The following is a 57,038-nucleotide window of genomic DNA, read 5'->3' as shown; positions in this document are numbered from 1 at the left end:
CACGCTGTTCAACGAGCTCGCCGCGGCCGATGGCGCCGCGCTGTTCCATTGCACCGCCGGCAAGGACCGCACCGGCTGGACCGCTGCCGTGCTGCTGAGCATCGCCGGCGTGGACAGCGCCACCATCATGGAAAACTACCTGGCTACCAACGACTACACCGCCGCCCGCGTCAAGGCGACGCTGGCGATGATGCCGGCCAGCATGGCGGCCATCTACGAGCCGCTGCTGGGCGTACAGGCCAGCTATCTGCAAGCCGGTCTCGACCAGGTCACCGCCGAATACGGCAGCATGGACAACTACCTGAAGGAAGGCCTTGGCCTGTCCCAGGAAACCATCTACGTGCTGCGCGGCAAGATGGTCTACTACAGCTCCCTGCCGGGCGTCGCAGGCCTTTCCGGCAACTCTGCCGCCGGCGCGCAACTGTTGACCCAGTTGCAGAACAGCAGCCTCTCTGGCGCCTACACCGCGTACAACTACTACCTGCAGTCGGCCATCGATGCCGGCACCCTCGGTGGCGTCGAGGCCACCGTCGGCGGCCAGGTGCATGCCGACGCGGCCAGCTACCTGTTGCGCCAGGATGCGCTGATCGACCACGCCGCCGCGCCCTATGCCAGCGGCGTCGACCTGAAAACCGGGCAGACCCGCCTGTGGAGCACCGCGCTGGCGGGCTACCAGGGCAACTCCGCCACCTCCAGTGCCGAGAGCAGCAACGAGCACACCCAGGGTCTGATGATCGGCGTGACCCAGCGCTTCTCCGAGCAACTCAGCGGCAATGCCGGCTTCGGCTACAGCAAGGGTAGCGTCGGCGGCGCCGGTGGCGACGTGGACACCGACCTGACCTTCGTCCGTGGCGGCGCGCGCCTTGCCCTCGATGGTTTGGAACAGGGCCTGTTCGTCGACGCCGACCTCAGCTACGGCTGGCTCGACTACGACAGCAAGCGCGACATCGGCGGCGGTCTGGGCAAAGCCAAGGGCGACACCAGCGGCAGCCTGAGCGGCGGCAGCATCGCGCTGGGTTATCGCACGGCGGTTTCCACCGTCACCCTGGAGCCGAGCATCGGCCTGCGTTATAGCCACCTGGACCTCGATGGCTTCCAGGAGAAGGGCAGCGAACTGGCGCTGGACGTCGACGACATCCGCGAGAACCGCCGCAGCGCCTACGCCAACCTCAAGGCCTCGTTCGCCCCGGTGGCGCTGGGCAGCGGCTGGCAGATGGTGCCGGGCCTGGAAGTCGGTTACGACCACGCACTGGGCGACTACAAGGTCGACAGCGAAGGCCACCTGCTGGGGCTGGACGTGTCCCAGCGTGCCGCCTTCGACAACCGCGACCAGTTCAGCGGCGCGTTCAGCCTGACCGCCAGCCAGGGCGACTTCAGCGTCGGCGCAGAAGTCGGTGCGCTGGGCGGCAGTGGCAGCCACGGCGCCAGCGGCAGCCTGAAGGCCAGCTACCAGTTCTGATTGGATCGGCCATGAGAAAACGGCCCGTCGCGGATTACGCGGCGGGCCGTTTTGCTTGCTGCGCGGGCAACCGAGCGATCAGGCGTCGACCGGCAGGCCCCGGCGCAGGTCCGCCGGGCTCATGCCGAACGCATTCTGGAAGTACTGGCAGAAGCGCCCGACATTGCTGAATCCCAGGGCCAGGGAAATCTCGCTGACCGACTGCGGGCCGTCCTGCTTCAGGGTCTCGTAGGCGCGCTGCAGGCGCACCTCGCGCTGGTAGGTGACGATGGAGCTGCCGACGAAGCGGCGGAAGCCCTCTTGCAGGGCCCGCAGGCTGACGTTGGTCAATTCGGCCAGGTCGCTGCCGCTGATCACGGCGTCGGGCTGTACCTGGATGGCGTGCTGGATGTAGTCCATGGCCAACTTCACGTGACGTGGCGCGATCTGCGGGGCGGGGCGCCTGAGGGCGTCGCTGTAGTTGTGCGGCCAGATGTCCAGCACGGCATCCACCAGCATCTCCTGCAGGCGCGCCGGCATCAGCGCGCTGGAGTTGATCAGCAGGTCGAACTCGTTGCCGGTGGCCATCGCGACAATCGCCTTGATGCCCTGGAAGGCCTCGTTGCCCAGGTCTACGCGCGGCTGGAAGCGCACCTTGTGGCTGATCGGCCGGCCCAGCAGTGTCGCCAGTCGCCGGGCAAACAGCGAGCGGCGCACGGACAGGCCGTGGTGCGCGTGGCCGTCGATGAAGCCGACCGAGCGCACCTGGGCCTTCTCCATCGCCAGGCCGATGCTGGGCATGCCCACGCTGTCGCTGGACTGGTTGAAGACGATGCGTCCGGCGCTGGGAAAGATGAAGGTGATCTCGTCGTCCAGGTCCGGCATCTCGGCCAGCAGGTCGCCGCGAAAGTTCAGGCGGCGGAAGCTCACGCCCTCGTATCGGCCATAGACCCCACCGATGGCGACCGGCCGCTCCGGCCGCGGCAGACCCGCGTAGAGGTTGCCGAACATTCGCGTGTAGAGCTCGCCGAAGTCGTCGGCGGTCATGTTCTCGGAGCGGATCAGGAACTGCTTGCGGGTGGGGCTGGTGTCTGCCGTCATGGTCCGTCTTCTGGCTGAGCCGTGGGCGAAAGGTCGGCAAGCACAGTAGTCGGCACGGATTACAACTGCATGTCGCTCGGCGTATTGCATGCCGTGTGCAGGTAAAGCCCTGCCCCCGCAGCTCCTGCCCGCAGCGTGCCGTGTCAGGGGGGGCGCTGCTCACTGCTCCACGCCCAGTCGCTGGTGCCACTGGGCAATGGATTCTTGCGGATAGTCGTCGAACTGCAGGTCGTGGGGCTCGGCCTGTACCTCGACCCAGCCGGCCTTGGAGCGCAGCAGCAGGTGCGTGTGCTCGGGCGGTACCGGCAAGGGCGTATCGATGGCCGAGGCGAAGGGATGGATCAGCTCCGGCCAGCGTGAATCGTAGAGCCACAGCCCGCTGCCGCACTGGCTGCAGAAATGCCGTTCGGCACCGCTGGTGCGGGTGCGCTGGCCTTCCTCGCGGAGCTTCGCGTGGTAGATGCTGATGTGCTTGCGCCCACGGACCCTGAGGCTGGCGGCCTCTCCGCCGAGGTTGATCGCGTAGCCACCGCCACCCTGGGTCTTGCGGCAGATCGAGCAGTAGCAGCGCTGGTAGGGGTAGGGATGGGCACTGTGCAGGCTGAAATGGACGGCGCCGCAGTGGCAGGAACCTTCGAGCAGCATGGCGTCTCTCCTTGCTGGTTGGCCGTGAGGGGTACCTGGGCAGGGACTCGCGGGCGCGCTGGGGATTCCATCGGATCGTCCCCGCGGGACTGGCTCCGCCCCGTGCAGTAGACTAGCCGCCTTGCCCGGCGCCGGACTTTGCCCATGCTCAGGAACTTCACCGACCTCGATCTGCGTCTGCTGCGCATCTTCGCCTCCGTGGTGAAGTGCGGCGGCTTCACCGCGGCGCAGGCCGAGCTGAACATGAGCCAGTCGAACATCAGCATGCACATCGGCAGCCTGGAAAAGCGCCTGGGCTATCGCCTGTGCGAGCGCGGCAAGGGTGGCTTCCGCCTCACGGCGAAGGGGCAGCGGATTCTCGACGCGTCCCAGGCGATGTTCGACGCCATCGGCCTGTTCCGCGACCAGGCCCAGGCGCTGTCTGGCCGGTTGGTCGGCGAGCTGTACCTGGGGCTGGCGGACAACGTCACGACACTGCCGCAGGCGCGCTTCGACGAGACGCTGGCTGCCTTCCACGGCCGCGAGCAGGACGTGCAACTGAACCTCTACGTGAACTCACCCACCGAGCTGGAGCTGGCGGTGATCGACGGCCAGCTGGACCTGGCGATTTCCTATTTCAGCCGCACGCGGCCGACGCTGGATTACCTGCCGCTGTACACCGAGGAGATCGGCGTGTTCTGCGGCGAGCGCCACCCGCTGTTCACGGCACGCAAGCCGACGCTGAAGCAGATCGCCGAGTACAACTGGGTGCGCCATGGCTTCCTGCCGGCGGACCAGGAACTGCCGTTCCGTCCCGAACGCAGCAGCGCCACCGCGCATCACATGGAGGCGGTGGCGCATTCGGTGCTGGCCGGCACGCACCTGGGCTACCTGCCGACCCACTACGCGAACATCTGGGTCGAGCGCGGGCGGATGAAGCCTTTGCTACCGGAGACGCTCTGCTACGAGGTGACGCACAGCATGATCACCTACGCCGGGCGACCTCGCAGCGAGGCCGCCCGTGCGTTCATCGAAGACCTGCTGAGCGTGCACGGCCTCGGCGCCTGAGGGTCAGGCGAGCGTACCGTTGACCGCGTTGAGGTAGATGCGCGAGTAGTCTTCGGCTTGCAGTGGAAGGGCATTGGTCTCGGAAGAGGAAGTATCCGCCACGGCCTGCTCGCCGACCCATTGCGCGTCTTCGCCGTTCAGGCCCAGTTCCCTGAGCGTATGGGGAATGCCCACGGACGAGCGCAGCTCCAGCACCCAGCCGAGCAGGCCGTCGAAGCTCGCTTCCGGCAGCTCCAGGTAACGCGCCAGGCGCGTGGCATCCGCTTCGATGGCGGAACGGTTGGCCACCAGCAGATACGGCAGCAGCACCGCGTTGAGCAGACCATGGTGCTTGTGGTGCTTCGCGCCCAGCGGGTGGGCCAGCGCGTGGACGCCGCCGAGACCTTTCTGGAAGGCCACGGCAGCGCTGGCCGAGGCCACCAGCATGCCTTCGCGAGCGGCCAGGTCGGTGCCGTTGTGCACGGCGCGCTGCAGGTGCTCCTTCACCAGGCGCACGCCTTCGAGGGCGACGCCGGCCGACATCGGGTGATAGAGCGGCGAGAACAGCGATTCCAGGTGGTGGGTCAGGGCGTCCATGCCGGTGGCGGCGGTGAGGGACTTCGGCAGGCCGACGGTCAGTACCGGGTCGAGGATCACCGAGCGAGCCAGCAGCTCGCGGTGGCCTACGACGATCTTGATGCCGCGCGCGCTGTCGGTCAGTACGGCCTCGCGGCCCAGTTCGGAACCGGTGCCGGCGGTGGTGGGAATGGCAATCAGCGGCGGCAGGTCGAGGGCCGGGTGATCACCGAGGGTCGGGTAGTGCTCGATCAGTTGCGACCATTCGAAATGGTGCAGGCCATCGGCGTCGCGGCTGAGCAGGGCAATGCCCTTGGCCGCATCCAGCGCGCTGCCCCCGCCCAGGGCGATCAGCGAATCGTGGCAGCCTTCGGCCAGGGCCAGGGCGCCGGCAGTGACTTCCTCCAGCGCGGGGTTGCTGGAGAAACCATGGAACAGCGCGTAGTCGATGCCGGCGGCTTCCAGGCGGCGCCGCACTTCGTGCAGCGGCGGCAGTTCGAGCATACCGGGGTCGGTGACCAGCAGCGGCTTGCGCATTCCGGCGAGACGGCAGCGCTCGGCCAGTTGGTCGAGGGCGCCGACGCCGCAGAGGATTTCCGTGGGGTAGTTCCAGTAGTTCAGGGTGGACATGGGAAGCTCCGGATTTCAGGCATGGCCTGCCCGTGCCGGGGCGCAAGGCGGCCCGGCAGGGCAGAAGGGAAGGACAGGCGCCGGTGCGTGCCGGCGCGGATGGCTCAGTCGATGGCTCAGCCGACCGTGCGGCCGGCGAAGCTCAGGCTGGTGGCGATGCGGCGGTGCGGCTTGGCGATGAACAGGTAGGCCAGGCCGAACAGGGCGAGGACGGAGAACACCACGACCACCGCCCAGACCTGGAACCAGGGCGCGCCGGGCGGGGCGAGCATTTCCCGCGGCCAGGCCACGTTGATCGCCTCGAACACCAACCAGACCACGGCGATGACATTGACCAGCAGGCCCTTGCGGCCCAGCTTCAATGCGCCCTTGTCCGGGTCCCAGCGGCCGGTCAGGCGTGCGTACAGCGCGCTGGCAGCGACGATCAGGAAGACGAAGAAGAAGCCGCCGCTGCCAAAGGCGATCAGCGTGCCGACCGCGGTGGCGTTCAGGCCGAGCGCCAGGCCGAGGCTGGCCAGCAGGGTGCTGCAGACCATCGCCGCCATCGGCACCTTGCGCTTGTCCACGCGGCGCAGCAGGGCGGAGCCGGGAAGAATTTCATCGCGGGCCATGCCGAAGATGGCGCGGCCGATGTAGGTCTGCACCGAGACCACGCAGGCGACGAAGGCGACCAGCACGATGGCCACGAACGGCCGCTCGGCCCAGGCGCCGAAGGCGTCCACCACGGCGGGTGTCACCGGGTCGATGATCTGCCCGCTGACCACGGCGGCCGGGTCCTTGTACGACAGGGTGACGGCGAACGCGGTGAGCATCACGGTCAGGCCGACCACCAGCATCGAGCGCAGGATGGCGCGGGGCGTGGAGACGCGGGCGTCGGTGGTTTCCTCGGAAATCTGCGAACAGGCGTCGAAGCCGAGGAAGGCCCAGCCGCCCACCGCCAGTGCGGTAAGGAAGCCGCTCCAGTAGGTGCCGCCGGAAACTTCCAGGGCATTGAGGCTGCTGAACAGCATCTCGAAGGAATGGTTGCGGAAGAACAGCAGCAACAGCACGCCGATTCCGATGGAGGCGATGGCTTCGGCGAAGATGCCGGCGTTGACGAAGTACTTCAGCGGGTTGATGCCCAGCAGGTTGACCGCCAGGCCCAGGGCCAGCAGCGCCGCGCCACAGAGTACCTGTGCGTTGGCGGACGGCGGTTCGCCGGTGACCAGCAGGCCGAGCCAGAAGCCGCCCAGGTAGGACACGGTGGTCAGCGAGGCGAGGGCGGAGGCGAGGTAGAGGAAGCCGGTGAACCAGGCCGCGCGGTCGCCGATCAGCCGGCGTACCCACTGGTAGCAGCCGCCGGCCAGGGGGAACTGCGAGGACAGTTCGGCGTAGACCAGCGCTACGGTCAATTGCAGGAGCAGGCACAGGGGCACGATCCACACCCAGGACGGTCCGACGCTCATGGCGCCCAGGGACATCACCGAGTAGATGCCCACGACCGGGGAAATGGTGGCGAAGCCGACGGAGAACGAGGACCACAGGTTCAGGCCGCGGTCGAGTTCCTGGCGATAGCCGTGGCTGGCCAGCAGGCTTTCATCGCCATTGGCGGCTGCGGTGGGGCTGCGAAGGTCAGACATGCCGGCCTCCGGTGTTCAGGGAAAGGGGGGATTCACGGCCAGGCATGAGCGGGCGAAGGCGCATGGGAGATCCTCGGGGCAGTTGGAGTTGTTATCGAGAACCCGCGTCTCTAGAGGACGGCTGAGTAGCTGGCGCTGTCCGTGCAGCGCGTGGCCAGAGTAGGGCGCTGCCGCATCAGGAAAAATTCATATTTGATTGGGCTGACATCAGCCAAGGCTGATGTTTGCGGGCAGCTTTCCGGCATGATGCCAAGGTGGTCAGCGGATTGCCCTCTGAAGGTCGCCCGCCGGAGAGGCCGGGCGAGCGCGTCGGCGCGTTAATCCACGGTCTGGTCGACCATGACCAGCCACTGCGAACGCTGGACGATGCCGAAGTCTTCGTCGTCGCCCACGCCGTTGGCGGCGTGCTGCGCGCGCTGCTGGATGACCCCGGAGCCTTGGCGCCGGGGCGGCGCGAAGGCCTCGAGGAGGCGCTGGTGCAACGGGTGCTGGGGTATTACCAGGGGGCCGCTCGTAATAAATAGTGGCAGAGTGCTCTGCGGATATTTCCTACGGCTTGGCGCTCACATAGACTTCGCGCTTCGTGTCGCGGAGGGCGAAGGATGCGCAGGCAGGTCGTGTTGGGAATCTCGGGAATGCTGGCCCTGGCGGTTGGCGCACAGGCGGCCGAGCCGGTGCCTGATCCTTTGTTGCCGGTCACTGTGGGGGACGCAGGCGGCAGCCGGGACGTGCGCGGCGTATTGCACGCCCGTGAGCAGGCGATGCTGTCGAGCGAACTGGCCGGGCGGATTCTCGAGATGCCCTTTGCCGAGGGGCAGTCCTTCAAGAAGGGCGATGTCCTGGTGCGCTTCGACTGTTCCGCCTACCAGGCCCAGCTCAACGCGGCCCAGGCCGGCGTACGTGCAGCGTCTGAGGAGCTTTCCCATAACCGCCAGCTGGCCGCGCTCAATTCCGTGGGGCGGTATGAAGTCGCCCTGGCGGAGGCCAAGCAGGCCGAAGCGCAGGCACAGGCTCAGGTCTACCAGGTGCAGGTGCGCCGTTGTGGTGTGCAGGCGCCCTACGATGGCCAGGTGGTGCAGCGCAAGGCGCAGCCCTTCGAGAGTGTCGCCAGCGGTAACCCCCTGCTGGAGATCGTCGACAACCGCAGCCTGGAAATCCGCCTCCTCGTACCGTCGCGCTGGTTGTCGAAGCTCAAGCCGGGCGAGCACTTCAGTTTCACCCCGGACGAAACCGGCCAGCCGCTGCAGGTGGAAGTCAAACGCCTCGGCGCACGCATCGATGAGGCCAGCCAGACCCTGCTGCTGATCGCCAGCGTACCGCCCACGACGGGGCTGGTCGCCGGGATGAGCGGCACTGCACGTTTCGCGGATACACCATGAACGCGGCCGCCGGTGGGGCCGTCGAGCGCGCCTTCGCCCAGTTCCTTGGCCTGCAGCGCCAGGCCCGTGCGGCCGATAGCCTGGAGCGCCTGAGCTTTGCCATGGTCAACGACGGCCAGGCGCTGTTCGGCTATCGCCATGCAGCGCTGGTGATTGCCGGCAAGGTCCATGCACTGACCGGTGTCAGTGTGGTCGAGCCGCACGCGCCTTTCGTGGCCTTCATCGAGAGGGCTTGTGTCGAGTTGGACGGCAAGGACGCGCTGGAGCAGCCCGGTGTGGCCGACTGCAGCCTGCTGGGTGAGCAGACCCGCCTGGATCAACAGGAGATGAGTCTGCCGCAGGTGTTCTGGCTGCCCCTGCGGGACCGCGCCGGCGTGCGTTTCGGCGGCCTCTGGCTGGCCCGCGAGCAACCCTGGGCGGTGGCCGAGAAGGCCCTGCTCACCGAACTGGGCGATACCTATTCCCATGCCTGGCAGGCCCTGCAGCCGCGTCTGCCATGGCGCCTGCGCTGGCCGAAGAAGCGCCTGGCCGTGGTGCTGGGGGCATTGGGCCTGTTGTTGCTGGTGCCGATTCGTCAGTCGGCGCTGGCACCTGCCGAGGTGGTCCCCAAGGGAGGGCGGGTGATCGCTGCCCCGTTGGACGGGGTGATCGCCCAGGTGGTGGTGCGGCCGAACCAGCCGGTGCAACGCGGCGATCTGCTGGTGCGCTTCGACGCCACGACCCTCAAGGCCCAGGCCGATGTCGCCGAGCGCGCCCTGGCGGTGGCCGAGGCGGAGCTCAAGGCCAACAGCCAGCGTGCCTTCCAGGACGCCGAATCCGCCGCGCGCCTGGACCTGCTGGCTGCCCGCGTCGAACAGAAACGCGCCGAGCGTGATTACGCCCTGGAGCTGCTGCAACGCAGCGAAGTACGCGCCGAACAGAGCGGCGTGGCGGTATTCGCCGACGCCGAGCGCTGGACGGGCAAGCCGGTGCGTACCGGCGAGCGGCTGATGGAGATCGCCGACCCGAACAGCGCCGAGCTGCGTATCGAGCTGCCCACCGGCAGCGTGATGCAACTGGACAGCGACGCCGACGTGGCGCTGTTCCTCGATAACCAGCCGCTGACCTCGGTGCCCGCGCGCTTGCAGCGCATTGGCTACGAAGCCGAACCGGTGCCGGGCGGAGGCCTGGCGTATCGCCTGGTCGCCGGTTTTGACGAAGCGCCTCCGCGCATCGGCCTGCGCGGTACCGCCAAGCTCTACGGTGACCGTGCGCCGCTAGGCTACTACCTGCTGCGCCGGCCACTGACGGCCCTGCGCCAGACCCTGGGGTTGTGAGCTTGAACCTGCCTGCGCTGCGTGACGACCTGCAGTTGTCCGAGGCTGCGCCCACCTTCGATGGTGCGGCCCAATGGGTGCTCAACGATCCGTTGCGCGGCCGCTATTTCAAGCTGGGCGAGGCCGCTGTGCGCTTGTTGCGGCAATGGGCACTGGGTGCGCCTCTGGCGGTGCTGAGGGCCGCCAACCAGGGAGCCGGCCGCGCCCTGGGTGAGGACGATCTGGCGCAGCTCCTGCGTTTTCTCCGTGAGCATGACCTGATCGCCGCCAGCGACCCGGAGCAGCGCGACTGCTACCTGCACAAGACCCATGCGCATCGCGAGAGCCTGTGGCAGAAGGTGCTGCACCAGTACCTGTTCTTCCGCATTCCGCTGTGGCGACCGGATCCTTTCCTCAATCGCACCTGGCCCTGGCTGGCTCGCCATGGTGGTGCGTTGCTGCGCTACGGACTGCCGGCCGTGCTGGTGCTGGGACTGTTCCTGATGGCCCGTGACTGGGACCGCTTCATCGGCAGCTTCTCCTATCTCTTCAGTTGGTCCGGCGCCGCCGCGTTCGGCATCGCCCTGTGGTTCGCCAAGTTCTGCCACGAGCTGGGGCATGCCTACATGGCCAAGCGCGCCGGTTGCCGGGTGCACAGCATGGGCATTGCCGTCGTGGTGCTGCTGCCGATGTTCTACACCGACGTGTCCGATGCCTGGCGCGTCAAGGATCGCCGCAGCCGCCTGCTGATCGGCGCCGGCGGGGTGATGGCGGAAATGCTCCTGGCCTGCGTGGCGCTGCTGGTCTGGTCACTGCTCGACGACGGGCCCCTGCGCACGGCGGCCTTCCTGCTCGCCAGCGCGACCTGGCTGACCACGGTGGCGATCAACCTCAATCCCTTCATGCGCTTCGATGGCTATTTCCTGCTGAGTGACCTGCTGGGCGTGGACAATCTCCAGGGCCGTGCCTTCGCCCTGTGCCGCTGGCGACTGCGCGAGGCCCTGTTTGGCTACGGCGCGCCGATGCCCGAGCCCTTGCCGCCGGCCTTGCGCCTGCGTCTGCTGGCCTGGGGATATGCCTCGTGGGTCTGGCGTGCGCTGCTGTTCTTCGGCATCGCATTGGCGGTCTACCACCTGTTCTTCAAGGTGCTGGGCATCTTCCTGATGCTGGTGGAACTGGGCTGGTTCATCGCCTTGCCGATCTGGCGTGAAGTGAAGTTCTGGTGGCAGCACCGCGAGTATGCGCAGCCGCGCAGGAGCCTGCTGACCTTGGTGGGGCTGGCGCTGGTCGGCCTGGTCATGCTGGTGCCATGGCGCGCGTCTGTGGAGGTGCCCGCCGTTCTGGAGGCTTCCCAGGTCAGTGAGGTACACACCCCGGTGGCTGCGCAGGTGACTCGCGTGCTGGTCGCGGAGGGGCAGGCGGTCAGGGTAGGCGAGCCGCTGCTGGATCTGGCTTCTCCGGATATCGAGGCGCGGTTGCGGATCGCCGGGTTGCAACTGCGCGCACTGCAACTACAGATTGCCCGCACCCGGGCCACCCCGCTGCTGGTGGCTGACGCAGGTGTGCTGGAAAGCCAACTGGCCCAACAACTGGCGGACTACCGAGGGCTGGCGGCCGAGCGCGAGCGTCTGCAACTGCGTGCGCCGCAGGACGGTGTGGTGCGCGATCTCGACCGTAGCTTGCAGGCAGGTGCCTGGCTTGCGCCGGATCAGGTGTTGTTGCGCCTGGTTGGCCAGCAGCGGCCGAAGTTGCGCGGCTATGTCGAGCAGCAGTCGCTGGAACGCCTGGTGCCGGGCAGCGAGGGTCGCTTCGTCGCCGAAGACCCCGGTCTGCCAGCCGTGCCGGTACGCCTGAGCGAGCTGGATGCCACCAGCAGTGCGGTCCTGGCACTGCCCCTGCTTGCCTCCGATATGGGGGGGCCGCTGGCGGTGCGTCGCGATGCCGAACAGCGCGCGGTTCCCGAACATGCCCAGTACGGCGTGCGCCTCGAGTTGCTGGCCGACAGTCCGGCGCCCGCCCAGGCAATTCGCGGTGTGGTCAGCCTGCGCGGGCAAAGGGAGTCGCTGCTGGGTGGCATGCTGCGGCGTATCGCGGCGCTGGGCATTCGCGAGAGCGGTTTCTAGGGGCTGGGACACGCGGAGTCGTCTATCTCGGGCCATGCCGCAGTCCAGGTTTCACGCGGGCTGCGGCGCATTCCAATTGTCATCTGAAAAATCTGTACGAAATTTCCGGGAAGGAATAGCATTCGCCAATTGCAAAGTGCCATGAGTCGTTGAGCAGGGATGCAGAACTTTCACTTCATATCGGGTTTGCCGAGGTCGGGCAGTACGCTGCTGGCAGCCATCCTCTTGCAAAACCCACGCTTCCATGCGGGCATGTCCAGCCCCGTCGGCGGCCTGTTCACCGGCGTTCGTGAACAGTGCAGTGCCGGCAGCGAGTTTGCTCCCCTGATCAGCGCCGAGCAGCGCCGCCGCCTGCTGCGCGGGTTGTTCGACTCCTATTACGCCGACCAGCACGAGAAGTCCGTGGTGTTCGACACCAACCGCCTCTGGTGCGCCAACCTGCCGGCCCTGCGCGAGCTGTTCCCGCAGAGCAAGGTCATCGCCTGCGTACGCAACGTCGCCTGGGTGATGGACAGCCTGGAAAAACTCTTCCGCGCCAATCCCTTTGAGAACACCAAGTTGTTCGCCGACGCCAACGAGCGGAACACCGTCTATAGCCGTGTCGAGACGCTGGCCCAGGGCAACCGCCTGGTCGGTTTCGCCTGGAATGCGCTCAAGGAGGCGTATTACGGCGAACAGGCCGATTCGCTGCTGGTGATCGATTACGACCTGCTGGTGCAGAGCCCGGAGAAGGTCATGCGCCTGGTCTACCAGTTCATCGACGAGCCCTGGTTCGATCACGATTTCGACAACCTCGCCTATGACGCGCCGGACTTCGATGCCGCCCTGGGTGTCAGCGGTCTGCACCGGGTGCGCCCGCAGGTGGCGTTGCGCGAGCGACGCACGCTGCTGCCGCCGGACCTGTTCGAGCAGTACAGCAAGCTCTCTTTCTGGGAAGACGGCAGCGCCAGCGCGGCCAATGTGATTCGCATCAAGAACAACTGACAAGAATAACCGTGGCGGCAGGCAGCCCCGCGGAGCCAAGAGGTGCATTGCATGCAGTGGATCAAGCGCGTGTTCGGCGATGTCGTGCGCCGCCCGCAGGAAACCCGGATCGCACAACCGACGCTGATCATGGCGCTGGAACCGCGCATGATGTTCGACGGCGCGGTGGCTGCCACCGTTGCCGATAATTCCCACGCCAGCGCCGACAGCGCGGCGAAGGAAGTGGCGGTCAGCAAGGACAACGCCGCGCAGGGCTCCCAGACGAGCAAGGACGCGGCCAGCGCGACGCCCGCCACCGCAGACGCGCGACAGAACAGCGACGGTGGTCAGGCGGACAACCACGGCGGCGCCGTGCTGTTCGTCGATTCGCGAGTAAAGGATGCCGATGCTTTGCTGGCCAACGTGGCGCCGGGCACCCAGGTCGTGCGCCTGGATGCCACTCGTGATGGTTTGCAGCAGATCGCCGATTACCTCGACCAGCATCAGGGCATGAGCTCGGTACAGATCATCGCCCACGGCAACGCTGGCGACCTGTGGTTAGGCAACAGCTACCTGTCGGCCGACAACATCGCCGCGCGCAGCGACGTGCTGGCGACCATCGGCAAGGACATGCGCGCCGGCGGCGACATCCTCATCTATGCCTGCTACACCGCCGAAGGCGAGCGTGGAGCAAGCTTTGTCGACTCTCTGGCGCAGTACACCGGTCGCGATATCGCCGCGTCGAACAATCGTACCGGGCTGGGGGGTGACTGGACCCTGGAAATCGCCACCGGCAGCATCGAGAGCTACAACGTCCTGTCTGCAAGTTCCATGGGGGCCTACCAGTATGGGCTGGCGACCATCACCGTGACCAACGGTAACGACACCGGGGCGGGCAGCCTGCGCCAGGCGCTGAGCGATTCGGTGGCCGGGGACATCGTCACCTTCGGCTCCGCCATGACGGTGAACCTGAATTCGCAACTGGTCATTACCAAGAGCCTCACCGTCGATGGCGACCTGAACAACGACGGGGTCGCCGATGTGACCCTGAGTGGGCAGTACAAGACCCAGGTGCTGAAGGTCAATGCCGGGGTCACAGCGACCCTCGACGGGCTGGTTATCACCAAGGGGCTGGCCGTTGGTCAGGGCGCCAATGCCGGTTCGGATGCCGCCGCATCCTTGGGCGGCGGCATCGTCAACTTGGGCAACCTGACCCTGAACAACGTTACGGTTACCGGCAACGCCGCGTCTGGCGGCGGCGGAGGCGGTGGTGTGCGCGGGGGAACCGTGGGCGGTGCGGGGGGCGGTGGCGGTGCCCTTGGCGGTCAGGCCGGTGGCCGCGGCGGTGACGCCGGTAACGGCCAGGGCTACTACGCTGGCAAGTCGGGTACGGCCAACACCGGCGGCAACGGCGGTGGCTACAACCCTTCCGTCATGGGCGGCCGCGGCGGCAGCAACCTCGGCGGTGCAGGCGGTCAGGGCGCTTTCGGCTATAGCAATGGCGGCAATGGTGGTACGGCGAACAACGGCACTCTTTCCATCGGCGGTGGCGGTGGCGGTTCCGGCTGGGACAGCACCGGACGTGCCGGTGCCGCAGCCAGCGGCGGTATTTATAACGGCACTACAGGCACCCTGACGATCGTCGGTACCTCGGTCATCTCTAACAACGTCGCGGCCGGTGGTGGTGGCGGTGGCGGCGGGGGCAGTGGTCCGGGGGCGTCTTCCGATCCGGGTGGCGCGGGCGGCAAGGGCGTCGGGGCGATCTGGAACCGGGGCAACCTGCTGATCACCGCAGCCAACTTTACGGCACTGAGCAACGGCAACAACAAGGCGGCCAGCGGTGTCGGGGGTAACGGACCTGGGGGTGTTGCGGCGAGCAGCCCGTCGTCGGTGGATGGCATCTACAACGACGGTGGTTTCCTGAACACCGCCTACAATCCGGCACCGACCGCGACCATCGTGGTCAGCAACACGACCCAGCACATCGGCAGCTCCTCGCTGGTGACCATCACCTTCAACCAGGCGGTGACAGGCTTCACCAACGCCGATCTGACGGTCTCCAACGGCACCCTGAGCGCCGTGAGTTCCAGCGATGGCGGCACTACCTGGACCGCGACCTTCACGCCAAACTCAAGCGTCACCAGTGCCAGTAACGTCATCACCCTGGACAACACCGGCGTCAACAGCGCCTCGACCGGCACGGCGGGCAGCGGTACCACCACGTCCAACAACTACTCGGTCGATACCGTGCGGCCAACCGCGACCATCACGGTTGCCAGCGCCACGCTGACCACCAACAACACCTCGACGGTGAACATCACCTTCAGCGAGGCGGTCACCGGTTTCAGCCTGGCCGACATGTCGGCGTCCAACGGCACCCTGAGCAACCTGAGCACCAGTGACAACATCCACTGGACCGCGACCCTGACGCCGAACGCCGGCAATACCAGTAATGGCAACATCATCATCCTGGACAACAGCCTCTACACCGATGCCTCGGGCAACACCGGCGCCGGCGTGGCCCTGTCCAACCTCTACGCCGTCGATACCCAGCGGCCGACTGCAACGATCGCGGTCAGCAACACCTCGTTGAACATCGGCGGCAGCAGCCTGGTGACCATCACCTTCAGCGAGGCGGTGACCGGTTTCTCCCTGGCCGATCTGACGGCGTCCAACGGTACCCTGAGCAACCTGACCACCAGCGACAACATCACCTGGACCGCGATCCTGACCCCGACCAACGGCGTCACCCACAGCGGCGATGTCATCACCCTGACCAACTCCGGGGTCAACGACCTGGTGGGCAACGCCGGTACCGGCACCACCAGCTCCAACACCTACGCGGTCGACACCCAGCGGCCGACCGCGACCATCGTGTTCGCCAACCCGAACATCGGCATCGGCCAGACGTCGCTGGTGACCATCACCTTCAGCGAAGCGGTGAGCGGCTTCACCAACGATGACCTGACGGTGAGCAACGGCACCCTGAGTACCGTGAGCAGCAGCGACGGTGGCGTCACCTGGACTGCCACCTTCACCCCGACCGCGGGTATCGACAGCGCCAGCAACCACGTCATTCTGGACAACACGGGCGTTGCCGACGGGGCCGGCAACGCCGGTAGCGGCACCACCACGTCCAACAACTATGCCATCGATGGCGTTCGGCCCACCGCGACCGTGGTCATGGACAGGAGCTCGCTGATCATCGGCCAGACCGCGCAGGTGACCATCACCTTCAGCGAGGCGGTGACCGGCTTCGCCAACGGCGACCTGACGGTATCGGGCGGTACGCTGAGTGCGGTGAGCAGTAGCGATGGTGGCGTCACCTGGACCGCCACCTTCACTCCGACCGGGAATATCACCAGCGCCAGCAACGTCATCACCCTGAACAACACCGGCTACACCGACACCGCCGGCAACGCCGGGACCGGCACCAGCGTATCGAACAACTACGCCATCGACACCCAGCGTCCGACCGCCACTATCGTCATGTCGGACCCAACCCTGAGTGCCGGTGAAACCTCGCAGGTGACCATCACCTTCAGCGAAGCGGTGGCCGGCTTCACCGTGGGTGACCTCAACGCCGGCAACGGCACCCTGAGCAACCTGAGCAGCAGCGACGGCGGTATCACCTGGACCGCGACCTTCACCCCGAATGCCAACACCAGCAGCGGGACCAACGTCATCACCCTGGCCAATACCGGAGTGACCGATATCGCCGGCAACAACGGTACCGGTACCACCAGTTCGGTGAACTACACCATCGACACCGTGCGTCCCACCGCGACCATCGTGGTGGCCAACCCGGCACTGAAGATCGGCGACACCTCCCAGGTGACCATCACCTTCAGCCAGGCGGTGTCCGGCTTTACCAACGCCGACCTGACGGTGGTGGGCGGTACCCTCAGCGCGGTTAGCAGTGCCGATGGTGGCATCACCTGGACGGCGACCTTCACCCCGGCCGGCAACATCAGCAACGCGGCCAACCACATCACCCTGGACAACAGCGGCGTCAACGCGGTCTCCTCGGGTAACGCCGGCACGGGCCTGAGCACGTCCAACAACTACGTGATCGATACCCAGCGGCCGACGGCGACCATCGTGGTGGCGGACAACCAACTGGGCATTGGCGGCAGTTCGCAGGTGACCATCACCTTCAGCGAGGCGGTGACCGGTTTCAGCCTGGCCGACCTGACGGTCGACAACGGTACCCTGAGCAACCTGACCACCAGCGACAACATCACCTGGACTGCCACCCTGACGCCGGCGCTGGGCGTGAACGCGGGCAACAACCATGTCCGTCTGGATAACACCGGCGTCACGGACATTGCCGGTAACGCGGGTTCAGGCGCCACCAACTCGAATGCCTATGCCGTGGACAGCATCCGGCCCACAGCGACCATCGTGGTAGGCGACGCAATGCTGTCGGCTGGCGAGAGCACCACCGTGACCATCACCTTCAGCGAGGCGGTGACCGGTCTCGACAACACCGACCTGAGCGTGCCCAACGGCACGCTCGGCACGCTCAGTTCCAGCGATGGCGGGATCACCTGGACGGCGACCTACACCCCGAATACCAACGTTCGCGACACCAGCAACGTGATCACCCTGAACAACACCGGCTATGCCGACCTGGCCGGCAACACCGGTGTCGGCGTGACCAATTCGGCGAACTTCACCATCGACACGGTGCGCCCAACGGCGACCATCGTGGTGTCCAGCCCGACCTTGAATGCCGGCGCCACTTCGCAGGTGATCATCACCTTCAGCGAGGCGGTCAGTGGTTTCACCAACGCCGACCTGACGGTGGAGCAGGGCACCCTCAGTGCGGTGAGCAGCAGCGACGGTGGCGTGACCTGGACCGCGACCTTCACGCCGTCGGTGAACGTCACCGATACCACCAACCTCATCACCCTGGACAACAGTGGTGTGCAGAACGCCTCGGGCAATGCCGGCAGCGGCACGACCACATCCAACAACTACGCGATCGACACCCAGCGACCGACAGCGACCATTACGGTGGCCAATCCCAACCTGGGTATCGGCCAGACCACCACCGTGACCATTGCGTTCAGTGAGGTGGTGAGCGGTTTCAGCCTGGCCGACCTCAGCGTCGCCAACGGCGTGCTGTCCAACCTGGCCAGCAGCGACGGTGGCATGACCTGGACCGCAACCCTGACGCCCACCGCGACGATCACTGATCCGACCAACCTGATCGTGCTCGATACCGCACTGGTTTCCGACACGGCAGGTAACGCGGGAGCCGGTATTGCCATTTCGAACAACTATTCAATCGATAACGACCGTCCGACTGCCAGCATCGTGCTGGCTGATCCGGAGCTCAAGGCCGGTGAAACCTCCCTGGTGACCATCACCTTCAGCGAGAAGGTCATCGGCTTCAGCAACGCCGACCTTGTGGTGAGCAGCGGTACCCTGAGCGCGGTCAGCAGCAGCGACGGCGGCAAGACCTGGACCGCGACCTTCACCCCGACCGCCGAAATCAACAGCCTGAACAACGTCATCAGCCTGGACAACACCCGCTACTCCGACCTTGCCGGCAACAGCGGAACAGGTGTCACCGAGTCGGCCAACTACAGCGTCGAGACCAGGGTGCCGAGCGCCAGCGTCGTGGTCGCCGATTCGGTCCTCAAGGCCGGACAAAGCTCGCAGGTGACCATCACGTTCAGCGAAGCGGTGACTGGCTTCAGTAATGCCAACCTGAAGGTGGAAGGCGGTACCTTGAGCGCCGTCAGCAGTCACGATGGTGGCGTCACCTGGACGGCAACCTTCACACCCGACAGCAACGTGACCGCCGCCGGTAATCACATCAGCCTGGACAACAGCAGCGTGGTCAGCGCCGCCGGTAATGCAGGCAATGGAATCACGCTTTCGAACGCCTACGCCATCGACACGACTCGTCCGACAGCGACCATTGTGGTCGCCCAACCGAGTCTGGCGGTAGGGCAATCCACTCAGGTGACCCTCACCTTCACCAGGGCGGTCATTGGCCTGGATCTGTCCGATCTGAGTGCAACCAACGCGACGCTTTCAAACCTGAACAGCACGGATGGCGGCCTCACCTGGACCGTAACCCTGACCCCGGCATCCAACGTGCGGGCGGGGAGCAATGTGATCACGCTGAACAATCTCGGATACACCGACGCGGTAGGGAACACGGGCGTGGGGCTGACCCTGTCCGGCAACTACGCGATCAACACCAGTGCGCTGGTGGGTGATCCTCAGTTCCTGGTCGACTCGGGCCGTCCGCAGCCCATGCCGTTCACCACCACTTTCGAGCCCGCCGGCAATCCTCCGAACCTTACAGCGACGGGGACGATCGCCCTGGGCAATGCGCCTTTGCTCGACAGCAGCAACCGCGGCTCGGCACAGACGGTGTTGAGCGGTGTGTTCCGTGAAGGTCCGAGCCAGACCCAACTTGCACTGATCTTCTCGAACAACAGCAACAGTGCCTTCGGCGATGGCAGCGGTCACGGCTTCCTTGGTTTCGGTGGCGGCGATGGTGGTGTCTTCGGCACGAGCACCCTGGGGGCAATCTTCGGAGAGGCTCGCGAGGGCGATGAGCAGGCGCTGTCGGCCTTCGGCCAGCGGCATGGGGACATTGGCGGTGGCCTGAGCGGCGTCTTCGCCGGCACGGGCCTCGGCCAGCAATTGCAGGAAATGAACCAGCGTGAGCAGCGACAGGTCGCCGACCTGGCGCGGGCTTTCGGTGAGCTCGGCCAGGAACGGTCGGCAAGCTGAAGGTAACGGGGCGGACAATCACAAGAAGCCGTACAGGGGGCGGCTCCATCACAATGAACAAGCAATTCCGATTCCTCAGTGTCAGCTTGCTGGCGCTGGCCATCAGCGGCTGCGCCGTGACCAGCGACCCGATCAGCCGGGCGGACAGCGAGCAGCGTGCGCGCGACGACCTGGCCGGCATGTTCCGCGCTCAGGAGCCGCTCAACGGCCCGCTGACGCTCAACGATGCATTGGCCCGTGCCATCAAGTACAACCTCGAAGGCCGCCTGAAGGTCATGGAGCAGGCGCTGGCCAGCCGCCAGGTTGACCTGGCGACCTTCGACATGCTGCCGCGCATGGCGCTGGAAGCCGGCTATGCCGGGCGCAACAACGTCAGCGCCTCGTCCAGCAAGAGCGTGCTGACCAACCAGCAATCCCTGGAACCGTCCACCTCGCAGGACCGCGACCGCGACGTCGCCGACCTGACCATGGTGTGGAACGTGCTCGACTTCGGCGTCAGCTACGTCAGCGCCAAGCAGCAGGCCGACCAGCGCCTGATCCTCGATGAGCGCCGCCGCAAGGTACGCCAGACCATCGTCCAGGATGTGCGCTCGGCGTACTGGCGGGCGGTGGCCGCCGAGCGTCTGCTCGGCCGCATCGATGGCCTCACCGCACGCGTCGAGCAGGCGCGCAAGGACAGCCAGAACCTCGGTAGCCAGCGCATCGGCGACCCGGTCCAGGCGATGAGCTATCAACGTTCGCTGATCGAAGCCACGCGCCAGCTGGAAGTGCAGCGCAAGGCGCTGTCGCTGGCCAAGACCGAGCTGGCCACCCTGATCAACCTGCCGCCGGGCACCGACCTGAAGCTGGCGATGCCGGCCGACGGCTACCCGCTGCCGGAGCTGAAGGTGAGCATGGACAGCCTGGAGCGCGAGGCGCTGGCGTCGCGTCCGGAACTTCGCGAGCAGGACTACCAGAGCCGCATCAGCGCGGCCGAAACCAAGAAGGCCATGCTGCGCCTGCTGCCGGGCCTGGAGTTCTCCGCGGGCGGGCACTACGACAGCAACTCCTACCTGGTGAACCAGAGCTGGGCGGACTATGGCGTCAAGGTCACCTGGAACCTGTTCAACGTGATTTCCGCCCCGGCCGCGATCAAGGTCGCCAAGGCCGGCGAAGACGTCGCCGCGGCCCGTCGCCAGGCGCTGTCCATGGCGGTTCTGGCGCAACTCTATGTTGCCCAGGCGAACTACCAGGAAGCGCGCCGGCAGTTCCAGACCAGCGAAGAGCTGGCCAGCCTCGACGGCCAGATCACCCAGGAACTGCGCAACCGCCACCAGGCCCAGGGCATCGGCGAACTGGAGCTGATCCAGGGCGAGTTGAACAACCTGCAGGCCGACCTGCAGCGCGACCTGGCGTATGCCGAGCTGCGCAACGCGTACGGCCAGGTGTTCGCCAGCGTGGGCCTCGACCCGCTGCCGGCACAGCTGAAGTCCGATTCGCTCAGCGACATCGGCCAGGGCCTGGCCAGCCGCGAGGAGCAGTGGCAGCGTGGTGAAATCGCCACTCCGTGAGGCGTGCTGTTGCCTGAATGAAAAAAGCCCCGGCCATGTGCCGGGGCTTTTTTTGGAGCCGTTGGTGCCGGCGCTACAGCCACCAGCGCAGCAGGTAGAACGCGCCCATGCTGAGGAGCACGCTGAGCAGTACGTTGCGCGTCCACAGCACCAGCGCCACGGCGACGATGGCCCCGAGCAGGTAGGGGTTGTCCAGGCGCAGGTTCAACTGGTGCTCGGGAAGGAACACGATGGGCCCGCAGATCGCCGTGAGCATCCCCGGCACCGCGAAGCCGAGGAACTGCCGCACGTTGCTGCCCAGGCGGATCGGCAGGCGTGGCTCGAGGAACACGTAGCGGTTGAAGAACACGATCAGCCCCATGCCGACGATCACTGCCCAGGCCATCATGCGCGCACCCCCGAGAATTTCTGGCAGAGGAAGCCGGCGAACATCCCCGCCAGCCCGGACAGCACCAGCGCCGAGCCGACGTGCAGGTAGCTGAGCAGCACCGAGCAGAACAGCGAGACGGCGACGCAGACCACGGTGGGGATGTTCTTCACCACCGGCACGATCAAGGCGACGAAGGTGGCGGCGATGGAGAAGTCCAGCCCCAGGTGCTCAAGGCCGGGAATGCTGGTGCCGATCAGCACGCCGGCGAGGGTGAACAGGTTCCAGGCGATATAGAACGTCAGGCCCACGCCCAGGGCGTACCAGCGGTTGAAGGTCTGCTTGTCGTGGCTGCTGGTGAGGGCGAACAGCTCGTCGGTGAGCAGAAAACCCAGCCCGGCGCGCCAGCGCCCCGGCAGCGGGGAAATCACCGGGCGCATGGTCATCCCGTAGAGCAGGTGCTGCGAAGTCAGCAGCAGGGTGGTGACCATGATCGAGAAGAACCCGGCACCGCCCTTGAGCATGCCGATCGCCACCAGCTGCGCCGCACCGGCGAAGACGATGGCGGACAGGCCCTGTCCGTGCAGCGGCGAGAGACCGGCGTCGATCGCCAGGGAGCCGGCCAGCAGGCCCCAGGGCAGGACCGCGAGTGATAGCGGCATGATGTCGATGGCGCCCCTGAGGAAGGCGCGTGAGGGAAGCTGATCGTGGGACATGAGCGTTTCTTGCAGGCAGATAAGTGCCTTCAGCGTGGCAGAGAAACGCATCGCCTGGCTTGAACAATCTTGCTATTCAGTCGCTGCCCAGCAGTTCACCCAGGGAGCGTGCCAATTCCTCGTGCTGCACCGGCTTCTGGATCACCACGCTGCCGGGTAGTTCCAGCCCCTGCAGCTCGGCGTAGCCGGTGAGGAACACCACGGGCAGGTAGGGGAAGCGCTCGCGGGCCATGCGCGCCATCTGAGCGCCGTTGAGCTCGGGCATGGCGAAGTCGGTGAGCAGCAGGTCGACGTCTCCGTCAAGCATTGCCAGTGCCTGCTGCCCGCTGCTCGCCTGACGGACGCGGTATCCGTAGAGGCGCAGGGCGTCGCCCAGCAGTTCGCGGACGAGGTCGTCATCGTCGACCAGCAGGATGTTGCGGTCGCGACCACTGCCGGCCAGTCCCTGGACCATTTCCGTCTGGACGGCCTCTCTGGCAAGTGGATGGTCGACGGCAGGCAGGAAGACGTCGACCTGCGTGCCCCGGCCCGGCTCGCTGTCGATGTGCACGCCGCCGCCGGACTGCTTGGCGAAGCCGAACACCTGCGCCAGTCCCAGCCCCGAGCCTTTGCCGATGTCCTTGGTGGTGAAGAATGGCTCGAAGACCTTACCCAGCACTTCTTCATCCATGCCACAGCCGCTGTCGCGGATCGACAGCATTACGTAGTCGCCCGGTTCGGGATGTTCGGGACAGCTGGGTGGCTGCTGGATACGCGTGTTGCAGGTGGACAGGACCAGTTGACCACCACCGGGCATGGCGTCACGGGCGTTGATCGCGAGGTTGAGGATGATCATCTCGGTCTGGGTCGGGTCGGTCAGCGCCTGCCAGAGGTTGTCGTCGAGCTCCAGACGCACCGAGATATTGCCACCCAGGGATCGACGCAGGAGTTCCTCCAGCCCCGTCAGCGTGTCGTTCAGGTTCAGGGGTACCGGCTCCAGTCGCTGTCGGCGGGAGAATGCGAGCATCTGCGCGGTGAGCTTGGCGCCGCGCTCGCCGGCTTCGCGGATGTGCTGCAGGCGCTGGCGGGCTTTCTCGTAGTCACCTTTGGCCAGGTCCCGTTCGAGGAAGGTGGCGCCGCTGAGGATCACCGTCAGCAGATTGTTGAAGTCATGGGCGACACCGGCGGTGAGCTGGCCCACCGCTTCCAGGCGCTGCATCTGCTGCAACGCGGCTTCGATGCGCTCACGCTCGGCGATCTGCTCGCGCAGCCGGGTGTTGGCCTCGGCCAGATCCAGCGCCGCTTCGCGCTCGCTGGTGATGTCGCGGGCAACCACGTAGAGCAGCGTATCTTCCGGTACCACCACCCATGACAGCCAGCGCTGGCGTCCGCTGGCGTGACGGATACGACCATCGAAGCGGGCGCTGGTCCCGCCATGGGCAAGCGCCGCGAGTTCCGTCAGGAATGACTCCTGGTCCTGCTCGGGCAGCAGTTGCAGCAGCGACAGGCGCGACAGCGTCTGGCGCGGGAAGCCCAGTGCGGCTTCCCAGGCCGGGTTCAGTGCGACCGGGGTGAGGTCGCTGTTGAGCACGGCCAGCAGGTCCTGGGATAGATCCCAGGACCGGTCGCGCTCACGGGTACGGCGCTCGACCCGCTCGCCCAGCATCTCGTTGAGCTGTTCCAGTGCCTGGGTTGCCTTGCGCTGCTGGTGGATGTCCTGCAGCACACCGGAGAAACGCAGGCAGCGTCCATCGACGAACTGCGCCTGGCCACTGCTGAGCAGCCAGCGTGGTTCCAGGCCATCGGGCTGGGCGATGCGGAACTCGACGCGATAGCGCCCGTCGCCCTGGGGATCCATCGCACGCTGAACGCCGTCGCGAACCAGGGCGAGGTCGTCGGGATAGATGCCGGCGTAGAAGAGCTCCATGCTCATCTCGGTGTCCGGCCGGAGGCCGAACAGGGTCTTGCAACGGTCATCCCAGAGCAGCAGACCATCCTCCGGGCGCAAGTCCCAGGTACCCATGCCGGCGGCGTCGATGGCAATGCGGGCACGGGCTTCGACATCCGCCAGCGCCTCCTCGGCGCGCCGGCGGCGCTGGCGCTCCTGGACTTCGGTGAGGGCGCGGCGCACGGCCTTGGGCAGCAGCGGAAGGTTCTTCTTCAGCACGTAGTCGGTGGCGCCGAGGCGGATCATCTCCACCGCGTGCTCTTCGCCATAGATGCCGGAAAGGAAGATGAACGGCGTGTCGGGTGTCAGGCGCTGGGCGATGGCCAGCACATGGGTGCCGGAGGAGCCGGGCAGCACGCAATCACAGAGGATCAGGTCGAAGCTGCCTTCGTTCAGGGCATGCTCGGCACCGACGTGGTCGAATACATGCCGCGCATCGATCCTGATGCCGCTGCGCTCCAGGCGCAGCAGGGTCAGCTCGGCATCCATGGCGCTGTCTTCGACGATCAGCAGTTTCAGCGGGGCTTCGGACATCGCCGCTCCGTCACAGGTTACGTCTACGATTCAGACGCAGCGAACCGGGCGGAGGTTCATTGAGAACGGCCCAGAAGACGCCCAGGTCGGAGATCGCCGTGACGAATTCCTTGAACTCCACCGGCTTGACCACATAGGCGTTGACGCCCAGTTCATAGGCGCGTTGCAGGTCCGGCTCTTCCCGCGAGGAGGTCAGCATGACCGTCGGGATGCTGCGCAGCTCAGGTGTGTCGCGCACCACCTTGAGCACTTCCAGACCATCGACCTTGGGCAGCTTGAGGTCCAGCAGCAGCACCGCCGGGTTGCCGTCGTCACGCTGGGCGTGGGCACCCTGGCGCAGCAGATAGTCCAGCGCGTCGGCGCCATCGCGCATGATGATGACTTCGTTGGCCAACTGGCTGCGTTCGAGCGCCAGAAGGGTCAGCTCCAGATCGCGGGGGTTGTCTTCGACCAACAGAATGGGTTTGAGCATGGTACGCGGGGTTTCCGTCAGTGGGGGTTGCGGGGCAGGGCGAAATGGAAGGTCGCGCCATGGTCGATCCGGCCTTCGGCCCAGACCCTTCCGTCATGGCGTTCGACGATGCGGCGGACGCTGGCCAGGCCAATCCCGGTGCCTTCGAACTCTTCCATCCGGTGCAGGCGCTGGAAGACGCCGAACAACTTGCCGGCATAGGCCATGTCGAAGCCCACGCCGTTGTCGCGGATGAAGATTTCGGTTTCGGAGGCTGTCTGGCGAGCGCCGATCTCGATGTGCGCGGGATCGCGGCCGCGGGTGTATTTGATGGCATTGGCAATGAGGTTGCGCAGCGCCAGGTTGATGAAGGCCGGGTCGCCGGTCAACCGAGGCAACTGTTCGACCTCCCAGATGATGTGCCGGCCGGCGTAATCGGGCTCCATCTCGACGCGGATGGTTTCCACCAGGGCATTGAGGTCCACTTCCGAGAGGCGCAACGCGGAGCGGCCCATCTGCGAGAAGCTCAGCAGGTTGTCCACCAGCGTGCCGGCGAAGCGAGCCGCCTCCTCGATGTGCTGGAGGAAGCGGCGGCCGCGCTCGCTCAGCGCGTCACCCTCGGTCTCGCCCAGCAACTCGGCATAGCCTGCGATGTGCCGCAGCGGTGCGCGCAGGTCATGAGAGACGCTGTACGAGAAGGCCTCCAGTTCCTTGTTCGAACGGCGCAGTTCGCCGGCCAGTTGGGCCAGTTCTTCGGCCTTGCGCAAGACGATGCCAAGCACCGACGTGCGCAGTTCCACCGCGGCATCGATGATCAGCGGTTCCCAGGGGGCGGAGAAGCCGCGAACCTCCTCCTGCCATCGCTCGAAGCTGTGGCGCGGATTGAGCTTGCCCTGCGGGTCGATGTCCTTCTCCGGGCGCCCGGCCCAGTTCACCGTGCGCGCCTGCTCCGGGCGGAACCACACCAGGTAGTGCGAGTGGATCTGCGAGATGGCGACGGCCAGCACGCCGGCGGCGTGTCGGGCGAGTTCGGGCAGTTCCTGGATATCACGTTGCAGGTTGTCGCTGTGGAAGACCGCCTCATCCCCCCGGCTGGCGAGCCAATGTACCAGCGCATTGATCTGCGACTCCGGCGGCGTGATGCCCACCAGGTCGCAGTGCTCGGCGGAAATCACCGCCGCGCCACTGGCGTTTGCGAACCCGAGCAGCACGTCGGGCAAGTCCAGCAGGCCTTCGCTGACGCTGTCGTGGTCGGCCATGGCAGCCAGCATCTGCACGATGCGCTGGCGCAGGTCGAGCAATTGGCGCGCGCTGGCATGGGATTCGCGGGATTCGATCTGCAGCGACAAGACGCTGCTCAGCAACTCGCACGCGGTACGGGTCTGGAAGCCGACGACGCGTGGCTCGCGGTGATGGCAGGAAATCAGCCCCCAGAGCCGCCCGTCCACGACAATGGACAGTGACATGGACGCCAGCGTACCCATGTTGCGCATGTACTGCAGGTGGACTGGGGAAACGCTGCGCAGGGCGGCAAAGCTCATGTCCAGCGGCTTGCCGGTGCGTGGATTCTCAGCGGGAACCAGCGGGGATGGCTGGTAATTGGCATCCTCGATCACCCGGATGCGGTTGATCCGGTAAAGCTCTCGAGCTTGCCGCGGGATGTCGCTGGCGGGAAAGCACAGCCCCAGATACTCCGAGTAGCCGGCGTCGGCGGCTTCGGCGATGACCAGACCGTTGCCCTCGTCATCGAAGCGGTAGGCCTTCACTCGACCGAACCCGGTGATGTGCTTGACCTCGTGCACCGAGCGTCGCAGCAGCTCCTCGATGCTGTCGGCGCTGTGCAGACCGGCCACGAAGGCACGTATCAGCGGGTAGAAGTCCACCGAAGAGCCTTTGTCTTCGCGTTTCTCGCGGGGTTCGAACTCGACGATCAGTACCTGGTCGTGGCGATGCACGAGGACGGTGGCGTGCTTGCCGGTGCTGGTCCCCTGGCGCAGGCGGATATCGCCGATGTGGAAGGGGAAAATCTCGCTGTCGGGCAGGCGTTTCAGGTGTTCGCGCAGATCGAAATCGTCGTCGATCAGGGCCGCGAAGTCGCGGCCCTGCAATTCGTGGGCAGGCAGGCCGAGCCAGCGCTGAGCGTTTTCGCTGGCTTGCAGGACGCGCAGGTTCGCCTCGTCCAGGACGAGCAGAAATCCATGGGGCTGGATGCTGCCCGGTAGCTGAATCGGTTCCTGGGCGCAACGCTCCATGGCGTGTTCGAGGGCGGTCTCGGCGGCGAGCAAGGCGGGGCACTCCGTGTGGGACCGACTGCGAGAGCCGGAGGTTCGGGGGCAGATCAGTCTGACATCCCTGTATGAAAGCTTTCCAGTTTGGCCGTATCGGACGATTCTCGCACTGGTGGCCTAGAGCTATTGCGTTCCAGCTGGCCGCCAGGACCGGCAGCGCGATGTCCGCTCGCCGTCTGGTCGGTGGTGAGGAACGCCAGCAGGGTGGCTTCCTCGGCGCTGAGGTGTTGTCGCTTGCGCGCCTTGCGCAGGCCTGCCAGTTCGCCGGCGACAAAGGCCTCGATTACCCGTGGATGCACGTAGCATTTTCGGCAGATCGCCGGGGTATTGCCCAACTCGTCGGCGACCCGCTGGATGATCTCCTTGAGTTGGCGGTTGGCATTCTTCTCGTCTTGCCAGCGCGTCTTGCGGCAGTGCTCCAGAGCCAGGGTGGTACCGGCCCAGGTGCGATAGTCCTTGGCGGTGAACTCCGCGCCGGCGTGTTCGCGCAGGTAGGCGTTGATGTCGCGGGAGTCGATCATATGGCGCTGTTGCTGTTCATCCAGGTATTGGAATAGCTGTTGGCCGGGCAGTTCCAGGCAGCGCCGGAGGATGCGCGCCAGGCGCGGGTGCTCGATATCCACGCTGTGCCGTACGCCGCTCTTGCCGCGAAAGGCGAAACGGATGCGCGTGCCCTGTACCTCGACATGGCGGTTGTTCAGCGTGGTGAGGCCGAAGGAGCGGTTCTCCTTGCGGTAGCGCTGGTTGCCGATACGGATCAGCGTGCGATCGAGCAACGCGACCACAGTCGCCATGACCTTTTCCGCACCGAGTCCAGGCAGTGCCAGGTCCTGCGCGATATGTCGACGCAGGGCTGGCAGGCATTCGCCGAAGCGCAGCAGCCGTTCGTACTTGGCGCCGTCACGCACTTCGGTCCAGCGCGGGTGATAGCGATACTGCTTGCGCCCACGCCCGTCCCGCCCGGTGGCCTGCAGGTGGCCCAGGGGATCGAGGCAGATCCATACATCGATGTACGCCGGCGGGATGGCGAGTTGGTTGATGCGTTCGATCTCCGCCTCCACCCGAATGCGCTCGCCGCCCGGATCGAAGTAGGCGAAACGCCCGCGCAGCCGGCGTCGGCTGATACCTGGCAGGCTGTCGTCGACGTAATGCAGGTCCGGTGGTAGCTCCAGCAGTTCTTGCGGTGTGCCCATGGCGGTTCCTCGAAGCCTCTCCCGTATATCGAGCGTGAGAGGGCGCTGCGAGTGCCGTTTTTTTCATCCGGAAGCGACGTCGGGCATTTCAGGGCTGGGTGTCATCGGCGCTCAGCGGGGGCGGGGAGATCAGCTGCGGATCGGCGCCACCGAACAAGGTCCGCAGGTAGTCCTCCTGGCATCGCAGGCCATGACGCACCAGCCAGTTGCGCCCGCCGGGCAGGGCGCGCAGCACGCAGTGGAAGACGAATCGCGGTGGCGCCGTCAGCAACGGGTACCAGGGCAGGCTGCCGCCGGGCAGGCCGAGCGCACGGCGGCCATCGGCGTCGATGAAGGTGCCGGCGATGCTCAGGTGAATAGCGCGGTTCAGGCGTCCGCGCAGCCAGGCGAAGTTGGCGTAGTGGCGCTGCAGGGGTTCGTCCACCAGTGCGGAGCCGAGGATGCGGCTGCTGTCGTCCGCCGGCGCCTGTGACAGCAGGTTGTGGTAGAGCGCGCGGATCGCGTCGTTCTCGCTGCTGCATAGCCAGCGCTCCTCGACGCCCATCAGCCAGGCGATGTAGCGCCAGAGGTGGATGATGGCGTCGCGGTCGCGGCGGCTCAGGGCGACACCCAGCATGCGCTGGCCGATCAGGAAGATCACGGAGAAGGCCAGGTAGGTCGCGTGCATGTCGCCCTGGTTGACCGGCAGGCCGTCGTGGGCAAAGTCCCAGTTCTCGAGGCGCGATACACGCCGCCGCACCAGCCCATGCACCAGCCGTACGTGCAGCGTGCTGCGATAGCCCGCCGCGCCGCGCGCCATGCCGCCGGGACGGGTGCAGTCGATCCACCATTTGGTGGTTTCCGCGATGCGCCGCTGCGGGCCTTTCTCCAGGGCGCCGGTCAGCACCAGGGTGCGGTTGATCCCGGAGGCCTGGTAGCCGGCCAGCAGGCCGAGATCACGCAGCACGCGCATACCGGTCAGCCCGGACAGCCCGCAGGCACGGGCACCTTCCTGGAGCCGCAGTGGGTCGACCCAGGCGGGCAGCGCGTCGACCTGGGCAAAGAACGTCCTCAGAGCCTGCGGTGCGTCGGAAATCGCGGCGATGCCCTGGTTCAACGCCTGTTCGTACAGCCGCATGCCGTTGCCGAGGCCGACTTCGAACATCCACTCCACCAGCGCATCCATGGGCGCGTCGCCCACCGTGAGGGACTCTCCGATGGCCTGCCAGGTTGCGGCATCCGGCTCGCTCGGGCCCTTGAGGAAGCGTTTGACCGGCGCAGCGGTGCGGCGGGCGCGCTGCAGGTCAGCGCCGTGTCGGGTAGGCAGGGCGGTTGCGCTCATCGATTCATACCTTGGTTTGGTTGCCGGGTGGATGCCTCGAATTACGCTATTGCGAGTATTTGCTCGCATTCAACTCGTATCCGGCTCGCACCAGGAGAGAAACATGAGGAAGCAACCCCAGCAGCAGCGCGCCAACGAAATGGTGGCCGTGCTGGTCGAGGCCGCGGCGCTGGAAATCGGCGAGCATGGCCTGGACGGCCTGACCACCAATCATGTCGCGCGGCGCGCCGGCGTGAGCGTTGGCTCGCTGTACCAGTACTTCGCCAACAAGGAAATGATCGTCGAGGCCCTGCTGATGCAGCGCGCCGGCACGCTGATGAAGGTAGTGCATGAACGCGTCACGCCGCTCCTGGGCGTGGACATCGGCAGCGTGACCCGTGCGGTGCTGGAGGGCATCTTCGAGCAGGTGGAAGGCGATGCGGCGCAACGCGAACTGCTGCGGCACTGGCACCGGCTGAACGCCGCGCCGGTGTTCCAGAGCCTCGAGCGGCAGATGATGGAGGTGTGCCGGCAGTACCTGATGCGCCACTTCGACGACTACCGCATCGACAACCTGCCGGCCGTGCTTTTCGTAGTGATCAACTCCTTGCAGTACACCACTGCGCGCTACCTGAGCGAGGCGCAGCCGCTGCTGGGGCGCGAGGAAGTGATCGATACCCTGGCGCGGATGGTCGAATCCCTCTGCCTGCCGCGCGACAAGCGCTACCTGTAGGGTAAATCGTGTGAATCAGGCATGAAAAAGCCCCGGAAGGCTCGTGCCAACCGGGGCTTCGTACAGCGCATCAGGCCACGACCGGAATCATCGGGTCGGCAGCCGCCAGTGCAGTGGCGCGATCAGCGGCGGGCGGGTAGATCCACACGGTGTTGATCTCGGTCTTGATCTTCTTGCCTTCTTCACGCTGGAAGCGCACCTGGCGGTCCCAGCCCTCGGTGAACAGCGCGCCCCAGGCACCCAGGTCCAGGCAGGTCACGTACTTGGGCTGGCTGTACGGGATCGGCGCCACGCCCAGCAGGTCGGCGGCGGCGTTGTTGCCGGCCGAGCGGCCGAGAGCGATGGCATGCTGGCAGGTCATCAGCGCGTGGTTGCCGACATCGTCGGTGGCGGCGTAAGCCGTGTCGCCGGTAGCGAACACCGCGTCCTGGCCGATCACCTGAAGGTTGCGGTCCACGTGGAGGCGGCCCTGGCGGTCACGCTCGGCGGACACCTGCTCGGTCAGCGCGCTGGCGCGTACGCCGGCGGTCCAGATCACTGTCTTCGCGTCGATGCGCTCGCCGCTGGACAGGGTCACGCCGTTCTCGTCGATGGATTCCACCGAAGACTTCAGGCGCCATTCCAGGCCCAGTTCGGTGGAGGCTTCGGCTACCACGGACTGTGAGGTGACGCCCAGGGCGCCGCCGATTTCGCTGCCGCGATCGACCACGATGACCCGCACCTTGGCGTCCGCGCCGAGCACTTCACGCAGGCGCGCCGGCATTTCAGCGGCGGTCTCGATGCCGGTGAAGCCGCCCCCGGCGACGACTACGGTATTGCGTGCTGCGGACTCCGGCAGTTGGTGCAGCGCGCGGATGTGCGTTTCAAGGCGCACGGCCTGGTCAATCTCGTCCACATCGAAGGCGTGCTCGATACCCGGCAGGCTGGGGCGGGCGACCTTGCTGCCGCTGGCGAGGATCAGGCGATCGAATCCCAGGGTGGCGATCTCACCGCTGGCGTCGCGGTAGTCCAGTTGGCGGCCATCGACGTCGATCTGCTCGGCGGTGCCCTGGATGAACGTCACGCCCACGGCGCCGAACAGGTCGCCCAGTGGTGCGGCCATCTGGTGCACGTTCGGTTCGTAGAAGCGCGGGCGGATGCGCAGTTCGGCCTGGGGGGCGAGGACGGCGACTTCGATGTCGCCGCGCTGGTGCAGGTCGAGCAGGCGCGTGGCGCTCAGGGCGCTCCACATACCCGCGAAGCCGCTGCCGACGATCAGGATGCGTTGTTTCATGGTGCTCTCCGACGAAAAGGATGAATCCAGGTTGTTGGGTTCCCGAGTGCCTGATATCGGAGCGGTTCGCTTCCCGGCTCGCCTCGGATAACTACGACTATATTTGTCGTAGTTATCCGGTGCAACCGATTTTTACCGCAAACTCCGACCGTTCGTCACGGCCACGCCTGGGGAGGCGGCGCTGCTTCTGTTTATGCGGGAAGCGCTGAAAAGCGCAGCGATGGCCGTGCCGCGGGTGACGGCTCGTCAGAATGCATGCTTAAGTGCTTGCTGGATGCGCGATTCGGTATGAGAATAGTGCGACTTATTTAGTCGGAGTTTGTGATGGCTTTGTACAGTGCGGGGGTGGAGTACGGCATTCACTGCCTGCTCTTTTTGACAGACGAGAAGGGCGACAGCCGTGACTCCAGCGTGCGTGCGCTGGCGGAGCTGCAGGGTGTGCCCCAGGAGCTGCTCGCCAAGGTCTTCACCAAGTTGGCCAAGGCTGGGCTGGTGGCGGCGACAGAAGGTGTGCGCGGCGGTTTCCGACTGGCGCGGCCGGCAGACGAAATCACCGTGCTGGATATCGTCAAGGCCATCGATGGCGACAAGCAGATCTTCGAGTGCCGTGACATCCGCGGCCGCTGTGCCGTGTTCGACGGTTCCCCGCCGGAGTGGGCGACCTGCGGCACCTGCTCGATCCACGCGGTCATGCTCACCGCGCAGAAGCGCATGGAAGAAGCGCTGGCCCAGCACACCGTGCTCGACCTCGCGCGCCGCGTCGGGCGCAAGGCGCCGCCGGAATTCGGTGAGGCCCTGGTGCGCTGGATGGACGGCCAGCGCGACGGCTCCAGCGCTGTCAGCTGACCTGAAGTGTCCTAGCGGGCATCACCGCCGCGCGGCTTGTAGAAGACGAACTCGTCGGTCTCGGCCGTGCGGATGTACTCCTTCGCCCAAGCCGGTGAGGCGTGGCGATCATGGAAGTACATGGCGCCGCGCGTGCGGTCGCTCAACTGCTGGTTCAGCGCGCGGCGGGCGATTTCCTTGGCGATATCGTAGCGATTCTTCTCTTCCACCTGGTCGGGACGGCCGTCGCACCACCAGGAGAACTGGCAGTGCTTCTGCGCCTGGCCCTGCTTGACCACGCCGCACACGGTGTCGGGGAAGCCGCCGTGCCCCATGCGGTTGAGCACAACATTGGCCACTGCCTCCATGTCCGCCTTGCCGCCACCCTTGGCTTCCCAGTAGAGGGTCCGGGACAGGCAGACGATGGCGTCGTCCAGCGGTGCCTTGCCGGCCGGGTCCAGTGCCTTGACCTCTGATTGTGTGATGGGCGCCGGGCTGGCCGTCGCCATCGCCGGGTGGGCGACCTGCTGCTCCAGCACTTCGGCCTTGGTCACCGCGGCCTGGGCTTTCTCGTCGGTGGTGGTGCCGATGGAGGCGGCGATGGAAGAGGGCGCCCACAGGGTGAACAGCAACAAAGGAAGAAGAAGGCGGCACATGAGCGAACCTACCTGCGCAGCGAAAGCAGTCCGGTCGTTGCGCGAGCCCTGCGAATCCGCTGCGCAACGACGCCCTTCAGGCCGCCTCGCTCCGTACGGAAAGGCAAGGCGACTGCGCCTGGTCGTAGTGACTGCGCCGCGCGACACCAGATTCAACTTTTCAGCCGGACGGTAGTTGCTGCAGCCGGCGGCTGGCGGGGATCAGGGCACGTACCGCTGAAGAAATTCGCCCACCGCCTGCAGCACCGCCGCCTGTTGCTCGCGGTGCGGAACGTGGCCGCAATCGGGCAGTAGCCTGAGCATCGTCGGTACGCCGGGAACCGAGGTGAAACGCTCCGGGTGCGCGGCCGAGCCGTATTCGTCCTGCTCGCCGTGCAGGCTGAGGATCGGGCACCTGATCTGCGCCAGTTCGGCGTCCAGGTTCCAGTCGCTGAAGTCGTCGGACAGCCAGGTATCGACCCAGGCGCGCAGCACCCAGAATGCCTTGTCGCCGTGGTACTTCTGCAGGCGCTCCAGCTGGCCTTCGCGGGCAAATTCCAGGTCGGCGGCGCGAATACCGTCGCGGGTCTGGTGCTCGACAAACGCCTGTGCGGACTCGGTGATCAGTGCCGCGCAGGCTTGCGGATGTTGTGCCACACAGGCCACGGCCATGGCGCCGCCGACGCTGTGGCCGAACAGCACGCAGCGCTGGAAATCGAAGTGCTGTTGCAGTAAGGGGAAGGTGGTGCGCGCTTCGTCGTCGATGAAGTCCAGGGGCAGGGCGCCGGGGTAGCGCTCGGAGCGGCCGAAACCGAGGCGGTCGTAGGCGATCACCTGGCGGCTGGTGAAGCGCGCGAGCTGCTCCGGGAAATCGCGCCACAAGGTCACGCAGCCCAGCGAGTCATGCAGCAGCAGAAGCGGCTCGCCGAGGGTTTCGGCGGGCGTCCAGTCCCGGGCGAACAACCGGCCTTTCTCGCTGCTGATCCAGTGCTCCCGGGTGGTGACGGGCAACGGCATGACACTCTCCTGTACTGACGTGCGGTGGGTTCGTTCATAGTATTCCGGCCAGGTGCCCGAGGCGATGTTCAGACGGGCGAATGCAGAGTTCGATCGGGCCAGGAGGGTGTGTGAAACAAGTGGCGGTGCTGGCCTACGAAGGCTGCTGGGCGATGGCGCAGCCTGACGACCGATAAGAAATCCTTAAGGCTGCCGCGCGATGATGACGACTCGCGGCCGGTAGCTGTCCCGGGCAGTGCTCACACCGGGTCCGGCCGTATTTTTTGAATTTGAAGAGGAGTCCTGCCTTGGACACTTGCCCTGGTCGATTGCGACAGGTCTGAACAGCGAGCCGTCCGGCAGAACCCTGCCACTGTCTCGCTGCGTTGCGGACAGTGGCGATACGCATCCCACCACGGGATGACGTTTCACCATTCCCCTGCGGGGCCATCCGGCCCTTCGCCCTCTCGCAATCCACACCCGAATGCGCGCCGGCATCGCCCGGCGCATGGAGCGGCCGTGCGCCGCAAACGAGGTGGAACATGGATTGGAAAATCTTCCTGCTGCGGGTCGCCGCCGCTCTCATCCTGGGCGCCCTGATCGGCGCCGAACGCCAACTGCGCCAGCGCCTCACCGGCCTGCGTACCAACGCACTGGTCAGCACTGGTGCCTGTCTCTTCGTGCTGATGACCCAGGCCATGCCGGGGCTTTCTGCGGATGCCCCGCGTATCGCCGCTTATGTGGTGTCCGGGATCGGCTTCCTGGGCGGTGGGGTGATCATGCGTGATGGCTTGAACGTGCGCGGCCTGAACACCGCCGCCACGCTCTGGTGCACCGCCGCCATCGGCGTGCTGTGCAGCATGGGGTTGCTGCTGGAAGCTGCGCTCGGCAGCGTGGTGGTGCTCTGCGCCAACATCCTGCTGCGCGATATCGCCCAGCGCATCAACCATCAGGATGTGTTGCCGGCCAACGAAGCCGAACAGCGCTATGGTGTGGCCGTCGTCTGCCGGGCCGAAGACGAAATCCAGGTGCGCAGTCTGATGCTGCACAGCCTGGACAGCAGCGAGCTGCGCCTGCAGTCGTTGCACAGCGAAGACCAGACCAACCCGGCAAAACTGGAAGTGCGTGCCGAACTGCTCGGCGGCCATGGCGCCGTCGGCCAGCTGGAACGCATGGTCAGCCGCATCAGCCTGGAGAAGGGCGTCAGCTCGGTACGCTGGCAGCTGTTCGAGCTGGCCAGCGATTGAGCTCAACCCTCCCGGGCCGTGCGGCAGCCGCAGCGCGGCGCCGGCGCGCGGGCTTCCTCGGCCACCACACCGCGCCACCAGCGCTCGCCCTGGTGCGGCGCTTGGATGTCGATGCGCTCGCCCATCAGCGGGGTGGTAACGGCCAGCCCGCGTTCGCCGGCAATTTCAAGCACGCGCTCGAAAGGCTCGTACCAGGCGTGCATGGCCAGGTCGAAGGTGCCGTTGTGGATCGGCAGCAGCCAGCGGCCGTTGAGGTCCTGGTGCGCCTGGACGGTCTGCTGCGGATGCATGTGCACGTAGGGCCAGTGTTCGTTGTAGGCGCCGGTTTCCATCAGTGTCAGGTCGAAGTGACCGAAGCGCCGGCCGATCTCGGCGAATCCGTCGAAGTAGCCGGTGTCGCCACTGAAGAAGAGGCGCAGGCGGTCGTCCTCGATCACCCACGAGCACCACAAGGTGCGATTGCCGTCGCGCACGCCGCGGCCGGAGAAGTGCTGCGCCGGGGTGGCGGTCAGGCAAAGGCCGTCCACCGTGGTGCTCTGCCACCAGTCCAACTGGCGGATCTTCTCTGCCGGCACGCCCCAATCCAGTAGACGGTCGCCCACGCCCAGCGGGGTGAGGAAGACCTGTGCGCGGTCGGCCAGCACGGCGATGGTGGCGCGGTCGAGGTGGTCATAGTGATCGTGGGAGAGGATCACGCCGCGGATCGGCGGCAGGTCACGAAGAGCAATCGGCGGCGCGTGGAAGCGCTTGGGCCCGGCGAAGCTGAAAGGCGAGGCGCGCTCGGAGAACACCGGGTCAGTCAACCACCAGCCGCCGCGCAACTTGATCAGCAGGGTGGAATGGCCGAGGCGGTAGAGGCTGCGGTCGGGTGCCTGCTCCAGTTCGTCGCGGCTCAGCGTGCGCACCGGCACCGGGGCGCGCGGCACGGTGTTCTTCGGCTTGTTGAACAACACATCCCAGAGCACCTTCGCGCTGGGTTCGGGCATATCAGCCGGGCGCGGCGTGAGGTTGCGGAAACGGCCGCCGTGCGATTGCGGAGAGTGGTCGTAGTCGCCGACGGGCGCGCGTTGCAGTGGGAGACGGGGCAAGGCACTGATCCTCTGGTGGCGGAATGCGTCAGATGAGCACGCTACAGGTTCCGCCGCCAGGGATCATTACCGGCGTCTTGATAACGGATATTGCTGGCGATGATGGCTCGGCTCAGGTCCCGGTCTTCACCTTGCTCCAGACGCGGGTGCGGATGCGCTCGGTCTTCAACGGCAGTGGTTCGACCGGGAACAGCGTGGCCATGACTTCCTTGGACGGATAGGCGCCCGGGTTGTCGCGCAGTTTCTTGTCCACCAGCGCCGTGGCGTCGCGGTTGGCGTTGGGATAGCCGACGTAGTCGGAGCTTTTCGCGACCACCTCCGGACGCAGCATGTAGTTGATGAACGCCAGGCCTTGCGCGGGGTGCGGCGCGTCCTTGAGCAGGACGAAGTTCTCCACCCAGACCGGTGCGCCTTCACGGGGGATGGTGTAGGCGATTCGTCGACCATTGCCGGCGCGTTCGGCGGTCAGGCGCGCATCGAACACGCCGCCTTCCCAGCCGACCACCGCGCAGGTGTTGCCATTGGCCAGGTCGGTGATGAATTTCGAAGAGTCGAAGTAGCGCACGTAGGGACGGATCTTCAGCAGCAGCGCTTCGGCCTTGCGGTAATCATCGGGGTTCTGGCTGTTGCTGGGCAGGCCCAGGTAGTGCAGGGCGATGGGGATGATCTCTCCGGGCGCGTCGAGCATGGCCACGCCGCACTGACTGAGCTTGGCGATGTTCTCTTCCTTGAAGATCAGGTCCCAGGAGTTCACTGGCGGGTTGTCGCCGAACAGTTGGTGGAGCTTGTCGACGTCGTAGCCGATACCGGTGGTGCCCCACATATAGGGAGCACCGTAGCGGTTGCCGGGGTCGTTGCGTTGCAGGGTGGCGAGCACTTCCGGATCCAGGTGCGACCAGTTCGGCAGCTTCGAGCGATCCTGCTCCTGCAGCACGCCCGCCTTGATCAGGTTCGGCAGCACATCACCGCTGATGACTACCACGTCATAGCCGGTGCGTCCGGCCATCAACTTGCTCTGCATCACCTCGGCGTTGTCGAACACATCCAGCACCGGGTTGATCCCGGTTTCCTGCTGGAAGGCCTTGGGAGTCTCTGGGGCGATGAAGTCGTACCAGTTGTACAGGTGCACGGTGGGCGATTCGTCGGCCAAGGCCGTACCGAACAGACTGCTCAGGGCCAGCATCGGTGCGAGGAGGAACGGGGCTTTCATGGGGCGCTCCTGGCCAGCGTGCGCAAGACGCGCTGGCGATTTTCGTTGTGATTGTTATGGGCAGGTTGCAACCGGAAAGAGCCGCTGGCGGCTCAGGGAATCAGCAGTTCGCGCCGGCCATCGGCGTGCTCGATGCGTTGACCGGGCAGCTGGAAGCGTTTCTCGCGCTGGTAGTCGTAAAGTGCCCGGGCGGCAGCGATCTGGCTGAAGTCCAGTTTCACGCTGTGCCGGCATTCCTGGCGTCCGGCCTCGAACAGGGTGTGGCCGAACGGGTCGACAGCGGCGCTGCCGCCCGCGAAGACCAGGTCGTCGCTACCGTCGCCGACGCGGTTCACCACCACGGCGAAGAACTGGTTCTCCTGGGCGCGGGCAGCGATGGAGGTGCGGTGCACATGGCCGTAAGGCTCCATGTTGCCGTCGGTGACCAGCAGCAGCTCGGTGCCCAGCTCTGCTACTGCGCGGGCGGTCTCGGGAAATTCGGTGTCGTAGCAGATCAGCAGGCCCATGCGCACGCCGCGCCATTGGATGCTCACATAGCGATCGCCGGGCTCGACCAGGCCGGGTTCGCCCACCCACAGATGGGTCTTGCGGTAGCTCGCCTGGACGCCTTCGGGGGCAATGAAGAGCGTGGTGTTGTAGAAACGCCCATCGTCGTTCTCGATCAACCCGACCACCACGGCGACTTCGCAGTCGCGGGCGGCCTGCTGGATCGCACGCACGCTCGGGCCATCCAGGGGCTCGGCGTTGCTGGCGATGTTGTCGGCTTCGAGGAAACCGGTGATCTGTGCCTCGTGGAAGACCACCAGGTCGGTATCGGGCGCGCAGGTGGCGATGGCCTGGAGGATGCGCTGCAGGTTGTGCCCGGTGTCGCCGTCACGCGCTGCGAGCTGTACCAGTTCGAGTTTCATGGCTGGACCTTGTTGTTGTTCGTAAGAGCCCGCGCGGGGCAGTGACAAGCTCCCGGAGGCAATGCAAGTATGCGTTTCGCCTAGCAATTTCCTATCACGCCGAATAGTTAACCCCAGGGGGTACGAGCATGAACCTGAGCCTTGCGGACATGGCCTGGCACCGCGCGATAGGGCAGTTGATCGAGGCACTGGACCAGCCCGGTTTCTGGTGTTCGCTGGTGCGTGTGCTGGGCGACTACGTGCCGGTGGATTCCTGGGTGGCCGTGATGTTCAGCGATGGCCGGCCCTATTCCTTTGCCGAAAGCCCCTACGAGGGCGAGTCTCCCGATCCGCTGTTCCATGACTACATCCAGGGCCTGTACCTGCTCGATCCGTTCTATATCGCCAACCGCGAGAAGCCGGCGAGCGGGCTGTTCCGCCTGGCGGAGGTGGCGCCCGAGCGCTTCACCCAGACGGAGTATTACCGGCTCTATTTCAACCAGAACGTGAAGGAAGACGAGGTGCACTACAACGTGCAGCTCGACGCGGCACGCACGCTCTGCCTGTCGCTCGGCAGCTTGAGCCGATTCACCCCCGAACACCTGGCGCTGCTTGAGCTGGCACGCCCCTGGGTGGCCGGCCTGATGCGTCAGCGGCTGTTCTTCGAAGGCGCCGTGGTCGAGCCGCCGGCGCCCCAGGCGCGCCGCTGGCAGGGCGACCTGGAACAGGCCATGGCGCGCCTCGGCACGCCGCTGACGGCCCGCGAACTCGATGTGATCCGCCTGATGTTGAGCGGCTGCTCCAACAAGGAGGTGGCGAACAAGCTGGATATCTCCGCCGAGACCGTGAAGGTCCACCGCCGGCACATCTACGCCAAGCTCAATATCAAGTCGCAGCCGGAGCTGTTCGCACTCTTCCTCAAGGCCCAGGCGCAGGCCTGAGTCAGTTCAGCTTCGAGAGAATGTCCCAGGCCAGTTTCACCCGCACCTCGTTGGGGTAGTTGCGGTTGGCGAGGATGACGATGCCGCGCTGTTTCGACGGCACGAACGCCACGTAGGCGCCGAATCCCCCGGTGGCGCCGGTCTTGTTCACCCAGACATCCTGCTGCGGCGGCAACGGCTTGCGCAGGGCTGTCACCGGTTGGCTTTGCAGGATCATGCCGCTGCCGTTGTACTGCTGCAGTTCGGCGAGCTTGGGCGGGTAGGCGTATTGCTCCCAGACCAGGTCCTGGGTCATCGGGCCGACCTGGTAATAGCCGGTGCGCGTGGCGTCCACCGCCGCCCGTAGCTTGTCGCCGAGCTTCACCTCGCCCAGCTGCACCTGGACGAAACGCAGCAGGTCGCGACTGCTGGATTTCACCCCGTAGGCCTCGTCGGCGACCTGGTCAGGGTTCACCCGAACCGGGGCGTCGTCCTTGTCGTAACCCTGGGCGTAGATCGCCTGGCGGGTCACCGGCACGTCGATGTGGGTGTTACTCAGGCCCAGCGGGGCAAAGATATTGCGCTGCATCGCGGTCTTGAACGGCACGTCGAGCGCGCGTGCGGTGGCGATGCCGAGCAGGCCGATGCTGGGGTTGGCGTAGCTGCGCTGGGTGTCGGCGGGATACTGCGGCTGCCAGCTCCTGTAGTAGTCGGTGAGCTGCTGGGGCGTCTTCACTTCGTCGGGCAGTTGCAGCGGGAAGCCGCCGGTGACATGGGTGGCGAGCTGGATCAGCGTCACCTTGTCCAGTGCACTGCCGCGCAGCTCCTTCATGTAGAGCGTCGGGCTCTGCTCCAGCCTGAGCTTGCCGACGGCCTGGGCGAAGCCTGCCAGGGTCGCGGTGAAGGTCTTGCTCACCGAGCCGATCTCGAACAGCGTGTCACTGCTCACCGGCTGCCTGCTCTCCTTCGACGCCATGCCGAAGTTGTAGAAGTGCTGCTCACCGCGATCGGTAACGCCGATGGCCAGGCCTGCGATGTTCTGCTCGCGCATGACCTGCTGGGCGAGCTTGTTCACCTTCGCGTCGAAATCCGGTGGTGCGGCCTGGGCGAGGCCGGTGACGAGGAGGGGGAGTAGGGCGAGTAGGTTCGGGGCGGTCCGGTGCATGACGACTTCCTGCAGTGCAATGGGCTGACCCTAGCACCGCGGCCGCATTCGCTCCAGCCGAAGGCGGGGCATTGCGCCCCGCCATGAGCGCATCAACGAATGTTGTTGATGCTGCCCTTGTTGCCGGTGACCTTGACGTCCACCTTCTTGAAGATGAAGTAGTCCTGCACGTTCACTTCGTAGCGCGGTGCGACGATCAGGTCGGACCCGGAGCTCTTCACGGCCTTGTAGGCGGCTGCGGCCTTGACCGAGGAAACCGGGTCGAAGGCGGCCAGGCTCATGCCCGAGCCGCTTTCGGCACCGTAGGTCACGCCGTCGGCGTACTGGCTGTCGCCGCCGAACTTGATGAAGCCGAACAGGATGTTGACCTGGGACTGGCCGCTGATGGGACCGCCAACGGCAACATCAGCTTTCAGGTCAGTCTTGACGGCGCCGGCGATCGGGGCAATCGGCTGGCTGACGTTGTAGCTGGTGCAGCCAGTGGCGAGAGCGGCGAGCGAAACGAGGGCGGCGGCGCTCAGGAACTTTTTCATGCTTACTCCTTGTATGCAAATGCCCCTTTTTGCATTGGATTGGGGGCGGCGGCACTGTAGGTCTCCGATGAACGGTTGCTGAATAAGACGATTCTCAAAGCATGGTGCGCCGGATTATCGCGGCAGGACGTCTACGACGGACATTTCAGCGTGATCGACCGGCAGCGCTACGCGGCGTCGGCGCCGGGTGGTAGGATTCGCGCCCCATGCGAATCGCCGACCTCGACCAACGCCTCGCCGACCTTGGCGCGCTGCCCATGCACCGCGCACGGATGCTGCGTGCCTGGCTGCAGGGTCGGCCGCTGGACGCCGGCACGAAGCGGCAGGCGACCGAGGACTTCCTGCCGCTGAGCGTGCGCAACGGCGTGGCGCAGATCGCCGCCGAACTGGACGCCCTGGCGAGCATCCATTCGCGCCATCCCGGGGGCGACAGCTCCGAGCGTCTGCTGGTGCGTCTGGCCGACGGGCAGATGGTGGAGAGCGTGCTGCTGCCGCGTGGCGGCGTGTGCGTGTCCACGCAGGTGGGGTGCGCCGTGGGGTGTCGCTTCTGCATGACCGGCAAGAGCGGCCTGCTGCGCCAGCTGTCCACCACCGAGATCGTCGCCCAACTGGTGCTGGCACGGCGCGTGCGACCCGTGAAGAAGGTGGTGTTCATGGGCATGGGCGAGCCGGCGCACAACCTCGACAACGTGCTCGACGCCATCGACCGCCTGGGCACCGACGGCGGCATCGGCCACAAGAACCTGGTGTTCTCCACGGTCGGTGACCCGCGCGTCTTCGAGCGCCTGCCGCAGCAGCGGATCAAGCCGGCCCTGGCGCTGTCGCTGCACACCAGCAATGCCGAGCTGCGCGAACACCTGCTGCCACGCGCGCCGAGGCTGACGCCCGAAGAGCTGGTGGAGCAGGGCGAGGCCTATGCGCGCGCCACGGACTACCCGATCCAATACCAGTGGACGCTGCTCAAGGGCGTCAATGACAGCCAGGATGAACTCGACGGCATCCTGCGGCTGCTCAAGGGCAAGTTCGGCGTGCTCAACCTGATTCCCTTCAATGCGCTGGAAGGCGACCAGTACCAGCGCCCGGACGCTGAGCGCATCGTGGAGATCGTCCGTTACCTGCACAGCCGTGGTGTGCTGACCAAGGTGCGCAACAGCGCCGGGCAGGATGTCGATGGCGGCTGTGGCCAGCTGCGCGCGCGGGCGACCGAGCTGATCGCCACGTCCGGTCGGCGGATTTCCCGTCTGAGCGAGTAATTCCCGCGCACCTTGGCTGTTCGAGATCTTGCACGGGTGTCGCGGCGGTTGTTAGCCTTGCCCATCTGAAAAAACCAGCAGGGCTGGGTATGGCGATCCGGGTTGTCGAAGCACAAGAGGTAGATCAGCAGCGAATAGCCATTCCTGGTTGGGAGCAGCAGTACACGCAGATGTCCGCCGGGCGATTCGCCGGGCGCATCCTGCACGCCGAGGTCGAGGGGATCGAGCTCTACGAGGAGCAGATGAACCTGCGTGTGGAGCAGGAATTCCACGCCCCGCCCGGTGCCCTGGTGTTCAGCTTCGACATGTCCGACAACGCCCTCTACCTGCTCGACGGGGAAACCCGCAACGCCTGGGTCACGCCGGAGAACTACCGCGAGGTGGCGGTGGTGATCAAGGAGTCGGCGAACTGGGGTCAGCCGGCCGACGCCTTCGCCGACCTGGTGCTGACACCGCTGCGCTCGGGTCACTGCCAGTCGGTGGCAACCTCCCTGAGCAACCTGCTCACCGGCGCTTCGACGGGCGATGACCCGATGGATGCGCCGGGTGTGGCGCAGAGCATCGTCTCCCACTGTTTCTCGCTGCTGTGCGAAGCGCCGCTGGATGGCGAACGTCGCGCGCGCTCCATCGTCCAGGCCAAGCGCGTGGTGCAGCGGGTCAAGGAGGTGGTGAACGATTGCCCCGACGAGCAGTTCGGCATGGGCGACCTCGCTGCCAAGGCGGGCGTTTCGCCGCGCACGCTGCAGCAGTCGTTCCTGCATTACGCCGGCATCCCGCCTATCGTCTGGCTGCGCAACCGTCGCCTGAACGCCGCGCGCCGCGACCTGCTGGCCGCCGCCGAGTCCGGCATGACCGTGGCCGAGGTCGCGATGAAGTGGTCGTTCTGGCACCTGGGGCGGTTTTCCCAGTCGTATTTCGCGCTGTTCGGCGAGTATCCGAAGACTACGGCGAAGCAGGGCGGTCGGGCCTGATATCGGCGCGCCATCCACGGCGCGGATGTTGTCCGCGGATCGCGGGCGCGGCTTGCTCCTGCAGTTGAGCATCGAGTCGAGCACAACGAAAAAGCCCCCGAAGCGGGGGCTTTTTCTTGACAGCAGTGCCAGCGATCAGCCGATCAACTCGCGTACCCGATACCACGCCATCCCCAGTGCCAGGAGCGGCGAACGCAGCAGCTTGCCACCCGGGAAGGTCAGGTGCGGCACGGCGCTGAACAGGTCCAGCCCCTTGCTCTCGCCCTGGTGGATGGCTTCCGCCAGCAGCTTGGCCGACCAGTGCGTGACGTTCAGCCCGTGGCCGGAATAGCCCTGCGCGAAGTACACGTTCGGGTGGCTCTTGAGCCGTCCGACCTGCGGGAAACGATTGGCGGTGATGCCGATCATGCCGCCCCATTGGTAGTCGAGCTTCACCTGCGCGAGCTGCGGGAACACCTTGAGCACCTTCGGCCGCATGTAGGCGCCGATGTCTTTCGGGTCGCGCCCGGAGTAGTGGCATGCGCCGCCGAACAGCAGGCGGCGGTCGGCCGTCAGGCGGTAGTAGTCCAGCCCCACCTTCTGGTCGCACAGCGCCATGTTCTGCGGGATCAGCTCTGCCGCTAGCTCCGCGGACAGCGGCTCGGTCGCCACCACGTAGCTGCCGGCGGGCAGCACCTTGCCGGTCAGCTTCGGCTCCAGCTCGTCCAGATGCGCGTTGCAGCCGAGCACCAGGTTCTTCGCCAGTACGCGGCCGTGGGCGCAGTGCACGATGGCGGTCGCACCGTGCTCGATGCGCCGCACCGGGCTCTGCTCGAAGATCTGCGCGCCGAAGGCCCTGGCCGCGCGAGCTTCGCCCTTCACCAGGTCGAGCGGGTGCAGGTGGCCCGAGCCCATGTCGATGTGCCCGCCCGCGTAGCAGTCGCTGGCAACGACGTCGCGGATGCGCTCGGGCGGCACCAGGCGGGTTTCGTGGGGATAGCCGGAACGGCTCAGCGACTCCTGCTCCTGGACCATCGCGGCATACTGCGCCGGGGTATTGGCCAGCTCGCAGAAGCCCCAGCGCAGGTCGCACTCGATAGCCAGTTCACGGACGCGCTCGGCGACCAGGGCCACCGAATCGACGCCCGCCTGCTCGAGGTAGCGCACGCCCTCTTCGCCGACGTACTTGGCGAAGCCGCTGACGTCGTGGCCGATGCCTCGGATCAGCTGCCCGCCGTTGCGCCCGCTGGCGCCCCAGCCGATGCGCCGGGCCTCCAGCAGCACCACGGAGTGGCCGCGGCGGGCCAGCTCCAGGGCTGCGTTCACGCCGGTGAAGCCGCCGCCGATCACGCAGACGTCCGCCCGCACGTCCCCGTTCAGGGACGGGTACTGCTGGCGGTCGCGGGCGGTCGCGGCGTAATAGGACGCGGCGTGCTCCTCGGTGTGCTTCATGGGACTTTCTCGCCTCATTGGTTGAACTTGATCTTGCTCCAGCTGCGGGTCATCAGGCGCATGATCTTGGGCGGCGGCGCCTTGGCGATGTACAGCTTGTCGAGCACGGCCTGGCTCGGGTAGACCTCGGGGTTGTTCTGCATCTCCTCGGGCAGCAGTGTCTTGGCGTCAGCGTTGGCGCTGGGGTAGCCGACGTACTCGCTGATGCCGGCGATCACCTTCGGATCGAGGACATAGTTGATGAACGCCAGGGCCTGCTCCGGATGGCTCGCATCCGACGGGATCGCCATCAGGTCGAACCACAGGTTCGCGCCTTCCTTGGGAATGCTGTAGGCGATCTCGATGCCGTTCTTGGCTTCCCTGGCACGGGCGGCGGCCTGGAACACGTCGCCTGAGTAGCCGAAGGCCACGCAGATGTTGCCGTTGGCCAGGTCCGAGATGTACTTGGAGGAGTGGAAGTAGGTGACGTACGGACGCACCGCCACCAGCTTGGCCTCGGCCTTGGGATAGTCCGCCGGGTCGGTGCTGTTGGGGTCCAGGCCCAGGTAGTTGAGCACCGAGGGGATCATCTCGTCGGGCGAGTCCATGAAGGCCACGCCGCACGCCTGGAGCTTCTTGATGTTCTCCGGCTCGAACAGCACCGACCAGGAGTCGATCTTGTCGACGCCCAGCACTTCCTTGACCTTGGCGACGTTGTAGCCGATGCCATTGGTGCCCCACAGGTAGGGCACCGAGTGCTTGTTGCCCGGATCGTTCTGCTCCAGCAGCTTGAGCAGCGTCGGGTCCAGGTGCTTCCAGTTCGGCAGCTTGCTGCGGTCGAGTTCGAGGAACACGCCGGCCTGCACCTGGCGGGTCAGGAAGTGGTTGGACGGCACCACCACGTCATAGCCGGAGCGGCCCGCCAGCAGCTTGCCTTCCAGGGTCTCGTTGGAGTCGAAGACGTCGTAGACCGGTTTGACGCCGGTGGTCTTCTGGAAGCCGGCGAGGGTGTCCGGGGCGATGTAGTCGGTCCAGTTGTAGATGCTGACGGTGGGTGCAGCGTGTGCGGCCGAGGCAATGGCTGCCAGGGCGAAGGGCGCAAGGGTGCGCAGCAGTCTCATGGGGGCTCCCGAATTGTTGTTGTGAAGTCAGTGAGGTGGATCAGACGCTCAGCAGGAGGAACTCGCGCTCCCAGGAGCTGATCACCCGTTTGAAGTTCTCGTGCTCGGTACGCTTGACCGCCACGTAGCCCTGCACGAATTTCTCGCCGAGGAATTCCTTGAGCACGTCGCAGTCTTCCATCTGCTGCAGCGCGTCCTCGATGGTGATCGGCAGGCGCAGGTTGCGGCGCTCGTAGGCGCGGCCCTGGACCGCAGCGCTGGGGTTGATCTGCTCGACCATGCCCAGGTAGCCGCAGAGCAGGCTGGCGGCCAGCGCCAGGTACGGGTTGGCGTCGGCGCCCGGCAGGCGGTTTTCCACGCGCATGGCGATCGGCGGGGCGGCTGGGACGCGCAGGCCCACGGTACGGTTCTCTTCGCCCCACTCGACGTTTACCGGCGCGGAGGTGTCCGGCAGGAAGCGGCGGAAGGAGTTCACGTTGGGCGCGAACATCGGCAGCACTTTCGGGATGTACTTCTGCAGGCCGCCGATGTAGTGCAGGAACAGTTGGCTCATGGAGCCGTCTTCGGCGGCGAAGATGTTCTTGCCGGTGGCGATGTCCAGCACGCTCTGGTGGATATGCATGGCGCTGCCGGGCTCATCGGTGATCGGCTTGGCCATGAAGGTGGCGCTGACGTCATGCTTGAGTGCGGCTTCGCGCATGGTGCGCTTGAACACGATGATCTGGTCGGCCAGGCTCAGCGCGTCGCCGTGACGGAAGTTGATTTCCATCTGCGCCGGGCCGTCCTCGTGGATCAGGGTATCCAGGTCCAGGCCTTGCAGTTCGCACCAGTCGTAGACGTCTTCGAACAGCGGGTCGAATTCGTTGGCAGCATCGATGGAGAAGCTCTGGCGACCGCTTTCCGGGCGGCCCGAGCGGCCGACGGGGGCTTCCAGCGGGAAGTCCGGGTCGCTGCTGCGCTTGGTCAGGTAGAACTCCATCTCCGGCGCCACGACCGGGCTCCAGCCCTTGTCGGCGTAGAGCTTGAGCACGCGCTTGAGCACGTTGCGCGGGGACAGTTCGATGGGGTTGCCAACCTTGTCGAACGTGTCGTGGATGACCATCGCGGTCGGTTCCAGCGCCCACGGCACCAGGAAGATGGCGTCCGGGTCGGGGCGGCAGACCATGTCGATGTCCGCTTCGTCCAGCAGGTCGTAGTAGACGTCGTCATCGACGAAATCGCCGGTGACCGTCTGCAGCAGAACACTTTCGGGGAGTCGCATGCCCCCTTCGCCGAGGAACTTGTTGGTGGGGGAAATCTTGCCGCGGGCGATGCCGGTGAGATCGCTCACCACGCATTCGACTTCGGTGATTTTCAGTTGCTTCAGCCGTTGCTCCAGTTGCTCGGCGGGGGTGGTCATACAAGCCTCGGTTTTTTGGTTTTGTAGTGAATGCACATGCAGCGGGGGTGCTGCCAGGCGAGGCTAGTGTGGGCTGGGGGCAGGCGTGCGTTCTATCCACTTTCCGCAAGGCTTGGGAATCGTGTTGAAAAAGGCGCCCCCTGGAAGGCAGACAGCCCCGGCGCCAATGGCGGCTGGGGCTGCTGGTGCGAAAGGAGGGGCTGGGGAATCAGACCCCGGACTTGATCCGGCTCCAGTCGCGGGTGATCAGGCGCAGGATCGACGGGCTCGGCGGCAGGCTGACGTACATGCCCTTGACCAGTTCGGCGTTGGGGTAGACCGCCGGGTTCTCGCGGACCTTCTGGTCCATCAGCGCCTTGGCCGGCACGTTGGCGTTGGCGTAGTGCAGGTAGTCGCTGGTCCGGGCGATCACGTCCGGGCGCATCAGGTAGTTGATGAAGGCGTGTGCGCCTTCGGGGTTGCGCGCGTCCTTGGGGATGGCCAGGTTGTCGAACCAGATGTTGGTGCCTTCCTTCGGCACGCTGTACTCGACGTCCACCGCGCCGCCGGCTTCCTGCGCGCTCTTCTGCGCCTGCAACACATCGCCGGAGAAACCGATAGCCACACAGACGTTGCCGTTGGCGAGGTCGGCGATGTACTTGGTCGAGCTGAAGTAGGTCACCGAGGGCTTCAGGCTCTCCAGCAGTTTGGTGCCGGCTTCATAGTCCGCGGGGTTGTTGCTGTTCGGGTCCTTGCCCAGGTAGTGCAGCGCGAGCGGCAGGATCTTCGCCGGCGAGTCGAGGAAGGCGACGCCGCAGCCCTTGAGCTTGGCGAGGTTCTCCGGCTTGAACACCAGGTCCCAGGAGTCCAGCGGTGCGTCTGCGCCCAGTGCCGCCTTGATCTTCGCCGGGTTGTAGCCGATGCCGACGGTGCCCCAGAGGTAGGGCACGGCAAAGCGGTTGCCCGGGTCGGACTGTGCCACGCGGGCCAGGAGGGCAGGGTCGAGGTTCTTGCGGTTGGGCAGCAGCGCGTCATCCAGCGGGCGATAGACGCCGGCCTTGAGCTGGCGGGCGAGGAAGTCCGCCGAGGGCACCACCACGTCGAAGCCGGAATGCCCGGTGAGCAGCTTGGCCTCCAGCACTTCGTCGGACTCGAAGGCGTCGAGCACCACCTTGATCCCGGTTTCCTTCTGGAAATCCGCCAGTACGGTCGGCCCGATGTAGTCGGCCCAGTTGGCGAAATGCACCTCTTGCGGCACCGCCAGCACCGGTAGCGCGACACTGGCCAGCAGGCCGGACAGACAACCCAAAGCACGCTTGTTCATCTTCAACTCCTGGGATACGCCGGCTAGCGCGGCGCAAATGCGATCGGCAGGTGGGAAATGGGCTCTTTTCTATTGTTTTCGGCCCTGGCCGAAAACTAGGCGCGGCGCGGCTTTGCGTCGTTCTTCCGTGCACGGGCGGAATCGGCGATGCTGCTGCGGACCCGCGGCACTGTGCAGCGCGCTGCCCGCGCCCTACGCTGTGGGGCTACGCGGCGGAGATACAAGAATGAACGATGAAACCGAGCGCACCCGCGACGTGGTCACGCGCTACCACCAGTGCTGGATGAACCGCGACGTCGATGGCGTGCTGGCAATGTTCCATCCGCAGGTGCAGTACTGCGACTTCTACAACGACCTGGAAATCCCCGCCAGCGAGCTGCCCGGCTATATCCGCACGGCGATGCCACGCAGCCCGCAGCATCACATCGAGCACATCGACCAGATCCGCGCCGATGGCGACACCGCGTTCATCCAGTACCGCTCGCGTCTGACGCTGCGACGCAGCAGCCGGCTGGCCTCGTTCCGCGCCAGCGAGGCGATCACCGTGCGCGACGGGTTGATCTGGCGTGTCCACGAATACGCCACGCCGATGCGCGGACAGCGCGAGGAGGGCGTCAAGGATTCGCGCCGCCTGGGCCTGAACTCCGCCCAGGTGGGGAAGATGCTGCTGGATATCGAATCCTACTTTGGCAGCGCCCAGCCCTATCTCGATCCGGAGATGGACCTGGAGCGCCTGGCGCGGGCCACCGGCTATACGCGCAACCAGATTTCCTACCTGCTCAACCAGGTGCTTGGGCAGAGCTTCTACCGCTACCTGAACCAGGCGCGAATCGGCCATCTGCTGGAGCGTCTTCGGGAAGAGCCGACGGCGCGCATCGACGAGCTGGCGTTCGCGGTGGGCTTCAATTCGCTGTCGGTGTTCTACCGCTGCTTCCGTGAGCACACCGGGCAGCCGCCGCGCGCTTATCTGGCGGCGATGCAGGCGCAGAACCCGGCCTGACGCGGACGTCAGGCCGGTTTGGTCAAAGGACCGCGTCGAGCAGCCGGTACCAGGCGATGCCGACGCCCAGGTACAGGCGTTGCAGTCCGTGGAAGGGAATAGGCCGAACCGGCGTGACCGGGAAGGGAAAATCCCTCTCGCGGTCCAGCAAACGCTCTGCCAGGTGCCGGCCCAGGGTCGAGGCCATGGCGATGCCGCGACCGTTGTAGCCCAGCAGGATGCTGAGGTTCGGCGCCGGTTCGTGCAGGCGCGGCATGAAGTCTGGCGTCAGCGCCACGCGGCCACTCCACTGGTACTCGAACTCGACGTCCGCCAGCTGCGGGAACAGCCCCAGCAGCGAGCGCTTGAGGTGCAGCCAGTCGCTGGGCGAGCTCGGTTCGGCGAACGGGCCGCGACCGCCCAGCAGCAGCCGGCCGCGCGCGTCCTGCTTGAAGTACAGCAGCAGCCGGCGGGCATCCGAGCAGACTTCGCCATTGGGCAGTACGCTGCGCCGCAGCTTGTCCGACAGGGGCTTGGTGGCGACGATGAAGCTGTTGGCGGCGATTACCGTCTGCCGCAGTGTCGGCCAGAGGTCGTCGGTGTAGCCGTTGGTGGCGAGGATCACCCGCTCGGCAGTCACCTGGTGGCCGCTGTCCGTGGTGAGCTGCCAGCCGCTGGCATGCTTGCGCAGGCCGGTCACGCGGTTATGGCCGTGGATGGCGGCGCCTTCGGCCAAGGCAGCGCGGGCCAGGCCGCGCACGTAGCTCAGTGGTTGCACGCTGCCGGCGCGTGGGTCGACCCACGCGCCGAGGTAGTCGTTGCTGCCGATACGCCGGGCGACGCTGCTCTTGTCGAGCATTTCCACCGGCACGCCGCGCTGGCGCCATTGCTCGGCGCGTTTCTCGATGGCGCGCAGGGCGGCGGGCGAGGCAGCGGGCTGGATCCAGCCTTTTCGAGTGGCTTCACAGTCGATGTCGTAGCGACGAATCAGCTCGAAGACGTCATCGGCAGCGCCGCCGGCGACGTCGATCAGACGCTCCGCCTTCTCGCCGCCGAACAGGCGCCGCAGGTCATCGGGATCATGCTTGAGGCCCGGGATCACCTGCCCGCCGTTGCGCCCGGATGCGCCCCAGCCGGGCTCGCCGGCGTCCAGCACGCAGACGCGCACACCATTGCGAGCCAGGTGCAGCGCGGTGACCAGTCCGGTGTAGCCGGCGCCGACGATGGCGACGTCGACCTGCTTGTCTTCAGTCAGCGCCGGTGTGGCCGGGCCGGCGTTCGCGGTGGCGGCCCAGAGCGAGGGCGGCAGTGCCAGCGGACGGGCGTTCATGCCTGGCCCCCGTCGGTATTGAGCAGGCGCCGGAGGAACTCCTGGGTGCGCGGCTGGCGCGGTGCGCCGAGCACGTCCTTAGCGGCGCCTTCCTCGACGATGCGACCGCCGTAGAGGAAGCACACCTTGTCCGCGACCTCGCGGGCAAAGCCCATCTCGTGGGTGACCACGACCATGGTCATGCCTTCGTCGGCGAGCTTGCGCATCACTGCCAGGACTTCGCCTACCAGCTCCGGGTCCAGTGCCGAGGTCGGCTCGTCGAAGAGAATGGCCTTGGGGCGCATCGCCAGCGCCCGGGCAATGGCGACACGCTGTTGCTGGCCGCCGGAAAGTTCGTCCGGGTAGGCGTCCATTCGGTGGCTCAGACCCACCTTTTCGAGCAGGGCGCGGGCGTGTTCGCGGGCTGCGTCCGGGCGCTCCTTCTTCACGTACACCGGGCCTTCCATGACGTTCTGCAGGGCGGTGCGGTGCGGGAACAGGTTGAAGCGCTGGAACACCATCGCCACCTGGGTGCGGATTTCATGGATGGTGTTGGTGTGGCGGTCGACGCGTTCCTGACCAACCAGGATGTCGCCACCCTCATAGGTCTCCAGGCCGTTGATGCAGCGCAGCAGGGTGGACTTTCCCGAGCCGGACGGGCCGATCAGGCATACCACCTGGCCGCTTTCCACCGACAGATCGATGCCTTCGAGGACACGGGTACTGCCGTAGCTTTTGTGCAGCGACTGGATGCGGATCATGCTTTCTTCCTCGTGGCGATGCGCGCTTCGAGGCGGCGCAGGGCATACGACAGTGGCAGGCTCAGGGCCAGGTAGAGCAGGGCGACCAGGGTGTAAACGGTCATGTTCTCGAAGGTCGAGGAGGCGATCAGCTGGCCGGCGCGGGTCATCTCGGCCACGGTAATGGTCGACACCAGCGAGGAGTCCTTGAGCATCATCACCAGGGTGTTGCCGTAGGGCGGCAGGGCGATGCGGAAGGCCTGCGGCAGCACCACCCGGCGCATGATCATCGGGCCGCGCATGCCGAGGGATTCGGCGGCCTCGATCTGTCCCTGCTGGATGGCCTGGATGCCGGCGCGGAAGTTCTCCGCCTGGTACGCCGAGTAGGCAATGCCCAGGCCGATGATGCCGGCCTGCATGGCACTGAGCTGCACGCCGAAGTCCGGCAGCACGAAGTAGATGTAGAACAGCTGGACGATGATCGGCAGGCCGCGGATCACGTTGACCACGGAGATCCCGAACAGCGCCACGGCGCGGACTTTCGACACCATCATCAGGGCGAACGCCAGGCCGATGAGCGAACTGAGCAGGAAGGACGCAATCGTGACCTGCACGGTGACCACTGCGCCACTCAATAGAATGGGCAGGAAGTCCAGAGCATTCTGGAGAAACATAGGGGTGTCCGTGAGCGAGAAATCAGGGGCGGCCGTCCCCCTTCACCGGGCGCGGAGGCACCGGCGAAAGGTACGGGTCAGTCTTGGAGACAGCGTGAAGAAAGGCGGACGTCAGTCCAGGTGCCACTTGCCGATGATCGCGGCGAGGGTGCCGTCGGCCTTGATGCTGGCGATGCCCTGGTTGACCTGGGCGAGCAGTTGCGGGTCGCCCTGGCGCAGGATCAGGCAGACCTCGCCCTTGATCTGCGGCTGGTAGCTGTCCACCAGGCGCACTTTCTTCAGCGTGCCCTTCGCCATCTGGTAGGCGAGAATCGGATGGTCGCCGAAGCCGGCCTTGATGCGGCCCAGGGCCAGGTCGCGGGTGAGGTCGGCGAGGGAGTCGTAGCCGCGCACCTCCTTGAAGATGCCGCGCTGGTTGAGCTTGTCGATGAAGATGGTACCGACCTGGGCGCCAACCACTTCGCCCTTGAAGTCATCCATGCTGGTGTAGGCCTTGTCGTCGTCGGCACGTACCACCAGGCCTTCGCCGTATTCGAACACCGGGTCGGAGTACTGCACCACTTTTTCCCGCTCTGGCGTACGCAGCATGGCGGCGGAGATCAGGTCGATCTTCTTCGCGGTCAGCGAGGGGATCAGCGCGGCGAAAGTGGTCTGGGCGATCTCCACGTCGAAACCACCCGCCTTGGCTACGGCCTGGGCGGAGTCGACCATCATGCCCTGGATGCTGTTGGTCTTGACGTCGAGGAAGGTGAAGGGAACGCCGGTGGCGGTGGCGCCGACTTTCAGCGGTTCGGCCTGGGCGGCCAGGGATGCGGCGCAACTGGCGACGAGTGCGAGGGCGCAGGAAAACACGCGGAGGCGAGGATGCATTGGTGAACTCCCATTTGACGCGGTTTGTTGTCTTTATGCGTTATGGATGGCCTCGAGGTTCGGCAGGAGGCGTTGGTCGCAATATAAATGATTTACAAGAATCGTAAAGAGATTTATAAATATCGCATATCGATATTTTAAGTCTAATAAGAACCTGATCCTTCGCAAGGACGAGACATGAGCGACAACGAAAACAGCCTGTTCAACCAGTCGCTGGAAAAGGGCCTGGCCGTGCTGCGCGCCTTCAATGCGCGCAATCGCACCATGAACCTGGCAGAAGTGGCGGAAGCCGCCGATATCACCAAGAGCTCCGCGCAGCGAATGATCCACACGCTCGAAGCGCTGGGGTACGTCAGCAAGCACCCACAGACCAAGCGCTTCCAGCTCACCCCGCAGGTGATGGAGATCGGCTACAACTACCTCGCCGCCGACACGCTGGTGGACGTCGCCAACCCTTTCCTCGCAGAACTGGCGCAGACCACCGGCGAGACGACCAACCTCACCGAGCCGGTGCGCACCGACATGCTCTACGTGGCGCGCTTCGTCGGGCCGAAGTTCATCCCCATCCACCTGCCCATCGGCAGCCGCATCCCGATGTACTGCACCGCCTCGGGCCGTGCCTTCCTCAGTGCGCTGAGCGATGACGAGGTGCTGGCACAGTTGCAGGAAAGCGACCTGTCCAGCCATACCCAGTACACGCGCACGTCTCTGGAGGAAATCCTCGCCGAGATCGCCGATATTCGTCGCAAGGGCTATGCGATCAACAGCGAGGAGTTGTTCCTGGGCGACATGGCGGTGGCCGCGCCGGTGCGCAACAGCCAGGGCCGCCCGGTCGCTTCGGTGCACGTGGTGGCGCCCACCAGCCGCTGGACCCGCGAAGAGGCGGAGCGCCGCCTGGCGCCGGCGGCTATCGAGTGCGCACGGGCGATCAGTACGTCGATCAGGACATTATGAGGGCGGTCACGACGGCGCGTGGAGTTGCCCTGGCTCCTCGTCCATGAGTTGTTTCAGATGCACCAGCGCCTGTTCGTAATCGAAGCCCTCGATGGTTTCGGCCATTTTCCTCAGTTGGGCCGCCTTCGGGGGCTCGGTATAGAACCCTGCCAACTGAGCGACCACTTCGCCGGCGCTGGTGTCGCTCTCTGCCAGCAAGGTGCGCAGGCGCCGGAGGAGGGCACTGGCCTGCCCGGCTGACAGGGCGGGCGCTGCTGGTTGCGCCGGGCTGAGATCAGCGTAGTGCTCAAGGCCCGCCAGGACGATGTCCAGCTGCGTCTTCAACTCGACGAGCAGGCGAGAGATCAGCATTTCGTCGATGGGCCCCTGGCAGGCGTCTTCCAGCGTCGTGGCGCTCTTGGCCAGCGTCAGCGCACCGATGTTGGCGGCGGCGCCACGCAGGGTGTGAGCCGCCCGCCGTCGAGCGGTTGGATCGCCTGCCGAATCGAGGGCGCGGAACTCACGGATGAAGTCACGGTAGCTGGTCCGGAAACGTCGAAGCAGCCGCTCGTAGAGGCCTCTCTTGCCAGCGCAGGTCGCCAGTCCCGCAGAGGTGTCGATGCCAGGCAGGTCCGGTTGGCCGACTTCCCGCTCGCCCGCTGCCTGCGACAGGGCGGCGGCCTTTCGCGGCCGTGGTCTGATCCAGCGCGACAGCGTAAGGAACATGCCGGCCGGGTCGATGGGTTTGGCGATGTGGTCGTTCATTCCGGCGGCCAGTACCAGCTCGCGATCGCCGGCCATGTTGTTGGCTGTCATGGCGATGACCGGCAATTGCGCCAGTTCCGGGCGCAGGCGTAGCGCCCGGGTGGCGGCGTAGCCGTCGAGAACGGGCATCTGGCAGTCCATCAGCACGCAATCGAACGCTGGGTCGATGGCCAGTCGGTCCAGCGCTTCCTGGCCATTGCGGGCCAGCACGATCTCGATACCGGCGCTGCCCAGCAGCTCCATGGCCAGCTCCTGATTCAGTTCGTTGTCTTCCACCAGCAACATTCGGCTGCCGGCGATGCTGGCCAGGGCCTCGTCGGTGGCGCTCTGGCGCTCTCGGCTGCGCGGCTCGACGGCGCTCTGCTTGCCCAGAGCGATGTTGATCGACTCCAGCAGGGTAGAGGGCGTCACCGGCTTGGTCAGCACCGTGCCCAGTTCGACGCCGCGCTGCTGGGCGGCATCCAGCGCCTCCTCGCGGCCGAAGGCGGTGACCATGATCACCGCGGGCACCTCCTCGCAGTGGCCTTCGTGCAGCCGCGCGACCACCTCGATGCCATCCATGCCCGGCATCTGCCAGTCCACCAGCACCAACTGGTAGGGCAACTGCCGCTGCTCCGCTTCGCTGATCCACTCCAGTGCTTCGCTGCCATTGCGTGCGACATCCACTTCCAGCCCGTAGCTCAGTGCCATGCCTGAGAGAATCTCCCGCGCCGAGGCGTTGTCGTCGACCACCAGTGCGCGTACCCCAAGCAGTTCGTCAGCGCGCAGCATGCGCCGAGGTGCGGCTGTCTCGGGGATACCGAAGTGTGCGTGGAAGTGGAACACCGAGCCCTTGCCCGGCTCGCTTTCCACCCAGATGCGACCACCCATCAGTTCCACCAGGCTCTTGGAGATCGACAGCCCAAGCCCGGTGCCGCCATAGCGGCGCGAGGTGGACGTGTCGGCCTGGATGAACGACTGGAACATGCGGCCGCATTGCTCGGCGGTCATGCCGATGCCGGTGTCGCGCAGCCAGAAGTGCAGTTCGGCGTCGCCGCTGCCGATCATCACCGGCTCGATGCCCAGGACGATTTCCCCCAGCTCGGTGAACTTCACCGCGTTGTTGCCAAGGTTGAGCAGTATCTGCCCCAGGCGCAGCGGATCGCCCACCAGTGAGGTGGGCAGGCGCTGGTCGAGCTGGAACAGCAGTTCGAGGGAGCGTTCCTCGGCCTTGAAACCGACCAGGGCGGAGAACTGGTCCAACACGTCCTCCAGGCGGAATTCGACGTGCTCCACGCTCATCATCCCGGCCTCGATCTTCGAGAAGTCGAGGATGTCGTTGATGATGCCGAGCAGCCCTTCGGCGGAGCGATTCACCTTCTGCACGTAGTTGTGCTGGCGCGCGTCCAGCCCGCTTTTCAGGGCGAGATTGCTCATGCCGATGATGACGTTCATCGGCGTGCGGATTTCATGGCTCATGTTGGCCAGGAACTCGCTCTTCGCCCGTGTCGCTTCCTCGGCGAGTTCCTTGGCGCGGCGCGTCTGTTGCTCCACCAGCTTGCGCGCGGTGATGTCGTACAGCCAGGCCAGCACGGCAGGTTCTCCGTGGTGGAGGACGGGCAGGTAGGTCGCCAGGATGTCCCGTTCACCGCCATGGCTGTCGTACATGCGGACTTCGCGTTCGATCATCCGCTCGCCTGCCAGCATGTCGTTCCAGATTGTCTCGCGCTCTGCCGGCTCGACATAAAGACCGACCGGGGAATCACCGATGTTCAGGCCGAAGTTCTCGACGAACGCCGGGTTCACCAGGTGCAGGCGGTCGAGGGTGGCGATGGCCACGCTGACCGGGCTGCAGTCGAGGATGTACTGCAAGCGCTTCTCGCTTTCCTGCAGGGCGGCAGCCTGCTGCTCCATCAGCTCGGCCTGGGTCAGGGTTTCCT

The 57,038-nt window shown here is 65.8% G+C and carries 45 protein-coding genes (2 of these 45 only partly in view); 17 read left to right on the top strand and 28 right to left on the bottom strand.

The window, feature by feature from the left end; genetic code table 11:
* On the top strand, nt 1–1,459 hold the 3' portion of the coding sequence (locus AC1ZV1_RS17925) for a tyrosine-protein phosphatase (protein ID WP_484292904.1). Its footprint begins 479 nt before the window's first position; the window shows 1,459 of its 1,938 coding nt (coding positions 480–1,938); its start codon lies off the left edge, out of view; it ends in the stop codon at nt 1,457–1,459.
* Between the two features lie 78 nt (nt 1,460–1,537).
* Here the strand turns inward: AC1ZV1_RS17925 and AC1ZV1_RS17920 are convergent, their stop codons facing one another.
* Nucleotides 1,538–2,539, bottom strand: a complete 1,002-nt coding sequence (locus AC1ZV1_RS17920) for an AraC family transcriptional regulator (protein ID WP_484292903.1) — start codon at nt 2,537–2,539, stop codon at nt 1,538–1,540.
* A 159-nt stretch (nt 2,540–2,698) separates the two neighbouring features.
* Nucleotides 2,699–3,184: a GFA family protein gene (locus tag AC1ZV1_RS17915; RefSeq protein ID WP_484292902.1), complete on the bottom strand. Its 486-nt coding sequence runs from the start codon at nt 3,182–3,184 to the stop codon at nt 2,699–2,701.
* Between the two features lie 144 nt (nt 3,185–3,328).
* On the opposite strand from AC1ZV1_RS17915, the gene AC1ZV1_RS17910 reads away from it, so the two are divergent.
* Nucleotides 3,329–4,231, top strand: a complete 903-nt coding sequence (locus AC1ZV1_RS17910) for a LysR family transcriptional regulator (RefSeq protein ID WP_484292901.1) — start codon at nt 3,329–3,331, stop codon at nt 4,229–4,231.
* Between the two features lie 3 nt (nt 4,232–4,234).
* Here the strand turns inward: AC1ZV1_RS17910 and AC1ZV1_RS17905 are convergent, their stop codons facing one another.
* Nucleotides 4,235–5,416, bottom strand: a complete 1,182-nt coding sequence (locus AC1ZV1_RS17905; RefSeq protein WP_484292900.1) for an iron-containing alcohol dehydrogenase — start codon at nt 5,414–5,416, stop codon at nt 4,235–4,237.
* A gap of 116 nt (nt 5,417–5,532) precedes the next feature.
* Entirely contained in the window at nt 5,533–7,035 is a 1,503-nt protein-coding gene (locus AC1ZV1_RS17900) for an APC family permease (RefSeq protein ID WP_484292899.1), read from the bottom strand.
* A 266-nt stretch (nt 7,036–7,301) separates the two neighbouring features.
* Here AC1ZV1_RS17900 and AC1ZV1_RS17895 point away from each other — a divergent pair, with 266 nt between their 5' ends.
* From AC1ZV1_RS17895 to AC1ZV1_RS17865, 7 genes are all read left to right on the top strand, one after another.
* Entirely contained in the window at nt 7,302–7,559 is a 258-nt protein-coding gene (locus AC1ZV1_RS17895) for a hypothetical protein (RefSeq protein ID WP_484292898.1), read from the top strand.
* Between the two features lie 111 nt (nt 7,560–7,670).
* Complete coding sequence (locus tag AC1ZV1_RS17890; protein ID WP_484292897.1) at nt 7,671–8,414, top strand: efflux RND transporter periplasmic adaptor subunit; 744 nt, start codon at nt 7,671–7,673, stop codon at nt 8,412–8,414.
* Nucleotides 8,411–9,730 (top strand): efflux RND transporter periplasmic adaptor subunit, encoded by a 1,320-nt coding sequence (locus AC1ZV1_RS17885; protein ID WP_484292896.1) that lies wholly within the window; start codon nt 8,411–8,413, stop codon nt 9,728–9,730. The genes AC1ZV1_RS17890 and AC1ZV1_RS17885 overlap by 4 nt, the downstream gene beginning before the upstream one ends.
* 2 nt (nt 9,731–9,732) lie before the next feature.
* Entirely contained in the window at nt 9,733–11,832 is a 2,100-nt protein-coding gene (locus AC1ZV1_RS17880; RefSeq protein ID WP_484292895.1) for a site-2 protease family protein, read from the top strand.
* A gap of 159 nt (nt 11,833–11,991) precedes the next feature.
* A complete protein-coding gene (locus AC1ZV1_RS17875) occupies nt 11,992–12,816 on the top strand; it encodes a sulfotransferase family protein (protein WP_484292894.1) in 825 nt (274 codons plus the stop codon).
* Nucleotides 12,817–12,963: 147 nt separating this feature from the next.
* Complete coding sequence (locus AC1ZV1_RS17870) at nt 12,964–19,554, top strand: Ig-like domain-containing protein (protein ID WP_484297585.1); 6,591 nt, start codon at nt 12,964–12,966, stop codon at nt 19,552–19,554.
* Nucleotides 19,555–19,607: 53 nt separating this feature from the next.
* The gene (locus AC1ZV1_RS17865; protein ID WP_484292893.1) at nt 19,608–21,104 is read left to right on the top strand and encodes a TolC family protein; all 1,497 of its coding nucleotides are present in this window, start codon (nt 19,608–19,610) and stop codon (nt 21,102–21,104) included.
* Between the two features lie 73 nt (nt 21,105–21,177).
* Here AC1ZV1_RS17865 and AC1ZV1_RS17860 read toward each other — a convergent pair whose 3' ends face one another.
* From AC1ZV1_RS17860 to AC1ZV1_RS17830, 7 genes are all read right to left on the bottom strand, one after another.
* Nucleotides 21,178–21,492, bottom strand: coding sequence for an AzlD domain-containing protein (locus AC1ZV1_RS17860; protein WP_484292892.1), 315 nt, complete (start codon nt 21,490–21,492; stop codon nt 21,178–21,180).
* Nucleotides 21,489–22,187 carry an AzlC family ABC transporter permease gene (locus AC1ZV1_RS17855; protein ID WP_484292891.1) on the bottom strand — a complete coding sequence of 233 codons (699 nt, stop codon included), beginning with the start codon at nt 22,185–22,187 and terminating at the stop codon, nt 21,489–21,491. The genes AC1ZV1_RS17860 and AC1ZV1_RS17855 overlap by 4 nt, the downstream gene beginning before the upstream one ends.
* 76 nt (nt 22,188–22,263) lie before the next feature.
* Nucleotides 22,264–24,648, bottom strand: coding sequence for a hybrid sensor histidine kinase/response regulator (locus tag AC1ZV1_RS17850; protein WP_484292890.1), 2,385 nt, complete (start codon nt 24,646–24,648; stop codon nt 22,264–22,266).
* 10 nt (nt 24,649–24,658) lie between these two features.
* The gene (locus AC1ZV1_RS17845) at nt 24,659–25,120 is read right to left on the bottom strand and encodes a response regulator (protein ID WP_484292889.1); all 462 of its coding nucleotides are present in this window, start codon (nt 25,118–25,120) and stop codon (nt 24,659–24,661) included.
* A gap of 17 nt (nt 25,121–25,137) precedes the next feature.
* On the bottom strand, nt 25,138–27,351 hold the full coding sequence (locus tag AC1ZV1_RS17840; protein WP_484297584.1) for an ATP-binding protein: 2,214 nt from the start codon (nt 27,349–27,351) through the stop codon (nt 25,138–25,140).
* An 86-nt stretch (nt 27,352–27,437) separates the two neighbouring features.
* Nucleotides 27,438–28,580, bottom strand: a complete 1,143-nt coding sequence (locus AC1ZV1_RS17835) for a DNA topoisomerase IB (protein ID WP_484292888.1) — start codon at nt 28,578–28,580, stop codon at nt 27,438–27,440.
* An 88-nt stretch (nt 28,581–28,668) separates the two neighbouring features.
* Nucleotides 28,669–29,901 carry an oxygenase MpaB family protein gene (locus tag AC1ZV1_RS17830; RefSeq protein ID WP_484292887.1) on the bottom strand — a complete coding sequence of 411 codons (1,233 nt, stop codon included), beginning with the start codon at nt 29,899–29,901 and terminating at the stop codon, nt 28,669–28,671.
* Nucleotides 29,902–30,004: 103 nt separating this feature from the next.
* Between AC1ZV1_RS17830 and AC1ZV1_RS17825 the strand changes: the two genes are divergently transcribed.
* The gene (locus AC1ZV1_RS17825; protein ID WP_484292886.1) at nt 30,005–30,613 is read left to right on the top strand and encodes a TetR/AcrR family transcriptional regulator; all 609 of its coding nucleotides are present in this window, start codon (nt 30,005–30,007) and stop codon (nt 30,611–30,613) included.
* A 70-nt stretch (nt 30,614–30,683) separates the two neighbouring features.
* On the opposite strand, the gene AC1ZV1_RS17820 is transcribed toward AC1ZV1_RS17825, so the two are convergent.
* Nucleotides 30,684–31,886, bottom strand: coding sequence for an NAD(P)/FAD-dependent oxidoreductase (locus AC1ZV1_RS17820; RefSeq protein WP_484292885.1), 1,203 nt, complete (start codon nt 31,884–31,886; stop codon nt 30,684–30,686).
* Nucleotides 31,887–32,210: 324 nt separating this feature from the next.
* On the opposite strand from AC1ZV1_RS17820, the gene AC1ZV1_RS17815 reads away from it, so the two are divergent.
* A complete protein-coding gene (locus tag AC1ZV1_RS17815; RefSeq protein ID WP_484292884.1) occupies nt 32,211–32,732 on the top strand; it encodes an RrF2 family transcriptional regulator in 522 nt (173 codons plus the stop codon).
* 11 nt (nt 32,733–32,743) lie between these two features.
* Here the strand turns inward: AC1ZV1_RS17815 and AC1ZV1_RS17810 are convergent, their stop codons facing one another.
* Together AC1ZV1_RS17810 and AC1ZV1_RS17805 are read right to left on the bottom strand one after the other, a co-directional pair.
* A complete protein-coding gene (locus AC1ZV1_RS17810) occupies nt 32,744–33,367 on the bottom strand; it encodes a cell wall hydrolase (RefSeq protein ID WP_484292883.1) in 624 nt (207 codons plus the stop codon).
* 201 nt (nt 33,368–33,568) lie between these two features.
* Nucleotides 33,569–34,363 (bottom strand): alpha/beta fold hydrolase, encoded by a 795-nt coding sequence (locus tag AC1ZV1_RS17805; protein ID WP_484292882.1) that lies wholly within the window; start codon nt 34,361–34,363, stop codon nt 33,569–33,571.
* Nucleotides 34,364–34,884: 521 nt separating this feature from the next.
* Between AC1ZV1_RS17805 and AC1ZV1_RS17800 the strand changes: the two genes are divergently transcribed.
* A complete protein-coding gene (locus AC1ZV1_RS17800) occupies nt 34,885–35,589 on the top strand; it encodes an MgtC/SapB family protein (protein ID WP_484292881.1) in 705 nt (234 codons plus the stop codon).
* A 2-nt stretch (nt 35,590–35,591) separates the two neighbouring features.
* On the opposite strand, the gene AC1ZV1_RS17795 is transcribed toward AC1ZV1_RS17800, so the two are convergent.
* The 3 genes from AC1ZV1_RS17795 to AC1ZV1_RS17785 all read right to left on the bottom strand — a co-directional run bounded on the left by AC1ZV1_RS17795 (nt 35,592) and on the right by AC1ZV1_RS17785 (nt 38,795).
* Nucleotides 35,592–36,677, bottom strand: a complete 1,086-nt coding sequence (locus AC1ZV1_RS17795; RefSeq protein WP_484292880.1) for an MBL fold metallo-hydrolase — start codon at nt 36,675–36,677, stop codon at nt 35,592–35,594.
* Nucleotides 36,678–36,789: 112 nt separating this feature from the next.
* Nucleotides 36,790–37,887, bottom strand: a complete 1,098-nt coding sequence (locus AC1ZV1_RS17790; RefSeq protein ID WP_484292879.1) for a polyamine ABC transporter substrate-binding protein — start codon at nt 37,885–37,887, stop codon at nt 36,790–36,792.
* A gap of 92 nt (nt 37,888–37,979) precedes the next feature.
* Nucleotides 37,980–38,795 (bottom strand): carbon-nitrogen hydrolase family protein, encoded by an 816-nt coding sequence (locus AC1ZV1_RS17785; protein ID WP_484292878.1) that lies wholly within the window; start codon nt 38,793–38,795, stop codon nt 37,980–37,982.
* A 128-nt stretch (nt 38,796–38,923) separates the two neighbouring features.
* On the opposite strand from AC1ZV1_RS17785, the gene AC1ZV1_RS17780 reads away from it, so the two are divergent.
* Complete coding sequence (locus AC1ZV1_RS17780; protein WP_484292877.1) at nt 38,924–39,715, top strand: LuxR C-terminal-related transcriptional regulator; 792 nt, start codon at nt 38,924–38,926, stop codon at nt 39,713–39,715.
* Nucleotide 39,716: 1 nt separating this feature from the next.
* Here the strand turns inward: AC1ZV1_RS17780 and ampC are convergent, their stop codons facing one another.
* Entirely contained in the window at nt 39,717–40,859 is a 1,143-nt protein-coding gene (gene ampC, locus AC1ZV1_RS17775; RefSeq protein ID WP_484292876.1) for a class C beta-lactamase, read from the bottom strand.
* A 92-nt stretch (nt 40,860–40,951) separates the two neighbouring features.
* The gene (locus AC1ZV1_RS17770) at nt 40,952–41,392 is read right to left on the bottom strand and encodes a hypothetical protein (protein ID WP_484292875.1); all 441 of its coding nucleotides are present in this window, start codon (nt 41,390–41,392) and stop codon (nt 40,952–40,954) included.
* 206 nt (nt 41,393–41,598) lie between these two features.
* Between AC1ZV1_RS17770 and AC1ZV1_RS17765 the strand changes: the two genes are divergently transcribed.
* Nucleotides 41,599–42,645, top strand: a complete 1,047-nt coding sequence (locus tag AC1ZV1_RS17765) for an RNA methyltransferase (RefSeq protein ID WP_484292874.1) — start codon at nt 41,599–41,601, stop codon at nt 42,643–42,645.
* Nucleotides 42,646–42,815: 170 nt separating this feature from the next.
* Nucleotides 42,816–43,616, top strand: a complete 801-nt coding sequence (locus AC1ZV1_RS17760) for a helix-turn-helix domain-containing protein (protein ID WP_484292873.1) — start codon at nt 42,816–42,818, stop codon at nt 43,614–43,616.
* Nucleotides 43,617–43,751: 135 nt separating this feature from the next.
* Here AC1ZV1_RS17760 and AC1ZV1_RS17755 read toward each other — a convergent pair whose 3' ends face one another.
* The 4 genes from AC1ZV1_RS17755 to AC1ZV1_RS17740 form a co-directional block, all read right to left on the bottom strand.
* Nucleotides 43,752–45,047 (bottom strand): NAD(P)/FAD-dependent oxidoreductase, encoded by a 1,296-nt coding sequence (locus AC1ZV1_RS17755; protein WP_484292872.1) that lies wholly within the window; start codon nt 45,045–45,047, stop codon nt 43,752–43,754.
* A 14-nt stretch (nt 45,048–45,061) separates the two neighbouring features.
* Nucleotides 45,062–46,147: a polyamine ABC transporter substrate-binding protein gene (locus AC1ZV1_RS17750; protein ID WP_484292871.1), complete on the bottom strand. Its 1,086-nt coding sequence runs from the start codon at nt 46,145–46,147 to the stop codon at nt 45,062–45,064.
* A 40-nt stretch (nt 46,148–46,187) separates the two neighbouring features.
* Entirely contained in the window at nt 46,188–47,546 is a 1,359-nt protein-coding gene (locus tag AC1ZV1_RS17745; RefSeq protein ID WP_484292870.1) for a glutamine synthetase family protein, read from the bottom strand.
* A gap of 208 nt (nt 47,547–47,754) precedes the next feature.
* Nucleotides 47,755–48,849 (bottom strand): polyamine ABC transporter substrate-binding protein, encoded by a 1,095-nt coding sequence (locus AC1ZV1_RS17740; protein WP_484292869.1) that lies wholly within the window; start codon nt 48,847–48,849, stop codon nt 47,755–47,757.
* A 226-nt stretch (nt 48,850–49,075) separates the two neighbouring features.
* Between AC1ZV1_RS17740 and AC1ZV1_RS17735 the strand changes: the two genes are divergently transcribed.
* Nucleotides 49,076–49,849 (top strand): helix-turn-helix domain-containing protein, encoded by a 774-nt coding sequence (locus AC1ZV1_RS17735; RefSeq protein ID WP_484292868.1) that lies wholly within the window; start codon nt 49,076–49,078, stop codon nt 49,847–49,849.
* A gap of 22 nt (nt 49,850–49,871) precedes the next feature.
* Here AC1ZV1_RS17735 and AC1ZV1_RS17730 read toward each other — a convergent pair whose 3' ends face one another.
* The 4 genes from AC1ZV1_RS17730 to AC1ZV1_RS17715 form a co-directional block, all read right to left on the bottom strand.
* Nucleotides 49,872–51,158: an NAD(P)/FAD-dependent oxidoreductase gene (locus AC1ZV1_RS17730; RefSeq protein ID WP_484292867.1), complete on the bottom strand. Its 1,287-nt coding sequence runs from the start codon at nt 51,156–51,158 to the stop codon at nt 49,872–49,874.
* A complete protein-coding gene (locus tag AC1ZV1_RS17725; RefSeq protein WP_484292866.1) occupies nt 51,155–51,898 on the bottom strand; it encodes an amino acid ABC transporter ATP-binding protein in 744 nt (247 codons plus the stop codon). The genes AC1ZV1_RS17730 and AC1ZV1_RS17725 overlap by 4 nt, the downstream gene beginning before the upstream one ends.
* A complete protein-coding gene (locus AC1ZV1_RS17720; RefSeq protein ID WP_081516969.1) occupies nt 51,895–52,551 on the bottom strand; it encodes an amino acid ABC transporter permease in 657 nt (218 codons plus the stop codon). Before AC1ZV1_RS17720 ends, AC1ZV1_RS17725 begins: the two co-directional genes overlap by 4 nt.
* Nucleotides 52,552–52,662: 111 nt before the next feature.
* Nucleotides 52,663–53,421 (bottom strand): ABC transporter substrate-binding protein, encoded by a 759-nt coding sequence (locus AC1ZV1_RS17715; protein WP_484292865.1) that lies wholly within the window; start codon nt 53,419–53,421, stop codon nt 52,663–52,665.
* A 177-nt stretch (nt 53,422–53,598) separates the two neighbouring features.
* Between AC1ZV1_RS17715 and AC1ZV1_RS17710 the strand changes: the two genes are divergently transcribed.
* Complete coding sequence (locus AC1ZV1_RS17710) at nt 53,599–54,375, top strand: IclR family transcriptional regulator (RefSeq protein WP_484292864.1); 777 nt, start codon at nt 53,599–53,601, stop codon at nt 54,373–54,375.
* 6 nt (nt 54,376–54,381) lie between these two features.
* Here AC1ZV1_RS17710 and AC1ZV1_RS17705 read toward each other — a convergent pair whose 3' ends face one another.
* A protein-coding gene (locus AC1ZV1_RS17705; protein WP_484292863.1) for a response regulator crosses the window boundary here: on the bottom strand, nt 54,382–57,038 show its 3' portion. Its footprint extends 1,312 nt past the window's final position; the window shows 2,657 of its 3,969 coding nt (coding positions 1,313–3,969); its start codon lies beyond the right edge, outside the window — the gene reads right to left on this strand; it ends in the stop codon at nt 54,382–54,384.

The sequence above is a fragment of the Pseudomonas sp. BB438 genome, assembly GCF_057180225.1.
The sequence above is the reverse complement of the archived record's forward strand: the minus strand, read 5'-3'. Positions and strand labels throughout refer to the sequence as shown.

Excerpts from the sequence above, each read along its gene's own strand:
- AC1ZV1_RS17920 (WP_484292903.1), bottom strand. The coding sequence starts at position 2,539 with ATGACGGCAGACACCAGCCCCACCCGCAAGCAGTTCCTGATCCGCTCC.
- AC1ZV1_RS17915 (WP_484292902.1), bottom strand. The coding sequence starts at position 3,184 with ATGCTGCTCGAAGGTTCCTGCCACTGCGGCGCCGTCCATTTCAGCCTG.
- AC1ZV1_RS17910 (WP_484292901.1), top strand. The coding sequence starts at position 3,329 with ATGCTCAGGAACTTCACCGACCTCGATCTGCGTCTGCTGCGCATCTTC.
- AC1ZV1_RS17905 (WP_484292900.1), bottom strand. The coding sequence starts at position 5,416 with ATGTCCACCCTGAACTACTGGAACTACCCCACGGAAATCCTCTGCGGC.
- AC1ZV1_RS17900 (WP_484292899.1), bottom strand. The coding sequence starts at position 7,035 with ATGTCTGACCTTCGCAGCCCCACCGCAGCCGCCAATGGCGATGAAAGC.
- AC1ZV1_RS17890 (WP_484292897.1), top strand. The coding sequence starts at position 7,671 with ATGCTGGCCCTGGCGGTTGGCGCACAGGCGGCCGAGCCGGTGCCTGAT.
- AC1ZV1_RS17885 (WP_484292896.1), top strand. The coding sequence starts at position 8,411 with ATGAACGCGGCCGCCGGTGGGGCCGTCGAGCGCGCCTTCGCCCAGTTC.
- AC1ZV1_RS17875 (WP_484292894.1), top strand. The coding sequence starts at position 11,992 with ATGCAGAACTTTCACTTCATATCGGGTTTGCCGAGGTCGGGCAGTACG.
- AC1ZV1_RS17870 (WP_484297585.1), top strand. The coding sequence starts at position 12,964 with ATGATGTTCGACGGCGCGGTGGCTGCCACCGTTGCCGATAATTCCCAC.
- AC1ZV1_RS17865 (WP_484292893.1), top strand. The coding sequence starts at position 19,608 with ATGAACAAGCAATTCCGATTCCTCAGTGTCAGCTTGCTGGCGCTGGCC.
- AC1ZV1_RS17860 (WP_484292892.1), bottom strand. The coding sequence starts at position 21,492 with ATGATGGCCTGGGCAGTGATCGTCGGCATGGGGCTGATCGTGTTCTTC.
- AC1ZV1_RS17855 (WP_484292891.1), bottom strand. The coding sequence starts at position 22,187 with ATGTCCCACGATCAGCTTCCCTCACGCGCCTTCCTCAGGGGCGCCATC.
- AC1ZV1_RS17850 (WP_484292890.1), bottom strand. The coding sequence starts at position 24,648 with ATGTCCGAAGCCCCGCTGAAACTGCTGATCGTCGAAGACAGCGCCATG.
- AC1ZV1_RS17845 (WP_484292889.1), bottom strand. The coding sequence starts at position 25,120 with ATGCTCAAACCCATTCTGTTGGTCGAAGACAACCCCCGCGATCTGGAG.
- AC1ZV1_RS17840 (WP_484297584.1), bottom strand. The coding sequence starts at position 27,351 with ATGGAGCGTTGCGCCCAGGAACCGATTCAGCTACCGGGCAGCATCCAG.
- AC1ZV1_RS17835 (WP_484292888.1), bottom strand. The coding sequence starts at position 28,580 with ATGGGCACACCGCAAGAACTGCTGGAGCTACCACCGGACCTGCATTAC.
- AC1ZV1_RS17830 (WP_484292887.1), bottom strand. The coding sequence starts at position 29,901 with ATGAGCGCAACCGCCCTGCCTACCCGACACGGCGCTGACCTGCAGCGC.
- AC1ZV1_RS17825 (WP_484292886.1), top strand. The coding sequence starts at position 30,005 with ATGAGGAAGCAACCCCAGCAGCAGCGCGCCAACGAAATGGTGGCCGTG.
- AC1ZV1_RS17820 (WP_484292885.1), bottom strand. The coding sequence starts at position 31,886 with ATGAAACAACGCATCCTGATCGTCGGCAGCGGCTTCGCGGGTATGTGG.
- AC1ZV1_RS17815 (WP_484292884.1), top strand. The coding sequence starts at position 32,211 with ATGGCTTTGTACAGTGCGGGGGTGGAGTACGGCATTCACTGCCTGCTC.
- AC1ZV1_RS17810 (WP_484292883.1), bottom strand. The coding sequence starts at position 33,367 with ATGTGCCGCCTTCTTCTTCCTTTGTTGCTGTTCACCCTGTGGGCGCCC.
- AC1ZV1_RS17805 (WP_484292882.1), bottom strand. The coding sequence starts at position 34,363 with ATGCCGTTGCCCGTCACCACCCGGGAGCACTGGATCAGCAGCGAGAAA.
- AC1ZV1_RS17800 (WP_484292881.1), top strand. The coding sequence starts at position 34,885 with ATGGATTGGAAAATCTTCCTGCTGCGGGTCGCCGCCGCTCTCATCCTG.
- AC1ZV1_RS17790 (WP_484292879.1), bottom strand. The coding sequence starts at position 37,887 with ATGAAAGCCCCGTTCCTCCTCGCACCGATGCTGGCCCTGAGCAGTCTG.
- AC1ZV1_RS17785 (WP_484292878.1), bottom strand. The coding sequence starts at position 38,795 with ATGAAACTCGAACTGGTACAGCTCGCAGCGCGTGACGGCGACACCGGG.
- AC1ZV1_RS17780 (WP_484292877.1), top strand. The coding sequence starts at position 38,924 with ATGAACCTGAGCCTTGCGGACATGGCCTGGCACCGCGCGATAGGGCAG.
- ampC (WP_484292876.1), bottom strand. The coding sequence starts at position 40,859 with ATGCACCGGACCGCCCCGAACCTACTCGCCCTACTCCCCCTCCTCGTC.
- AC1ZV1_RS17770 (WP_484292875.1), bottom strand. The coding sequence starts at position 41,392 with ATGAAAAAGTTCCTGAGCGCCGCCGCCCTCGTTTCGCTCGCCGCTCTC.
- AC1ZV1_RS17765 (WP_484292874.1), top strand. The coding sequence starts at position 41,599 with ATGCGAATCGCCGACCTCGACCAACGCCTCGCCGACCTTGGCGCGCTG.
- AC1ZV1_RS17760 (WP_484292873.1), top strand. The coding sequence starts at position 42,816 with ATGTCCGCCGGGCGATTCGCCGGGCGCATCCTGCACGCCGAGGTCGAG.
- AC1ZV1_RS17755 (WP_484292872.1), bottom strand. The coding sequence starts at position 45,047 with ATGAAGCACACCGAGGAGCACGCCGCGTCCTATTACGCCGCGACCGCC.
- AC1ZV1_RS17750 (WP_484292871.1), bottom strand. The coding sequence starts at position 46,147 with ATGAGACTGCTGCGCACCCTTGCGCCCTTCGCCCTGGCAGCCATTGCC.
- AC1ZV1_RS17745 (WP_484292870.1), bottom strand. The coding sequence starts at position 47,546 with ATGACCACCCCCGCCGAGCAACTGGAGCAACGGCTGAAGCAACTGAAA.
- AC1ZV1_RS17740 (WP_484292869.1), bottom strand. The coding sequence starts at position 48,849 with ATGAACAAGCGTGCTTTGGGTTGTCTGTCCGGCCTGCTGGCCAGTGTC.
- AC1ZV1_RS17735 (WP_484292868.1), top strand. The coding sequence starts at position 49,076 with ATGAACGATGAAACCGAGCGCACCCGCGACGTGGTCACGCGCTACCAC.
- AC1ZV1_RS17730 (WP_484292867.1), bottom strand. The coding sequence starts at position 51,158 with ATGAACGCCCGTCCGCTGGCACTGCCGCCCTCGCTCTGGGCCGCCACC.
- AC1ZV1_RS17725 (WP_484292866.1), bottom strand. The coding sequence starts at position 51,898 with ATGATCCGCATCCAGTCGCTGCACAAAAGCTACGGCAGTACCCGTGTC.
- AC1ZV1_RS17720 (WP_081516969.1), bottom strand. The coding sequence starts at position 52,551 with ATGTTTCTCCAGAATGCTCTGGACTTCCTGCCCATTCTATTGAGTGGC.
- AC1ZV1_RS17715 (WP_484292865.1), bottom strand. The coding sequence starts at position 53,421 with ATGCATCCTCGCCTCCGCGTGTTTTCCTGCGCCCTCGCACTCGTCGCC.
- AC1ZV1_RS17710 (WP_484292864.1), top strand. The coding sequence starts at position 53,599 with ATGAGCGACAACGAAAACAGCCTGTTCAACCAGTCGCTGGAAAAGGGC.